We start from the raw sequence: 57,671 nt of genomic DNA, 5'->3' as shown, positions 1-57,671 counted from the left end.
TCATCCATACGAGCTACAATACCTAACACTGGTAAGCCAAGTAAGTTTTCTACATCTTCTTCTTTTTTCACTGTGTTATCTAAGTATTCTAGTAAGAATGCAAGACCAACTGAAGCCATTAAACCAACAACGAAAGCAATTGCTACATTTAACATTGGGCGCGGTTTAATTGGAGATAGATTCTCCGCAACTTCTGCCTTCGATAGTACCGTTACGTTATCGACATTCATAATTTTTGCAACTTCACCTTTAAATACATCTGCTGTTGCATTAGCAATATCGCGAGCTAATTTTGGATCTTTATCCTCAGCCGTTACAGAAATGACCTGTGAATCTTTTTCATTTGCAACATTAATCTTTCCAGTTAAAGCTTGCGCTGTCATATTTAAATTTAATTTTTCATTCACTTGATCTAAGATTACTGGACTTTTAATAATAACCTTATATGTATTCGTTAATTGAATATTCGTTTGAACTTCACCGGCTTGAATCATTGCCCCTTCTTGCTTCTTCTGATTAACAAGAATTTGCGTCGAAGATTGATAGATTGGTGTCATAAAGAAGAAGCTAATGATAGCACTTACAATAGCTGCACCAAATGCGATTACGAGGATCATTGCTAAACGTTTTTTTAAGATATGAAATAACTCTTTTAGATTAATTGTTTCTTCCATAAGTTCCTCCAACTTTCTAAAATTTACACATAGGAAAAATTATAACATATAAATCTTACATTTTTTATTTTTAATAATTCAGTTCTATATTTGTTCACAAGAAACAAGTTTAATCTTACAAAATAATCTTAAATATGACAACACATTCCAATCATTTCCCAAAAATTTTATCATATCATGTTTTTTATAGTGTATAACTTGATAAAAAATTTTCAGAAAATATAAAAAGCCAACAAAATTTTGTTGGCTTTTTATATTTTAGTAATAACCATATTGCTCTTTTTCTTCTCTTTTATCGTTTAAAACAACACCTAGTAGTTTTCCTGATGCTTTATCTAATATTTGTTTCGCTTTTACGATTTTATCTTTTTCTGTCTTTTCACTGCGTACAACGAGTACGATTCCATCGCATTTATTCGCTAGTATTTGCGCATCCGTAACCGCAAGGACAGGTGGTGTGTCGATTAAAATGATATCAAACATGTTATATGCTTCTAGTAGCGCTTCGTCCATTGCCCGGCTCCCTAATAGTTCAGCTGGGTTTGGCGGGATTGGACCTGCTGCCATTAAATATACGTTCTCTATATCTGTTTTTTGAATGCATTGCATAAGATTTGCTTGTCCTGATAATAAGTTCGTTAACCCATTTGAACTATGAATGGCAAATAAGTTTTGTATCGTCGGCTTACGCAAGTCAGCTCCAATTAATAAAACTTTCTTTCCTTGTTGGCCGAAAACAACTGCTAAGTTTGCGATTGTCGTTGTTTTCCCATCACCTGGATCTGCCGAGGTAACGATAATAGAACGAACATGACTATCTACAGATGTAAATTCAATGTTTGTACGAATGTTACGATATTGTTCTGTAATACGCGATTTAGGCTCTTTATGTGCAATTAATTGTCGTAATGGTTTTCTTTTCTTTCTCCCGAACATATTCATAATCTCCTTTTGTGAAATGCGACATTTCCCTTTTCTCTCTCTTATGCTCGATTTCATACGTCTAATTAATATTTTGTATTGCTGATTTCCCCACATCTCATCATAATCAATAACATTCTACTTTGTCTTATTTAAGTACCTTAACAATATGACAATGCCCTTACTTCTTCATTACCTTTATCACTTATCCTATTTTCTAAATAAATGATAAAGTAAATTATATGGTAATTACCATCTATTGACAAGTAATTTTCTGATTAGTTTGTATATTGTTGTTTTATCGTTATATAACATAAACAAAAAATCCCCTTGTACGTTCACAAGGAGATTTTCTTATTTTTTCTCTATTCTTTTTTATCACCAATTGCAAATGTGATTTCAGCTTCACATGCAACTTCACCATCTACTGTCGCAATTGCTTTTCCTTTTCCGATTGGGCCACGTACACGTGTCATTTCAACTTCTAGGCGAAGCTGATCACCAGGGCGTACTTGTTTTTTGAAACGACAATTGTCGATACCTGCGAAGAAAGCAAGTCTGCCGCGGTTTTCTTCTTTCTTTAATACAGCAACCGCTCCAACTTGTGCTAACGCTTCTACAATAAGTACGCCAGGCATAACTGCATAGTCAGGGAAGTGTCCATTAAAGAATTCTTCGTTTGCAGATACATTTTTAATTCCAACCGCTCTTTTTCCTTCATCTACTTCTAATATTTTATCAACAAGTAAAAATGGATAGCGGTGAGGAATGATTTCTTTAATTTGTTCTATATTTAGCATGTAATGATCGCCCCTTTTGTAATATTGGTCTTACCACTTGGACATATTGTTATTATCCCATTTTGTTTATCGTTTGTCATTACAAAGTGAATTTTTATATTTAGTATACTTACTTCTCCATATAAAAAAATGCACACACTCTATTCCATTAAAATAGTTGCACATTCCTGCAACTGACACGGAGGTAGAAAAGAGTGTATGCCCAGATTAGGGAAAGGCAATATGTATTAAAACATGATTTGCCTTAATGTCGTATTCGACTCATTATATTATAAACGTTTTCAAATAAGGAAATATTAAATTTAACCATATATATGAATATTCCACCTGTTTTCTTCGTTTTTCTTTATTTTTCTCTCATTTTCGCAAAAAATCGAAATAAAAAAATAGAAAAATAAAAAGGAACTAAGGTTTACACCTTAGTTCCTTCTACTTTATCCAACCATTTGTGTGCTAATAATCAGTTGGGTACCCCACTGATGAAAGTTTCACTTTATTTCAAAGCACGACGTGGTAATTTGTCGATATTCTCTAACATAATACCTGTACCAACCGCAACACATTGCATTGGGTTTTCAGCAATTAATACTGGTACCTTTAATTCTTCTGCTAGAAGCATGTCGATACCGTGTAGTAAAGCTCCACCGCCTGTTAAAATAACACCGCGATCGATAATGTCCGCAGATAGTTCTGGTGGTGTGCGCTCTAGTACGCCTTTTGCAGCTTGTACAATGATAGCCGCGTCTTCTTTTAGTGCTTCTGTAATTTCTTCAGAGCATACTGTAATTGTACGTGGTAAACCTGTTACCATGTCACGTCCACGAATTTCAAGCTCTTCACTACGTGCACCTGGGAATACTGTACCGACTTTAATTTTAATATTTTCTGAAGTACGTTCTCCAATTAATAGCTTATACTTACGTTTAACGTAGTTTAAGATCTCCATATCAAACTTATCGCCAGCCATTTTGATAGAAGAAGAGGTAACAATATCACCCATAGATAGTACAGCGATATCTGTTGTACCTCCACCAATATCAACAACCATGTTACCGCTTGGTTGGAAGATTTCCATACCCGCACCAACTGCAGCTACTTTTGGTTCTTCTTCTAAAAATACTGTTTTACCACCTGAACGTTCAGCAGCTTCACGAATTGCTTTTTGTTCTACTGATGTGATATTTGTTGGACAACAAATTAAAATGCGAGGTTTTGAAAAGAAGCTCTTTACGTCCAACTTGTTAATGAAATACTTTAACATCGCTTCTGTAATTTCGAAATCTGCGATTACACCATCTTTAAGTGGACGAATTGCTACAATATTACCAGGCGTACGCCCCACCATACTTCTTGCTTCTTCACCTACTGCTAATACTTTACCTGTATTACGATCAATTGCCACAACAGATGGCTCATTTAATACAATACCCTTACCTTTAACATGAATTAATACATTAGCCGTACCTAGGTCAATTCCGATATCTCGCGCAAACATTCCCGTCTTTTCCTCCTCGATATTCAAAATCAGGTTACACCCGAATTCTTTTACACCTAATTTCTGATTTTATCATAAATTTAACAGAAACGTAATATTCGCAAAAAGAATTCTTCTGAAAAATATTACCGAATGCACGCGGAATGTTTGCTAACGTATATTTATCTTATATTAACGAACGGTAAGACTCTCATCTCAAAATCAATCCGACGAGTTTAGAAGAGTTGAGCGAAAGACAAAAAGCCTGCAAACGCCTGATTGCTGAAGACTAATAATCAGTGAGGCATGCCCCACTGATTAAAGTTTCACTTTATTGACGTACAGGCTTTTCCACATCTTCTTTTCTATATTTTTGCTTTGTTGCTTCTCCGCCTCTTAAATGACGAATAGACTTATGATAATCAAGAATTTCTTTCACTTCATTTGCGAGCTCTGGGTTAATTTCTGGTAGACGTTCTGTTAAATCTTTATGGACTGTACTCTTTGATACCCCAAATTCCTTTGCAATTACACGCACTGTCTTTCTTGTCTCCACGATATACTTACCAATCTTGATAGTTCTCTCTTTGATGTAATCGTGCACACCACTCGCCTCCCTAAATTGGATGTGAGAAGTGTGAAATGAGCCTCGCTGCATACGACTAAGAAGTAAGTGTGAGTGCTGTTTGTAAGCGTTAAACATTCTTGGATTTATAATGAAATGATTCACGATTTCTCACCTCAAACACTCTCTTTGCTTTGGTTTATACCATTGTATTGCCCGCACTACTGATATATGCTACATGTTCACTATTTTTGCGGACTAAGTTAAGAAAAATTACGTTTTTTTGTGAGAGATACGTTAACAATGACTATTTTGACAAAAAAATGACACCTTTTTAAAAGGTGTCATTCTTCTCGATCATATTCTTCTTCTAACAATTGATGGTGGGGAACTTCCTTCTTACCGGCAATATAATAATACAAAGTGAATAAAACAAACAATAATATAATAGCAATCGACAGAACAAACAAAAACGACACAGTATCCCCTCCCTTTTGTAATATATATTCGAGAATCTCGTCATTTTTCCTTGTTATTGCAACTTTTTTCTCGAAATTGATTATTTTTATATAAAGTTCAACTAATAATCGGGCTTTTACGGGCCCTTAATCCCCCTAACTTCTTTGCTCTCGCTGAATTTTGAGATAAGGGTCTTACCGCCCGCAAATAGCAGGATAAAAATAAAAAAATCAGTTCTCCTAATGAGAACTGATTTTTTCACTTTCTTATTCTTGTGAAGAAGAATCGTTAGATGATTCTGTAGAACCATTTGTTGATTTTTCTTCTTTCTTCGGTTCTTCTTTTTTGTCACTAGTCGAACCGCTTGTTGATTTCTCTTCTTTTTGAGACTTATCTTCTGTTTTACTTTCTGGTTTCGTGCTCGTTGACTTCTCTTCTTTTTGAGATTTGTCATCAGCTTTTTTACCAGAAGCATTCGTTGCTTTTGTAGCACCTGCATCAGCTTTAATTTCTGCTACTGATTTATTTAAGTAGCGCTCAGGGTTCACAGCCACATTGTCTTTACGTACTTCAAAGTGAACGTGAGAACCTGCTTCTTTATTCATTGCACTTAGACCGGATTTTCCTAATACTTCACCTTGTGCAACTCTTGCACCTTTTTCTACTTTCACACTGCCTAAGCTTTGATAAGAAACTGCTACACCATTTCCACTATCAACTGTTACAACATAACCAAGAAGTGAATCTTTTTCAGCTTTTGTTACTGTGCCACTTAAAGCAGCAGCAACATTGAACTCTTTTCCATTTTTCGCAGCAATGTCAATTCCTTTATTCGGGGAATATGTGTTGTTATAAAAGACAAGTGCTTTTTCTTGTTCCGCCTCAGTTGCTGCATCTTCATAGAATTTCTTCTGCACGACTACTTCCGCATTAGCGGCTGCTGGCATTTTCACTACTTCTGAAGATTTCGTTACTGGTACTGCTGGATCTTCCGATTGTGTATACGGTGTTGCTTGATCGTGGTTCGGAGTCTTCTTTGGATTAGCTCCTTGGAACCATAGCGCAACCACTAAGATTACCGCTGCACAAGCAATGTACAGTGCCGGAAACACCCATCTTTTTTGAAATAAATGTACTACCTTTTGCGACTTTTTATTATTTCTTCCTCGCATTCCATCATCACCTCAGCAATCATTTTGAACAATATTCATGTATCCTATACAACGTATAACTAATTACTTTTCGACAAATTATGTAAAAATATGTATAGAAATTGTAAAATTTCCGAGGAAATGATGAAAAAAGAAAAAACTGAGCATTTTCAGCTCAGTTTTTAGTCCATTTGTTTCTTTTTGTATACGATTAAACATGCAATGAGGGAAAGACTAAGCCACACTCCAACATTCAAGACATGTCCGCTAATGCTACTAAATCCCGCTCCCTCTACTAAGCTGTTAATCGCTTTGGCAATATGAGATGTTGGAAGATACTCGATCATCGTCTTAATTACTTTATTTTCAACCATTGGCTCAAATTGTACAGCTAAATACATCGTCATTAATATCGGCATTCCAATGAGTGATGTTTGCGGTACAGACTCAGCTAACAATCCAATCATTGTTCCAATCACAATAAATAGAATTGTTCCACATAAGAAAATAAATCCTAGTAATAAAAGATTTCCACCGAATTGATCCAAAATGAATAAGTTCACAATACAAATGCCCAACGTCAAACATGCTGTTAATATACTTTTCCCAAGAAGAACTTCAACAGAAGAAGCTGGTGATAGCATTAGCACACGTAACGTATGTTTTTCTTTTTCTTCTGCAATTACCATTGATTGAACAAACCCTGCAACAAATAGAAAGGCCATTAAAGTAATAATGCCAACCCCCATACGCCCTTCTCCAAATCTGCTAAATATAAATGCAAATATAATTGGTAAAGATGCCATTAATAACACTTGTGAATTTGTCTTAAAATCTTGTACTTCTTTCCTAAAAATAGCTGATACACGTCGCATTGAAAATGTCATTATAATCCCCTCCCAGTAACTTCAATAAAGATATCGCCTAATGTTGGCTCGTGTGAATGAATAGATAGTAATTCACCTTTTTTCATCCATTCTGAAATACGTTTTGCACCTAATTCATCTTTTTGCACGACTTCTTTTTGCTTATCTTTTAATACGACTTGTATTTGATCTTTCGCGTATTGTAGGCGAAGGTTTTCTGGTGTATCAAGCGCTACAATTTCTCCGCCGCATAGAAAGGCGATACGGTTACAAAGCGTTTCTGCTTCTTCCATATTGTGCGTCGTTAAGAAAATCGTCGTTCCTTCTTTATTTAAGTCTTTTAAGATTTTATGAATGTTTTGTACGTTAACTGGATCGAGTGCGGATGTTGGTTCGTCTAAGAAGAGGATATCTGGTTTATGAAGGATCGCTCTCGCTAGTGTGACACGCTGTTTCATTCCCTTTGATAGTTTCTTTACTAATGTTTTTTTATCATCTAATAAATTCACTTGTGCTAGCACTTCATCGATTCGTTCTTTTTTACAATCGTATAAGTCGCAAAATAATAGTAAGTTATCATAAATGCTAAGTCTTTCATATAAACCACTGTTGTCTGTTAAAATACCAATTCGTTTATAATCGATGCTACTTGGTCCTGTGATGTCTTTTCCTAGTACTCTTACTGTTCCAACACTATGAAGTAATTGAGAAGTTAATATTTTTACTGTTGTTGTTTTACCAGATCCACTCGGTCCGAGGAATCCGAAAATTTCTCCTTGCTTCACCTCAATATTTACATTTCGAAGTGCCGTTTTTTCGTTGAAACTTTTCATTACATCTTTCATTTCAATTGCCAATGTCATTTCGTCATCCCCTTTGTTTTTCTTTATAGATGAAATTTGCTTTCACAAGTTTCGATTTGTATGTTTCGCTTTTCTTGACTCAATCATATGAAAAACAAAGGGTCTACGCAGTAAAATACCGGTAAAAGGAGTATTTTTACCGGTGAATGAATCATATTTCGATCCTATTGGAGCACTTTTTATAGCCCAATTACACCTTTTAATTCATCCATTCGTCCTTTTGAAAGCGGAATTGAACTTTTTCTTTCATCATCCAAAATTAAACTAAAACTATTCCGTGTCCAAGTAATAACTTCTCGTACTCGTTGTAAATTAACGAGGTACGAACGATGACATCTAAAGAAACCGAATCCTGTTAATCTCGTTTCTAGTTCACTTAATGTTAATGCACATACGAAATCACCTTCACGCACATGAATATGTGTCACTCCATTTTGTGTTTCAATGAAATGAATTTCCATCGGATCAAGTAAAATGATTTTATCGTTCACCTTCGCTGGTATTCTTTCTAATTTCATCTGCGGAATCATTTGAACGACTTTTTCTTCATCAACTTCTTCCGCCTCTTCTTGCTCGATTTCGACCTTTTTCACACCATCGTTGTTTAATATGTATACATCTTCTGTTAACGAAAGAGCATCTGATAGGAAAGAGGACGTAATAAAGATCGCCTTTCCTTTCTCTTTCATTTTCATAATTGCTTTTCGAATAATAATCGTACTTTCTGTATCTACATTTTGCTCCGGTTCTTCCAAAATAACTAAATCCGGATTATGAATCATAACTCGTCCAATATGAAGGCGACGTTTCTCTGAAAATGACAATTTTTCTACTTTCACGTTTAACTTATCTAGGAGACCAACACATTGTACAACTTCTTCTATACTTATCTTTGATTCATAAAGCCCTAACAAAAATTTAAAGTATTCCTTCACCTTCAAACGATCATATGCTTCATCTTTCAAAAAACAAAAACCGATGCTGGAATAATTTTTCTTTCCAATCGCTTTGCCTCCAAATAGCACATTGCCAGTTGAAGCTTCTTCCTCACCAATAATGATGCGATGCAACACTTTAGCTGTATGGTTATTACATTGCAAAACAACACATTGTCCTTTCTCAACCTCTAGCTCAATTACTGGTAACTGGTTCGTCTTCCCTAATTGTTTCAACTCCAGTAGCGCCATTTCGTCTCCCCCAAATGCTTTTTATCCTATTATACCAAACAATTAATGGAAAATTTTGATATTTTTATGAAACACATAAAAATAAGGCTATCCAAATGAATAGATAGCCTTATTCTCTATTTTTGTTCTACCATATAAGTTTTGAGTAAATCACGAAGTGCTCTTTTTAAAAACTTACCTACAAATAATGAAAAAAGGAGCTAATCTTAATTAGCTCCTTTCACGTTCTACTTCTTCACCATCAGTTTTCCCTCATAATCATTCATCGTTTTTATTTCAACGCCTTTATAATAATGAGCGACGATATCTGGATATTTCTTACCTTCCGCTGCCATACCATTCGCACCGTATTGACTCATGCCAACACCATGACCGAAGCCTTTCGTCGTGACAATGATTTTATTGCCCTCTTGTTTCCATGTAAAATCAGAAGAGCGCAAATCTAACTTTTCACGAACTTGTTTTCCTGTTAATATTTTCCCTTGGAACGCTACATCCTTTACTCTTTTACCCTCCGTAAGATCTTTAATATTTCCAACCTTTCCATCCGCTAGCACTTTCACACCGAGACGTTTTTGAAAATCAGCTACTGTGAACGTTTGCTCGCTTGTAAACTTTGGAGAGGCTTGATCCCACGGGCTATCTACACTTTTCAAATACGGATAATCATTTCCCCAATAATCAGCTGCATTCTCTGTTCGGCCGTTACTCGTTGAGAAGAAAGACGCTGAAATCGGTTTTCCCTCATACGTTAAAACTTGTCCTGCGGTTTTAGAAACGGCTTCCTCGATTTTCTTTAAATTGTTTTCGTAGTTATTGCCCCATTGTTTTTTCAATTCCTCTTTGCTTTTGTACACTTGATCTTTCACCGTATCTACCACATCTGCATTGTTTTTCTTTTCTCCACTTAGCATACGCTGCACCACGAATGTTCTTGCTGCTAATGCCTGTGCCTTTAGCGCCTCTATTTCAAAACTGGCATTCATCTCAGAAGCTACGACACCGGTCACATATTCCTCCACAGGTAATGTTTCTACCTTCTTCTGTTGATCGCGATATACAGCAACTTGAACCGCTGTATCCACTTTCCCTGGAGCTGGTATACTTTCTATCGCTGGAGGAGTTTTAGAAGCTGCTTCTTCTCCTATTTTTGCTTTCGCAAACGGAATTACAAGAGCAGCAGGTACAATGATAACGAGCGCTATTAAAAGCGCTACTATAATGAAAAATGGCTTTGAAAATTTCATCCTATTCCCCCAATATAAAGTTGGCTTCCTTTCATTCTTATGGAACTACGGAATTTTTTAGAACATACTTGGGGGTATCGGTATAGACTGAAGTTTTAATGAGTTGGAGTCTTACTGCCCATTAATGCGAGATAAAACGAAAATTTTCTAAATATTTTTACTGGTACGTGCATAAGTATAGAGTTTATTGACTATAACAGTAATAACCCAAAAAAATAGCCTCTATATCAAAAGACATAGAGACTACTTCAATTAAGCGTGAAGATCAGAAACTTCTTGTTCTTTCACTTCTTCTACTTTTTCGTTTACACGTTCAATAGTTGCACCTAATGCAGCTAATTTCTTATGGAAGTCTACATAACCACGGTCAAGATGCTTTAATTCAGTTACACGAGTGTAACCTTCTGATACTAAACCAGCTAAGATTAATGCTGCAGCTGCACGTAAATCAGTTGCACCTACTTCAGCACCTTGTAAGCTGTTTGGACCGTTCATAATAACAGAACGACCTTCGATTTTAATATCAGCATTCATACGACGGAATTCTTCAACGTGCATAAAGCGGTTTTCGAATACCGTTTCTGTAATCATACTTGTTCCATCAGCTTGTAGTAATAATGCCATCATTTGTGATTGCATGTCTGTTGGGAAACCTGGGTGAGGCATAGTTTTAATATCAACCGCTTTTAACTTATCTGGGCCGATAACACGTACACCTTCATTTTCCTCAATAATTTTAACACCCATTTCTTCCATCTTCGCTGTAATTGAGCGTAAATGTTCAGGAACAGCATTTTCAATTAAGATGTCTCCACCAGTAATTGCTGCTGCAACCATGAATGTTCCCGCTTCAATACGGTCAGGAATAATAGAATGGTTTCCACCATATAATTTATCAACGCCTTCGATACGAATCGTTCCAGTTCCAGCTCCGCGTACTTTCGCTCCCATCGCATTTAAGAAGTTAGCTAAGTCAACGATTTCTGGTTCTTTCGCTGCGTTTTCAAGGATTGTTGTCCCTTTTGCTAATGTAGCTGCAGACATAATGTTTTCTGTCGCGCCCACGCTTGGGAAGTCTAAATAAATTTTAGCTCCTTTTAGTTCTCCCTCAACGTATGCCTCAACAAAACCGTTACCAACCTGTACTTTTGCTCCCATTGCTTCGAAGCCTTTTAAATGTTGGTCAATTGGACGTGAACCAATTGCACATCCACCTGGAAGTGCAATACGAGCACGACCGTTACGTGCTAATAATGGTCCCATTACTTGAACAGATGCACGCATTTTACGTACATATTCAAATGGTGCTTCAATGTTTAGTTCTTTAGAAGCATCGATTGTTACTTGGTTATTTTCAAATACGACTTCAGCATTTAAATGACGTAATACCTCATTAATTGTGTATACATCAGACAAAACTGGTACTTCAGATAGTACATTCTTTCCATCACTCGCTAATAGGGCTGCAGCGATTATAGGTAATACAGCATTTTTTGCGCCCTCAACACGCACTGTGCCGTTTAACCGCTTTCCGCCACGGACGATGATCTTTTCCAAATTATTCCCCTCCGTGTCCTTTTTTCAGTATCTATTCACTCAATACTCAGAAGTTATGATCGGTGTGCCAACCACAATTGTATCTTTGTTGTTTGTAGAACGTATTGCTATTTGCACATTTATTTTCTCTCTATTTGTTGAAAGAGCGTCATCCCACTTTTTATTGTATGCGGAGACTGACACAAATGCTCTTTCTTCTACTTGTTCGATCGCTCTTGCTGAAAGATCTTTCAAAAACTGATTGGTTTTATTTTGCAAAACACCTTCAATCTTATCATTCAGTACACCTTGAACACAAGTGTAAATTATAGGTTTTTCATTAAAAATTTTATTCATTTTCTGAACATGCTTCGGGTCCCATTTCGCCCCACTTACTTCAAAAATAATGAAAGTGTTTTCTTTAGTATTTTCCTTACTCCAAGTTACTACTACTCGTTCTTCATATGAAGCAAACTTTTTATAGGATGTAGCTTTATATCCATCTGGAGATTGCTCTAAGTCCCATTTTTGAATATTTGCCTTCCCCTTCACATCGTTTAACAATTTTTGAAACGTATGTATGTTAGAAATTGTTTTTGTTTCTCGCGCTAACCATGACCATTTCTCCACTTTAGCATCATTTTTCTCTAAAGCCTTAATCATGTTCTCCATTTTCTGTTCATCGCTTATCGGTTTCATCTCTCTATATCCAACCAAAAAGAAAACAACACTCAAGGCAACAATAAGAATGGCTTTAAGCTTCAATTTCATCCCCTCCTATCCCCATTGTTAACGGAGATATGAGGTTCTATACACTTACTTTACTAAATACGTTAAACTCTTCGAATAGCCTAAATAATCAAGGAAAAAGTTACTTACAGATGTCCCAATTGCAATTGTAATTAGGATGAGTAACACCCTCGTCTGTAACACTTTTCCAGCTTTCATTAAACGCTCGATGTGAATACCTTGTAAGGCCCACCACGTAATGGTAATAAACAATAAATGCGAAACGATGGCAATCAGTGCTTGTTGCCCTAAAAGTTGTGCCAAAAAATCGACCCCTTTTTACTTGGCTACTACTTACGAAAGAAAATAAAAACGATACCATAATAAGTAGGAGCCACACTTTTTCAAATGCAAATAAGCATCTTACATTTTACATCGTAAACTTCTCTCGGAAAAACGTATACCTATATGCATTTTCATTTGTGGCTAACACAAAATAAAAAGCGTAGAGTACCGACTCCACACCTTTTATTTTCACTATTGTACCACGTTCCCCAAGAAGAAGAAATCTTTCATTAATGGAAAATATTCATAAAAGAAATTGTATCCAATCATCGGCATAATCCCTAGTATTACAATCGAAATTGCACAAAGACTCATAACAACCTTTATATTTAATGGCAACCGAATTTTCTCTTCTACTTCTCCCGTCCGGAAAAACATTTGCTGTAAAATACGGAAATAATATACGAATGAAATGACTGTCGTACCCATCATAATAGAAGCTAGTACGTAATGAGCTGGCTCTACATGAAGTGCACCTAAAAAGATGTTAATCTTCCCGATGAAACCAGCTGTTCCTGGTATCCCGGCCAACGATAAAATAAAAATCGTCATTACTATCGCTGTAAATGGCGACCTTTTATATAATCCAGTGAAAATGGTGATATTTTCTTTGTCGCTTTGTAAGATTAAGCCGTGGATAATTGCAAACGCGCCTATATTCATAAGCATATAGGCAAGCATATAAAACCACATGCTATCCATCGTAAATGGTGATAATGCCACAAGTGGAACGAGCAAATACCCTGCATGCGCAATTCCTGAATAGGCAAATATACGTTTTACGTTGTATTGTTTTAATGCGACTACGTTCCCAATAATCATCGTAATACTTGCTAGTACAGCAATATATATACTCATACGCCCGTATAAAGATTGCATGTCTCCTTGCACCGATACACTTGCAAAAATCATAAGGAACAGACGAATAATGAGTAGGAACCCAGCAATTTTAGAAATCGTTCCAAGAAAAGCAGTAACAGGTGTAGCCGCCCCTTCATACACATCGGGTGCCCACATATGAAACGGCACTGTTGCAATTTTAAACGAGAGTCCAACGAGCAGTAGTAGAAATGCGAGAGCTAACAATAACTGAATACCACTAGCTAGCTCCCCGGTGAATGCTTTTTGCATATCCACAATATTGGTTGAGCCTGTAATACCGTATAAATAACTCATTCCAAAGAGTGTAATCGCCGTTCCAATTCCTCCATTAATGACATATTTCATTGCCGCTTCATTTGATGCACGGTTCCTTTTTCGTATGCCTACTAAAACATAGGAAGAAAGTGATAGTAGCTCTAAACCGACGAAAAGTGTAATAAAATCAACACTAGAAGCCATGAACATCGCCCCAAGAAGGGCCATTAAAAATAAGTAATAATATTCTCCCTTATCTTCAATTGGATTCTTCTTGTCATCGCTCATTGCGGTGCATAAGATGAGGGCCGCTCCGCCTAATAACAACGTTTTAAACCCTTTTGAAAATCCATCTAACACAAACGATCCATTTAAAATATCTCCTGCTGGTTCGCCGTATAGCGTAATTAATGACACAATTGCTAATACGACAGCGGCGATTGCACTAAGCGCTACATACCTATGGTTCAGCTTAAAAAACAAATCACATATGGAAAGAAGGATGGCAAACCCGAGAATAATGAATTCTGGCACCATGAGATGCCATGATAAGCTCAGTAACGTATCCATATCCATCCTACTTCACCCCCAATGTTTTCAATGTATTTTGAAGCGGATCCCCTAGTATTTCTGGCATTACTCCAATGGCAATAATACAGAAGATAAGCAATAGGACCGGGACGTACTCCCATCCGTGTATATCAGTTTTCGCTTCCCACTCTTTCTTACCAAATGTTACTTGAAGTGTCGCTCTTAATACGTACACAGCGGTTAAAATAATCCCAAGTACACCGACTGCAGCAATGACTGGCTCTCCTTGGAATAAGCCGAGAAAGGCAAGAAACTCACTCACAAATCCAGACATCCCCGGCAGTCCAAGCGATGCCATTCCTCCTGCTAAGAAGAAGCCGCTAAGTATTGGGACACTTTTTGCGAGTCCACCAAGCGCTGTAATATCCGACGTGCCAAAGCGCTGTTCTATAACACCAAGCAAGAAGAAGAGCAAGGCTGCAATTAAACCGTGCGAAACAACTTGGAATAGTGCCCCTTGTGTACCTGGCGCATTAAGTGCCGCAAGCCCCATTAAAACAATTCCCATATGCGAAATACTAGAGTAGGCGAGTACCTTCCTAAAATCCGTTTGGATGAGTGCTAAAAAGGCGCCGTACAATAAGTTGATTACTCCTAAAACCGCAATTAGCGTGGCAAACTCGCGAAAGTATTCTGGGAATAGCCCCTTCCCGAAGCGAATCATCCCGTACGCTCCAATCTTTAGCAAAACGCCCGCATGAAGCATAACTACAGCAGGGTGCGCTTCAATATGCACATTGACCATCCAGCGATGCAACGGGAAAATAGGTAGTTTAATTGCAAAGGCAATCATTATAGCAATAAATACACCAAGCTGTATGCTACTCGGGACGATCTGTCCTCCCCCAGCACTTACACCTGTTAATATCTCTTTCAATTCCGCAATATTTGTCGTACCTGTTTTCGCGAACAAAATCGAGAAAACGATGAGCAAAATAGCTGATCCAATGCCGTTATATATTAAATAACTATATGCAGCCTTTTCACTCGACAATTTCCCCCACTTGCCAATTAATAAAAACATTGGTGGCAGTGTAATTTCAAAGAAAATAAAGAACAACATTAAATTTTTAGCAGCGAAGACACCGAGCATCCCTATTTCTAGCATGAGCAATAGCATATAAAATGCTTTTAAATTTCTTTTAATGGAAAACGCTGCAATTGCTGCAAGCATCGCTAGAAGGGCTGTCAGCACCATCATTACAAGTGACAAACCATCAATTCCAAGCTCGTAATAAATAGAAAACCACCTTTTATCCACCGCTGCAAAATCACCAAATTTAATCCATTTCACTTTTTCATCAAATAGCGATAGACTCTTTCCAGAAGCATATGTACAAGCGAGGACAGTGGCGATCCCAAATGGAAGCGCCGTCCCAAATAAACCGAGCGCTCGTACTGTACGCGATTCTTTTTTCGGTGTTAATACAAGTAATAGAATCCCTAAAAGTGGGGAGAAAATGAAGAACGTCAACAACAAATCATTCATCGTAAATCCCCTCCCGTATATAGCAAAATAATGACGAGGACCGCGAGCGAAACTGCTGTTACAGTGCCGTACACTTGTACATTCCCGTTTTGAAGCCTCGACAATGTGCCACTTACCCCTTTAACCAAACTTGCGATTAAAACAGCAATCCCTTCCACAACATATACTTCAAATAAACGAAGCATATGAGCGATTCCCTTCGTAATAGGAATCACTGTCATATTGTACAGTTCATCCACATAATATTTTTCTTTCAAGAGCTTATGAAGAAATGACCTTTCTCCTCCAGCCCAATTTTTTGAGATAGTTTTCTTTCCATATATGAAATACGCAAGGGCAATCCCCCCAAATGAAACGAGCGTCGCAACAATCATAATCCAAACTGGTCCATGTGCTTCTTCCACTTTAAATTCTATATCCTTCGTCAGCCAATCTCCGAGAAACGTTCCAAACCACGGTGTATTTATATATCCTGCTACTACTGCGAGAACGCCGAGAACAATCATCGGATACGTCATAATGCGCGGCGAGTCATGCACGTCTTCCTTCGTCTTCGCTTCCCCAGTAAAGACAAGAAAGTATAGGCGGAACATGTAAAATGCTGTTAGGAATGCCGCAAAGACTGCTAGAACAAATAAAAAGTAATTGCCACTCATCCAAGTTGCTGCCAAAATTTCATCTTTACTAAAAAACCCCGAAAGAAGCGGAACTCCACTAATTGCAAGTGTACCTATTAAAAATAACGTACCCGTTACTTTCATCTTCTTCTGTAAACCGCCCATTTTATTAATGTTTTGCGTATGCACAGCATGAATTACACTTCCTGCTGCCAAGAATAGTAACGCTTTAAAAAAGGCATGTGTCGTTAGATGGAATATACCCGCTACATAACCAGCAGAACCTAAGGCGAGCATCATATACCCGAGCTGGCTAACTGTAGAATAAGCAAGTACCCTCTTTATATCCGTCTGTACAAGACCGATAGAGGCCGCAAATATTGCGGTGAAAGCACCAACAATTGCCACCGTCTGCATTGCCACCGCACTTGCCGAAAATAGCGGGAACATCGTTGCTACTAAATATACACCGGCTGCGACCATCGTCGCCGCATGAATAAGTGCCGAAACAGGCGTTGGCCCCTCCATCGCATCAGGCAACCACGTATGAAGCGGAAATTGACCTGATTTCCCCATCGCCCCGATAAAAATTAATATCGCCGTTATCGTTATCATAGTCGGGGACAGATCGCCTGTATGAACCGCTCTAAAAATTGCGTCATACTCAAAACTACCTGCATGCCAAAAGATTAAAATCATCCCAATAAATAAACCAACATCTCCAATACGAGTCATAATAAAAGCCTTTTTCGCAGCAACCTTCGCTTCTTCCTTAAAGAAATAAAAACCGATGAGTAAAAATGAACCAAGGCCCACTAACTCCCAAAATATATAAAGCTGTAACAAATTCGTCGATATAACAAGCCCGAGCATCGCAAATGTAAAGAGTCCTAAATATGCATAAAAAGTTGGTAATCTTGCGTCACCTTTCATATAACCTTTTGAATACACATGTACAAGTAAGCTCACAAGTGTAACGATAAATAACATTAAAGCCCCTAATGCGGTCACTTCAAAGCCAAATGATATATCAATATCTCCAGCTCTAAGCCATACCCATTTATGCTTCACTGTGACCTTCGAAAATCTTTCTATTAATACAGGTACCGCGAGTATAAAGGAGAGAGAGACGAAGAAAATACTAAGTACGCTGCTTCCTTCTCTAATTTTCTTCCCGAACATAATAAGTAAAAAAAACGAAACAAGCGGGAAAAGCGGTATGAGCCATGCATAATCGATCATTGTTTCCTTCCCCCTTTTCGGTCACAATGCTATCCTTTAAGCGTATCCATTTCATCTACATGAACTGTCGTGCGATTACGATACAAAGCAATTAAAATGGCGAGCCCTACCGCCGCCTCCGCTGCCGCTACAGCCATCGTAAACAGCGAGAAGATTTGCCCTGTTAAATTCGGGAACAAACCTAATTTACTAAACGCCACTAAATTTAAATTGGCAGCATTTAGCATTAATTCGATACAAACTAATACGATTACTGTGTTTCGCTTCGTTAAAGCTCCAAATAAACCGATGCAAAACAAAATAATCGCAAGTGTTAAATACGCAGAAGCTGGAACGCTACTCATTGGAATCCTCCTCTTTCTCATCCTTCTTCGCAAGTATAATCGCGCCAACAAGTGCTACAAGTAAAATAACCGAGGTTAACTCAAATGGAATAATGTATTTCGAATAGAGAAGTGTACCGATTTGAAGTGTGTTTTTTTCATGGAGAGGTAAACTTCCTTGTGTGCTTTCATTTGAAAAATCGATACTATTAACAGCGAAATACATAACTGCCCCAAATGCTACAACTGCAAAGAAGATAATCCATTTTCGAAGAGTAAGACGTGATTCATTTTCCGCATTATGTTTCGTTAACATAATGCCAAAAATCATAATAATTGTGATTGCACCAGAGTAAAGTAAAATTTGTGCAACTCCGATAAACTCGGCCGATAAAAGAAAGTACAAACCTGCAATGCTGAGAAATGTCAGAACGAGAGCTAGCATCATATGCATTACTTTCGTTAAGTTCAACATGAGAACACCACCGATAATTGCAGACAAGGATAGTATAAAGAATGCTACAAACTCGCCATTCATGCTTTATTCTCCTTCCTGACGTTTTCATCGTTTTCGTCGAGCCACTGCAAATTTTTAAATAAATCATCACGTGAATATGCTGCGAGTTCAAAGTTATTTGTCATAACAATTGCCTCTGTCGGGCAAACTTCTGTACATAAATCGCAAAGTATACAAATTTCAAAATTAATATCATACGTATCAATAATTTTCCCTTTTTTCGTAGGGTCAGGATGTTTCTTTCCCGTCAATTGAATGCAATCTGTCGGACAAATGTTAGAACACTGATTACAAACAATACATTTCTCAGGATAAAACTTTTGAATCCCTCTAAAGCGATCTGGCAATGGCAACGGCTGATTTGGATAATCATACGTCACCTTTTTCTTACTCAAATTACTCAGCGTATATTTTAAACCTTTAAATAACCCTTTCATCTCTTACTGGCACCCCCTTCATAGATTAGAAGAATAGCTCCTTAATCAATGCCGTTAAGAAAATATTTGCAAGTGCGATTGGTAATAATACTTTCCAGCCAAACTCCATTAACTGGTCACCCCTTATACGCGGGAACGTAACGCGGAACCAAATTAATAGAAAGACTACACTGCTAAATTTCAAAGCAAACCATACAGCACCTGGAATAAATCCAAGAAACATAACTGGGTTCCAGCCGCCTAAAAAAAGTACTGTAATTAAAGATGCCATTCCGAAGAAATATACATACTCTGAAAGCATGAAAAACGCCCAGCGAAAACCTGAGTATTCCGTATGATATCCAGAAACAAGTTCTGACTCCGCTTCTGGTAAATCAAACGGCGTCCTATTTAACTCTGCTACTGCTGCGATTAAGAAAACGACGAATCCAATTGGCTGTACGAAAATGTACCAAACTTTCTCCTGCGCCGCTACAATCTCATTTAGATTCAAGCTACCAGCTAACAAAACGATACCAATTACGCTCATTACGAGCGGAATTTCATAAGAAATCATTTGCGCCGCCGCGCGCATCCCTCCTAAAAGGGAATATTTATTATTTGATGCCCATCCCCCAGTTACGACACCAATTGTCGTAATCCCAGAAACAGCAATGTAATACAGCAATCCGACACCAATATCCGCGAACTGAAATTTATCGGTAAACGGGATAACCGCAAGTACCATAAATGCTGGCGCAAATGCAATGACAGGTGCTAATATGAACAACGGTTTATCTGCAGCTTTCGGAATACTATCTTCTTTCAATAATAGTTTCAAAACATCAGCTACCGTTTGCAGTAAACCGAACCGACCTCCAACTTGGTTTGGTCCAATCCGGCCTTGCATAAATCCCATCACTTTCCGTTCTGCCAAAATACCATATGTAACGAAGCCAAGGACTGCAAATAGTAGAAGCACTGCTAATCCGAAAAAAATGAAGAAATTCGTCCAGCTTGAAGGTGATTGTAAGAGCGTCTCAATCATTAGCCATCGACCTCCCCAAGTACAATATCGACTCCACCTAAAATCGTAATTAAATTGGCGATGTTTTCACCCTTCAATAACTTCGGTAAAATTTGCAAGTTATAAAAAGAAGGTCTGCGGAATTTCAGACGATATGGCTCTTTCTTTCCGTCACTAGCGATATAGCAACCAATCTCTCCGCGTGGTGATTCTATACGGACAAACGCTTCCCCCTTAGGCGCCTTAATAATTTTCGGCACTTTCGCCAGTACAGCTCCGTCCTTCGGAAACTGCTGGACTGCTTGCTCTACAATTTTTAACGACTCTTCAATTTCCTCCATTCGGCAAACGTAGCGATCCCAAGCATCTCCCACGCTCCCAACAGGAATATCAAAATTAAAACGATCATAAATCGAATACGGCTCATCTTTGCGAAGATCCCAGTTTACTCCGGTGCACCGCAAATTCGCTCCGCTTAAAGAATACGAAATTGCTTCTTCCGCGCTATATATGCCAACGCCCTTCACGCGATTCAAGAAAATCTCATTACCACTAACAAGGTCGTGATAACCTGCCAATTGCTCTCTCATGTATGGAACAAACTCTTCCACTTTTTCAATCCAACCATCCGGCGCATCCCACTTCACACCGCCAACTCTCATATAGTTAAAAGTAAGCCGTGCCCCGCATAATTCATTTAATAAATTTATAATCATCTCTCGTTCACGAAACGCGTACAAAAACGGGCTGACCGCTCCTATATCAAGAAGATTTGTACCCCACCAAACGAGATGGCTCGCAATTCTTCCCAGCTCCATCGCAAGTACTCGCAAGTATTCGGCACGCTCCGGAATTTCAAGTCCCATCATCGTCTCTACAGCATGGCAAATGACGTAATTATTCGTCATTGCTGATAAATAGTCCATTCGATCTGTATAAGGGATAATTTGCGTATACTGTAAGCTCTCAGCGATCTTTTCAGTCCCGCGATGCAAATACCCAATAACCGGTGTAGCTTCTTTAATAATTTCCCCGTCAATCTTAATAACAAGCCTGAAAACACCGTGTGTACTCGGATGCTGAGGTCCTACATTCAAAAGCATTTCTTCCGTACGAATCATAAGTTACACCTCCACATCATACGGTTCATAATCTTTCCTAAGCGGATATCCTACCCAATCATCTGGCATTAAAATACGCGTTAAATTCGGATGCCCTTTAAATACAATGCCGAGCAAATCATACGCTTCTCGCTCCGGCCAGTCAGCCCCTTTCCACAGCGCTGTTACCGATTCAACTTGCGGCACTTCTCTATCCAGCTTTACCTTCACCGCTACAGACTGTTTCTTTCCATATGAAAATAAATGAACATACACTTCCATATGAGTCACAAAATCTGTCGCATGTAGCTCTGACATATAATCAAAAGCAAGTCCCTCATGGAATCGTAGTAACTCCATCACCTCATAATATTTTGAAGGATCCACCACAAGAGTTGGTACATCTTTTGAAAGTTTATTAATATAGGAATCTACTAATGTGCTACCTCCTAATTTACCCCTAATAACCTCAACATACTGATTGAGATACGGCTGATTAACGGACGGTTCTTCTTGCTTCGGTACATCTTCCTTTTCACTTTCAGCACCCTTCGTCTTCGCCCTTGCCGCCGCAGCCGCTTTCGCCTTCGCTGCTGCAATTGCCTTCGCCTTTTCATCTCCCAAATTTCCATCACCTTGCGAAGCTTTCTGTTTCGCTAGCGCCGCTGCTTTTGCTTTCGCAGCTGCCACGGCCTTCGCCTTCGCTTTAGCCTTTTCTTCTTCCGTTACCTCTTCTGTTCCTTCTCTTTTTTGCTTCGCTAGCGCCGCCGCTTTTGCTTTCGCAGCTGCGGCTGCCTTCGCCTTCGCTTTGGCCTTTTCTTCTTCCGTTACTGCTTCTGTTCCTTCTCTTTTTTGCTTCGCTAACGCTGCCGCTTTTGCTTTCGCAGCTGCGGCTGCCTTCGCCTTCGCTTTGGCCTTTTCTTCTTCCGTTACCTCTTCTGTTCCTTCTCTTTTTTGCTTCGCTAGCGCCGCCGCTTTTGCTTTCGCAGCTGCGGCTGCCTTCGCCTTCGCTTTGGCCTTTTCTTCTTCCGTTACTGCTTCTGTTCCTTCTCTTTTTTGCTTTGCTAACGCTGCCGCTTTTGCTTTCGCAGCAGCTGCAGCACGTTGTTTTGCTTCTTCTACAGTCATTCCATCAATTTTTGGTAGCGCTTTCTCTTTTTCTTGATTTTCTCCCTCAAGCTTACTTATTTCCGCATCATGTTTCGCAACAAGACGTTTTCTCGCTTCCTCTTTCGCGCGCCTAGCAGCTTCTCTTTTCAGATCCTCTAAATCTTTATTTGGATTACTCATTTATTCGTCACCTGCTTCCCTGTCTTTGCCTCGTAACGAATTTTCTCTTTCAACTTATTAATTCCATAAATTAAAGCTGCAGGGTTTGGTGGGCATCCAGGAATATACACATCAACTGGTACAATTTGATCTACACCTTTCACAACAGCGTACGAATTCACATACGGACCACCAGCAGTCGCACAAGATCCCATCGCAATAACCCATTTCGGTTCAGGCATTTGATCATATAAACGCCTAACAATAGGAGCCATCTTCTTCGTTACCGTTCCCGACACAATCATGACATCTGATTGCCTTGGTGAAGTCCGAAAAAATGACCCAAATCGATCTAAATCGTAATGTGATGAACCTACTCCCATCATTTCAATCGCACAGCATGCCAGTCCGAATGTCATCGGCCATAAAGAATTACTCCTCGCCCACCCTTTTAACTGCTCCAATGTAGAAAAAAAGATATTTCTCTCTAATTCCGCTCGCTCATTTGGATGTAGTGCCTCAAAATTTATAACCATTGTAACACCTTCTTTTTCCAAGCATAAGCTAATCCAACTAGCAACATTACAACAAAGATGAGCATTTCAATTAATGCAAATAAACCTAGCTTGTCATATGCAACAGCCCATGGATATAGAAATAAAGTTTCTACATCAAAGATGACAAACAATAAAGCGAAAATATAGTAACGAGCATGAAACCGAATATTTGCATCATGAAAAGGCTCAATTCCACTCTCATACGTTGTCGCTTTTGCTGCACTTGGTTTGTTTGGGCGCAGCATCCTTCCTAATGTAAGAGCCACTACCGGCAGTAATATGCCTACTAGCAAGAAAATCAAAACGATCATATAATTATTTTCATATACACTTGCCATTGTGAAACCCTCCCCCCTGAATTAAGAACAAGTTCACTTAGTAAACAATATGTCCCAGTTGCGACAAATATTATTTTTAAATTTTTCTAAATAATTAAACTATTTTATTTATTATAGCAAACTTCAAATTCCTATGTCGATATGTTGAGGGCAGAAACAAGAATTATTAAAATCTATTTTTATAACTCGCTATACCTGTGCAAAATAAGTATAGAATTTATATATATTTTTTAGGCAATCACAAAAAATAAAAAGGGAAGTTTATATGTATATACCGTAGGTGATATAAATGAAAAAACAAACACATGTAAGTATTCTTATAAGCATTTTATTGTTTTCTATCGCAATTCATTACGTAGCCATGCTCTTTCTATATGAATACTCATTTCCCTTTCAAATATTAATCGGAATGAGTACCCTATTAATTGATATTATCGCTTGTAGTTATATATTTTATTTTACAAATACGAAACAAGGGTTACCCCGTTTATTTTGGATCATATTATCTGTTGGGGCTCTCTCTTATTTCATTGGTGATATAGTTGTTTCCTATCAACGTTTAATTTTAAAGGACTACTATACGTTTGTTGATCCGTCTGACTTTTTTTACCTACTTTTTTTAATTAGCTTTGCACTTGCCTTTCTATACGAGATCATTTATAACCGGGACTTATTAGAAAAGCTTTTTATGATATGTGATATTTGTATTATCGTTACAGCCCAATTTACTTTAAGTTACTACTTACTTATTGAGCAAACCATTCACGTTTTCACAACATCCTATATCGATATATTTGTTCAACTTACCTATCCAATGGCTGATTTACTCTTTCTTTTAATTGGAATCAACCTTTTATTCAGACCATTATCCTTATTACCAAAACAAGTTGGTGCACTTCTTGGTAGTGCTTTAATTTTGTATGCTACTACAGATGCTATTTATGCTTATATAAAATATTTCACACCAGCGTATTCTATGTTTACAGTTACTCCGTTCTATCAAGTGGTTTTAGTGCTAGCAGCAATCGCCTGTATTCTTCATACGAAAGAGCCTGAAAAACAAGAGCAGGTACTATTAACGCCTAAATTTGGTGAATCAATCCGATTATCATTACCTTATATTTCTGTAGTAATGCTTATTATTTTTATATTGGCCGAATATGTTTTTGCCCCCATTGTAGTAATCGGGCTTATAATAACTTTCACTTTCGTTCTCATACGCCATAGTTTAGTTCGAAAACAAAATAAAATATTATTACTAGCCCAAATGCAATTCAACTTGGAACTCGAGAAACAAATTGAACTACGTACAGAAGATTTAGTAGAACAAAAAAATGAGCTCTATCATAACCAACAAATGTTTAAATCTTTATACGAGCACCATCCAGATCCAATCTTCACATTAGATTTGTACGGCAATTTTCTTAAAGTTAATAACGCTGGTACTACTTTACTAGGGTATCAAACGAATGAATTATTAAATCAACCTTACTACTCACTCATATACGAAGAAGATTTAGAAGAAATTATTAACGCCTTTCATCGCGTAAAAAAGGGGAATTCTATCTCTTTAGAAATACGAGCGTATCACAAAAACAGAGATATTTACTACTTGCATGTTACAGCTGTTCCCATCTTTTTAAAGGATCATATTTCAGGGGTCTACTTAATGATTAAAGATATTACGGAAAGCAAACAACAACAAGAACAAATTAATTTCCTAGCATATCATGATACTTTAACTGAACTTGCAAATCGCCGTGCATTTCATCAATATTTAGAAAAGGCGATTGCACGAGCAAAAATATCGAAAAGCTCCTTTGCTGTTATGTTTCTCGATTTAGACCGCTTTAAGGTTATTAATGATACTCTCGGGCATCGGGTGGGAGACCTCCTATTAATTGCAGTAGCCAAAAGGCTTGAACGATTATCAACACAGCATATGAAACTTGCTCGACTAGCTGGGGATGAGTTCACAATCCTCATCGAAAATTATAAAAAAAGGACAGATGTAAAAAAAATAGCTGATATGATTGTAGTGGCCATGAACAAACCATTCGAAATCGAAAATCAGCATTTACGAATCTCACCGAGTATCGGGATTGCAATATACCCTGAAGCAGGCGAAGACCCACTTTCTATTTTACAACATGCCGATATGGCCATGTACGAAGCAAAAAATAAAGGAAAAAATCGTAGCTCTCTTTATACGAAAGAACTATATAAAAAAATAGAACGAAAAGCTCGAATCGAAAAGGATTTGCCACTCGCTTTAGTAAACAAGGAATTTTATCTCGTCTATCAACCACAAATTGATACGACAACAAATAAAATTATCGGTGCTGAAGCATTAATACGTTGGAAACATCCACTATTAGGTGACATTTCACCATGTGAGTTCATTCCAATTGTAGAAGAAACGCCACAAGTCGTTCCACTTGGACATTGGGTATTAAAAGAAGCCTGTCTCCAATTAAAAATATGGCATACCTTTGGCTATCAAAATTTAAAAATAAGCGTTAATTTATCAGCAAAAGAGTTCCAACAAAATCAATTAATCGAAAACATTTCACAAATATTAAACGACGTGCAGGTCGATCCAAAACATGTCACACTTGAGTTAACAGAACGAATTGCGATGATTAATGAAAAAGAAACACTATCGAGACTGAAACAATTAAAAGAATACGGCATTCGAACGGCAATTGATGACTTCGGTACTGGCTATTCTTCTCTCGCTTATTTATCAATTTTCCCTATCGATACATTAAAGGTACCAAGAGAATTTACACAACTAGCCGATCATCGCCCTGAAGAAAGAGCCATCTTTTCCACTATCCTTTCTCTTGCAAATACTTTAAATCTCTCTGTCATTGCTGAAGGAATTGAAACAGAACAACAACTTAAGTTTCTACAAAAAAACAACTGTAAATATATGCAAGGTTACTATTTCAGTAAACCTCTAACAAGTAAACAGTTTATAAAATTTCTACAAAAAACACCCAGTATGAACAATTAGTTCACACTGGGTGTTTTTATCCCGCTATTTGCGAGAGTGAAAGTTCGTTATCATTTTGGGATGAACAAAGCCCCCAATGATAACAGTTTCACTTTATATTGTTGGGGGTTTTTTCTCGTAATATTCTTCTGCAATCTCTTCGTAAAAAGCTGAAGCTGTCGTATAGAAATATGGAATTAACCAGAGGAATCCAATCCCTAATGTAATACAACTTAATATAAACCAACCAATAAAACTTAAACATAAAATGAAATACTCCATTTTATGCCCATCCATCATACGACGGCTTTCTGTAATGGCTTGATTCAATGAATACTCGGGATGATCGTTTATAATAAAATACGTCATCGCATAAGAAAATGATTTAATAATGCCTGGAATAATGAAAAGTAAAGTCCATAAAAGAAGATAAAGATTCACTAATAAATATACTAAAAATGATTTTAAAAATCTTTTCCCCTCTGTAAACCAAACAAATACATTGCCGATACTAGCTTGTTTTTCACGAATGATATTTAAAGCCAGATAATACCCCCCTAAAGTTAACGGTCCGGTAACAAAAAGTGTAAGAATATCTATCGAAAATGAACCAGTTGTATCTTGCCAACCGAAAGTTGAAGAAAATCCCCACTTAACACTAAAACTAAACATCGTGATAAGAATTGAAATTAATAATGTTGCCCCAACAGCTAAGCCCCATTTTCCTTCTAGAGAGTCTAACGCTTCTCCTTTTAAATCACTAATCATAATTAGCCTCCTATACGTAACAATTCTATTAGTATAGCATGTTCTTACCGCAATTCATCTTTTGAAATATAGCGATAAAAATGAGATGTCGTTGTACCCATATACGGACTAAGCCAAAGAAAACCTATTCCAAATGTCAAAATCGCTAAAATAACCCACCCTATAAAACTAAGCCATAAAAGAAACAAATCTAACTTATGTCCCTTCATAAGACTCTTACTTTCTTTCATTGCTTGTGACACACTATATTCTGGATTTCCAATCATTACATAGTACGTCATTGCATAAGAAAAATACATCACAATCATGCCAACGATTGAAATAGCTAATAGTACGAAGAAAGCAATTGCAAATGACGTATTCCCTTCTTCACCTAACAATGCAAATAAGCCTATTAACAACATCGGAATCCATGTACCTGTATATAACAAAATCGCAAGCATTGCCCACATTGTTTTCATCATTCTTTTAAAACCACGAAATCCTTCGAATAAGTAATCTACTTTAGCACCTTCTCGTTTACTAATCTGTAGACATACATTCGTATAACCGTATGATGTAATACCATACGATGCGTTACTCAAAATTATCATGATACAATAAAATACCCCAAATGTAATAGCTGCTCCAATTGATATTGTTTCCCCTTCAATTGAACCAGCGAAGCTAACAATTAAAAAAAATAGAATAAGTCCTGGAATTAAAAGTATAAGCATTGCAGCCATTGAAACAACATAACTTAAAATAAAATATAAAATCGTTGATCCAACACCTAGTCCCCAATTCCCCTTTAAAGAGTGCAACGCTTCTCGTTTCATTTCACCGATCATTGATTCATCCCCTTTATGAAATATAAATTGTTGTACATTCTCTACTTATACAACCATCAATGCAATTATACCATTTTTGTAAAATTATCCATAAAATACAATAAAAAAAATCCGTAAAGGTTTTACCTTTACGGATTTTTTTATTTCATATCGGAAACGTTTAAACGGTTCACAGCACGTTGTAATGCCATTTCTGCACGTTTAAAGTCAACATGTGCTTGTTTGTCTTGCATACGTTGCTCAGCGCGACGCTTCGCTTCATTTGCACGATGGATATCGATATGGTTTGCTTCTTCAGCAGATGATGATAATACAGTTACTTTATCTGGACGAACTTCGATAAAGCCACCGCTAACTGCTACATAATCAGTGTGTCCACCATTTTTCAGACGAACTGCACTAATTTTTAATGGTGCAACAGTTGGAATGTGACCTGGTAAGATCCCCATTTCCCCACTCTCTGCTTTTACACTTACCATCTCTACTTCTTTTTCGTAAACCGGTCCATCAGGAGTTACAATACTGACTGGAAATGTCTTCATACTTCGTCCCTCCTAAGGCCTTACGCCATCATTTTCTTCGCGTTTTCAATAACTTCTTCAATGCCACCAACAAGGCGGAATGCATCTTCTGGAAGGTCATCATATTTTCCTTCTAGAATTTCTTTGAAACCACTAACTGTATTTTTTACAGGTACATAAGAACCTTTTTGACCTGTAAACTGCTCAGCTACGTGGAAGTTTTGAGATAAGAAGAATTGAATACGACGAGCACGATGTACAACTAACTTATCTTCTTCAGATAACTCATCCATACCTAAGATAGCGATGATGTCTTGAAGCTCTTTATAACGTTGTAAAGTTTGCTGTACTTGACGAGCTACTTCATAATGCTCTTCTCCTACGATTTCTGGAGAAAGTGCACGAGATGTAGATGCTAATGGATCTACGGCTGGGTAAATACCCATTTGCGTTAAACGACGCTCTAAGTTTGTTGTTGCATCTAAGTGAGCGAACGTTGTAGCTGGTGCTGGGTCAGTATAGTCATCGGCTGGTACATATACCGCTTGGATAGACGTGATAGACCCTTTATTTGTAGATGTAATACGCTCTTGTAATTGACCCATTTCTGTTGCAAGTGTTGGTTGGTAACCTACCGCAGATGGCATACGACCAAGAAGGGCAGATACTTCAGAACCCGCTTGCGTGAAACGGAAGATGTTATCGATGAACAATAGTACGTCTTGTCCTTGCTCATCACGGAAATGCTCAGCCATTGTTAAACCTGTTAATGCAACACGTTGACGTGCTCCAGGTGGCTCGTTCATTTGTCCGAATACCATCGCAGTTTTCTTGATTACGCCAGAATCGCTCATTTCGTGGTATAAGTCATTACCCTCACGAGTACGCTCACCTACACCAGCGAATACAGAGATACCACCGTGCTCTTGTGCGATGTTGTTAATTAATTCCTGAATTAATACTGTTTTACCTACGCCGGCACCACCGAATAGACCGATCTTACCACCCTTAATGTAAGGAGCAAGTAAGTCTACTACTTTAATACCAGTTTCAAGAATTTCTACTTTAGTAGATAACTCTTCGAATGCAGGTGCTTGACGGTGAATTGGATCACGGTGTACATCCGCAGGAAGTTCACCATCTAAGTCAATTGCATCACCTAATACGTTAAATACACGACCAAGTGTTGCATCACCAACTGGTACAGAGATTGCTTTCCCAGTATCTTCTACTTCTGTGCCACGAACAAGTCCATCTGTGGAAGACATTGCAACTGTACGAACTGTGTCATCACCTAAATGAAGTGCAACTTCAAATGTTAAGTTAATGTTTGCTCCGTTTTCGTTGCTTTGTTTTACCGTAAGGGCGTTGTAGATTTCTGGTAGCTTTCCGCCATCAAACTTAACGTCTACAACCGGACCCATGATTTGCGTAACGCGCCCTTTATTCATCGGGTTCCCTCCTAGCTTTCTTTTAATTAGCCAGCTTTCTAAGAGAAGTCGGCTTTTAATTTTTTATTAGTTTATAGCTTATGCGACTCTTTTGACAGAGCCGCTTCCACTTTTTATTGAATCTAGTTCCAGCGGCTAGAACAGTCGGTCATTTCGCGCCTTCCTGCGAGGCAAACTACGCCTCTTCGTCAGGAGCTCCAATGCCCTCCTGTTCTGGACGAGCCGCTTCCACTTTTTAATACTATTCTAACGCTGCTGCTCCACCAACGATTTCCGTAATTTCTTGCGTAATCGCTGCTTGACGTGCACGGTTGAATGAAAGTGTAAGTGAATCGATAACTTCCATTGCGTTGTCTGTAGCACTCTTCATTGCTGTCATACGCGCCGCGTGCTCACTTGCTTTACCGTCTAGTAATGCACCGTACACTAAGCTTTCTGCGTATTGTGGCAATAATACTTTTAAAATTTCTTCTTCAGAAGGTTCGAATTCATAAGCTGTCGTCGGTTTGTCAGACGCCACATCAGTAAGCGGTAAAATTTTATTTTCCGTTACTTCTTGTGAAATTTTACTTACGTAATGGTTGTAGTAAATATACAGCTCATCATAAGCACCATCTGCGAACATCGCAATTGCTCGAGAAGCAAGATCTTTAATATCAGTAAATGATGGGTGGTCAGATAATCCAACTACTTCATCAATGATGTTAAATCCGCGACGTTTTAAATAATCACGTCCTAGTCGGCCAAGCACAATAATTGAATATTGGTTTGAATCCATATTATGACGTTCACGAATCACGTTACTAACTGTACGTAATACGTTACTGTTATAACCACCTGCTAGTCCGCGATCAGATGTAATAACGATGTATCCTGTACGCTTTACAGGACGCGCATTTAGCATTGGATGATTAATTCCTTTACTTCCTTGCGCAATGCTCGCTACTACTTCTTGAATCTTTTCCATATACGGAACGAAAGATTTAGCATTTTGCTCTGCACGGTTTAACTTAGATGCAGATACCATCTCCATCGCTTTCGTAATTTGACTCGTTTTCTTTGTCGAGGTAATCTTCGCTTTTATATCGCGTAAAGATGCCACAGGTTTTCACCACCTTTTTTCCGGAAGTTGGCACGATTAGTAAGAATCCTCTTCCTAATCTACGTTGCAAGACATTCTTGCTCATGATTGAAGGAAAAGAATAGGTGCACCTACTCTTTTCCTCTACATAACCGTCAGCAATCTCAGAACCTGAGATGCCTTTTATATATACTATCTAGCTCCAGCGGCTTGAATGCTCGGTGGCTTCACTTCACATTCAAATCGAGCCGCTTCCGCTTTTATTAATTACTCAGAAGCTACGAATACTTTTTTAAATCCGTTAATTGCCGCTGCAAATTTGTCGTCATCCGCAAGTTTCTTAGTTGTGCGGATTTCGCTTAATAAGTCAGCTGCATTTGAATCTAGCCAAGCATGGAATTCTTCTTCGAAACGAGTGATATCGACTACTGGGATATCATCTAGGAATCCACGTGTTAAAGCGTAAAGAATGATAACTTGTTTCTCTACACGTAACGGTTTGTGTAATCCTTGTTTTAATACCTCAACTGTACGAGCACCACGGTTTAGTTTCGCTTGTGTTGCTTTATCAAGGTCAGAACCGAACTGAGCGAACGCTTCTAACTCACGGTAAGATGCAAGGTCAAGACGAAGTGTACCTGATACTTTACTCATTGCTTTAATCTGAGCAGATCCACCTACACGTGATACAGAAGTACCCGCATCGATCGCTGGACGTACGCCAGAGAAGAATAGGTCAGATTGTAAGAAGATTTGTCCATCCGTAATCGAGATTACGTTTGTTGGGATGTAAGCTGATACGTCCCCTGCTTGTGTTTCGATGAAAGGTAGTGCAGTTAAAGAACCGCCGCCTCTTGCATCACTTAATTTTGCTGCACGCTCTAATAAGCGAGAATGTAAGTAGAATACATCCCCTGGATATGCTTCACGACCTGGAGGACGACGTAATAGTAATGAAAGCTCACGGTAAGCCGCTGCTTGTTTTGATAAGTCATCATATACTACTAATACGTGTTTACCATTGTACATGAACTCTTCACCCATTGTTACACCAGCGTAAGGAGCTAAGTATAATAATGGAGCTGGTTGAGAAGCTGATGCAGTTACAACGATTGTGTAATCTAATGCACCGTGCTTACGTAGTGTTTCTACTACGTTACGTACAGTTGATTCTTTTTGTCCAATAGCTACATAGATACAAATCATATCTTCATCTTTTTGATTAATGATTGTATCAAGTGCAACTGCTGTTTTACCTGTTTGACGGTCACCGATGATTAACTCACGTTGACCACGGCCAATTGGTACAAGAGCATCGATCGCTTTAATACCTGTTTGAAGTGGCTCATGAACAGATTTACGATCCATTACACCTGGTGCTGGACTTTCGATTGGACGAGTGTTTGTTGTATTGATTGGGCCTAAACCATCAACTGGTTGACCTAATGGGTTTACAACACGACCGATTAGTTCTTTCCCTACTGGTACTTGCATGATGCGACCAGTACGACGAACTTCGTCACCTTCACGGATTTCTGTGTAAGGTCCTAAAATAATGATACCTACATTGTTTTCTTCTAAGTTTTGTGCTAGCCCCATAACGCCGTTAGAGAACTCTACAAGTTCACCAGCCATAACGTTATCAAGACCATGAGCACGCGCGATACCGTCACCAACTTGGATAACTGTACCAACATCACTAACTTCGATTTCAGACTGATAGTTCTCGATTTGTTGCTTTATCAGTGCGCTAATTTCTTCAGCTCTGATGCTCATGTGCTTCACCCCTATCTATTCTTCATTAATTCACGTTGAATACGTGCTAATTTTCCTTGTAAACTTCCATCATAAATGCGATTTCCAATACGTACTTTAATGCCGCCTAGTAAATCTTCATCTACAACATTTTTCACGCGAATTGCATCTTTTCCCGTTCTCTTTGCAAATGCTTCTGCAACGTTAAGCTTCTCTTCTTCAGATAGAAGACGAGTAGAATACACAGTTGCATCCGCTACGTTACGTTCTTCATTAGCAAGAACAACATATTCATCTGCAATTTCAGGTAAGATTTCAATGCGCTTGTTATCAATTAAAATATATAACGTATTTAAAATAGATTCAGAAACAGATCCGAATACGTTTGCAAGAAACGTTTTCTTCTGCTCTTTTGAAATGTTCGGTTGCGTTAAAAAGCTATGTAGTTCTCCGTTCTTTACATAAACGTTTTGTACAAGGCGTAATTCCTCTTCAAACATTTCTAATACGTGTTTTTCTTTTGCAATTTTAAAAAGAGCGACAGCATAACGTTTTGCTACAATCCCATTGCTCATCGCGCTTCTCCTACTTCTTTAATATAATCGCGAATTAACTTCACTTGATCTTCTTCTTTTAACTCTTTTTCAATTACTTTAGAAGCAATTTGAACAGATAAAGAAGCGACTTGTTCTTGTAAAGCAGCAATCGCTTGCTCTTTTTCGCGTTGAATTTCTTGTACAGCAGATGCTTTAATTGATTCTGCTTCTTCTTTCGCAGCAGCAACAATCACATCTTTTTGATCTACAGCTTGTTTTTTCGCTCTTTCGATTAACTCTTGTGCTTCAACACGCGATTGTTTTAACATTTCACGTTGTTCTTCTACTAATTTCTTCGCTTCAGCGTTACTTCTTTCTGCAGCGTCGATTTCACTAGTAACATGCTCTTCACGTTCTTTCATAATTCCCATTAAAGGACCCCACGCAAATTTGCGTAGCATTACTAATAGAAGTAAGAAAATGAACAATGTATAAGCAATCGTTCCAAATGGAATGGCAGCCCCTAATAATAAAGTTGGCACAAGGATTCACTCCCTTCAAAATATCTAAATTGATCATATGAAAAAAAAAGACATACGTTTCGTTCATAAAGCAATGGCGAAGAAAGTTCAAAAAACACTCTTCGCCATCTATGTAAGGGGAGTCTCCCTTATTTGTTCATTACGATGAAAGCAATAACTACACCGATGATTGGAAGTGCCTCAACTAAAGCAACCCCGATGAACATAATTGTTTGAAGTGCGCCTTTTAATTCTGGTTGACGAGCAACACCTTCGATTGTACGTGATACGATAAGACCGTTACCAATACCTGCACCTAATGCTGATAAACCAATTGCAATTGCAGCTGCGATTACACCTAAACTCATTTAATTTGTCCTCCTTTGTATTATAAAAAAATAAATTTTTTCTTACTTAAATTATATTAATGGTCATGGCTTACTTTATGAGCCATATAAACCATCGTTAACATAACGAAAATAAATGATTGGATTGATCCAACGAATACACTGAATCCCATCCATGCTAACATCGGTACAAGTGCACCTAATGCTCCAAGAACTGATGCTCCGCCTAACTTAGCAAGTAATCCTAACAGGATTTCACCTGCATAAATGTTACCGAACAAACGAAGACCTAACGTTAATGTGTTAGCAAACTCCTCAATAACCTTTAATGGGAATAAGAATTTCATAGGTTGGAAATAACCTTTAACGTATTCTTTCGTACCCTTCATCTTAATTCCATAATAATGGGTGAGGGTAACTACCATCACGGCTAATGTTAATGTAACTGCTGGATCAGACGTTGGTGATCTCCACCATGCAATATGTTCGCCAGCCTCAACTGTTGAATACATGAATGGTAAACCAAGGAAGTTCGATACGATGATAAACATGATAAGCGTAACGCCAAGCGTTAAGAAACGTCCACCTGTTTTCCAGTCCATCGTACTATTGATAATCCCTTTCACGAAGTCAAACACCCATTCCATGAAATTTTGCATTCCTGTTGGGCGAAGAGCTAAGCTGCGAGTTCCTATAACTGCGATTAAGAAAACAATAACTGCTGCTACAGTAACCATCATAACTGATGACAAATCGAACGTTAAACCTAGAAATTCAACTAATTTACCGTGTTCCACTAGTAATTCACCTCTCTTCCCTGCTCTTATACTCTAAATAAAGAAAATCTATGATCATGACAAGATATCCTGTCAGCAATCCTACACCTAAGCCCCACATCGCAATTAACTCTTGATATTTGGCTGCAAATAAAATTAATAACCCAATTGTCGCGAATCTCGAATATGTACTTACCGCTGTTGCCTTAAACTTCACGTTTTCTCCATTCGTTACGCGATCTAACAGCTTGTCTGTTCTACGTGCAATGATGCGCAAACTAAGAAAACTGAAAATCGTTCCGATAATCAGCCCAAGAAATACATCCTTGTAAGAGGTGAATCCCCATCCTAGCACTAGAAGCGCAAGCAAGTAGTACATATATTTCTTTTGTCTTTGGACAAGTCCATGTACGTCTATCATCATTGCTCTCCCGAATAGTAATGTCGAATGAGTCGAATCATTGCGTATACCCCTGTTCCTAATCCTAGTAATAAACCTATAATAAGAAACAATGGAAACGTTCCAACCTTATTATCAATCCACTGCCCACCAAAGATTCCAATAAGAATAGAACCGACTAATTGAGCAAGAATTCCTGACATTAAAGCATAAGCTTTTATATGGCTGCGGTCGTTTTTTTGCAAGGATTCATCCCTCCAATATGTAACCCTCATTCACGATGTGTTAATAATAACTCATTTTTCTGCATAAATCCTATACAAAATAAAAAGTTTACATTTTCGTCACGGAATAGATGTATTTTTGTCACTGAAAGCCCTACCATCTATCCCCGTTGTTAGCATACAATAGGGTATTAACAGTGTCAACGAGAAATCGTAAAAAATCAAAAAATTTGAGTATTAGGCATTTCCTCCCAAAAATGAAAACGTTCCCCTTCTAAATACTGGTTAGAGATATGCAATTTCTAACAGTTTTCTCTTTATAATAGAAGGAAATGTTCACAAGTTTGTCACTATTATATTTTTAAGATATAACGCTTTCCTTCCATAATATAGTGCTCCTTAGACGTAAGACTTCTATATTATATGTGTTGTGTATGCAACTTATGTTGTATACACGTTGCATATTTATCCCCCTCCCCTGCCGGCATACCCGGGACAAAAAAAGACGAGTAGGGAATCCCCTCTCGTCAGTTGTCTTACTTCGTTCCGAATAAACGGTCACCAGCATCACCAAGACCTGGCACTACATAACCGTGGTCATTTAACTTTTCATCTAATGCTGCTACATAAATATCAACATCAGGATGCTCTTCTTGTACTACTTTTACTCCTTCTGGAGCAGCTACGATACACATTAATTTAATTTGTTTCGCACCGCGTTTTTTCAGAGAGTTAATTGCTTCAGCTGCAGAACCACCTGTTGCTAGCATCGGATCTAGTACGATAAAGTCACGTTCTTCTACATCCGTTGGAAGTTTCACATAGTATTCTACCGGTTGCAATGTCTCAGGGTCACGGTATAAACCAACGTGTCCTACTTTTGCTGCTGGAATTAATTTCAGAATTCCATCAACCATTCCTAAACCTGCACGTAAAATCGGAATTAAACCAAGTTTTTTACCAGCGATCACTTTTGTTGTCGCTTTACTTACAGGCGTTTCAATTTCAATGTCTTTAAGTGGAAGGTCGCGAGTAATTTCGAAAGCCATTAAGCTTGCTACTTCGTCCACTAATTCACGAAAATCTTTCGTACCTGTATTCTTATCGCGAATATATGTAATCTTATGTTGAATTAACGGGTGATCAAATACATACAGTTTTCCCATGTGAATCTCTCCTTTAGATGATATTCATGCGTTTGCACGCTTTTTTACACTATTTACGATTGTAAAGAAAACGCTACTAATATTCAAGGGCAAATTTGGCAAAATCATGATTTTACGATGAATCTATCTAGTATCTTTACCAATAATGGGAGCTGTATCCTTCATTATATCGCCAAAATTTATTCATCATTTGTATACATACTTTAAAAACAATATATGTCCTCAAAAAAAACTGCTAAAACAAGTACGTTTCAGCAGTCTTTTTCAATCTATTATAGATCTGTATACATTGGGAATTTGCTCGTTAACGCTTCTACACGCTTACGTGCTTCTTCTAATGCAGCTTCATTTTCATGATTTTTTAATGTATAAGCAATAAGTGCAGCAATTTCATCCATGTCTTCTAAACCGAAACCACGAGATGTTACAGCTGCCGTACCGATACGTACGCCACTTGTTACAAATGGGCTTGCTGTTTCAAATGGGATTGTATTTTTGTTCACTGTAATACCAACTTCATCTAATACGTGCTCCGCTACTTTACCTGTGATTTCTAAGTTACGAACATCAATCAAGATTAAGTGATTGTCTGTTCCACCAGAAACAAGTGTAAGTCCTTCTTTTTGAAGGCCTTCAGCTAAGCGGTTCGCATTATTAATGATATTTTGTGCATATGTTTTAAAGTCATCTTGAAGCACCTCACCAAATGCAACAGCTTTTGCAGCGATTACATGCATAAGTGGGCCACCTTGAATACCAGGGAAGATTGATTTATCAATTTGTTTTGCAAATTGCTCTTCACATAAAATCATACCACCTCGTGGACCACGTAATGTTTTATGTGTTGTTGTTGTAACGAAATGTGCATGTGGTACTGGGTTTGGATGTAAACCAGCAGCTACTAAACCAGCGATATGTGCCATATCAACCATTAAGTATGCGCCCACTTCATCTGCAATCTCACGGAATCGTTTGAAATCGATAACACGAGGGTATGCACTTGCACCTGCTACGATTAATTTTGGTTTATGTTCTTTCGCTTTTGCTAATACATCATCGTAATTAATACGGTGAGAGTCAGCATCCACGCCATATTCTACGAAATTATATTGTACTCCACTGAAGTTAACAGGGCTTCCGTGTGTTAAGTGACCACCATGAGATAAATTCATACCAAGTACTGTATCGCCTTGCTCTAGAATTGTGAAATATACTGCCATGTTCGCTTGTGCACCAGAATGTGGTTGAACATTTACGTGCTCTGCACCGAAAATTTCTTTTACGCGATCACGTGCGATATCTTCTACTACGTCTACGTGTTCACAACCACCGTAGTAACGTTTTCCAGGATATCCTTCAGCATACTTATTCGTTAAAACAGAACCTTGCGCCTCCATTACTGCTTCACTTACGAAGTTCTCCGAAGCGATTAACTCAATCTTTGAACGCTGTCTTCCTAGTTCTGCCTCAATTGCAGCAAATACCTTTTCATCTTGACGTTTTAAATGATCCACCAAAATCCCCCTTTTCTGAACGAATTACATCAATTCCCAACAGTTTTTTCTTATTTATTCAGAAAAAACGAAAATTCAGGTTGTAATTCTTTCGAACCTTCATGTTTTCAACTACATTCTAACATGACTTTCTATATCATAAAAGAAAAAAAAGACCGAAAATCGGTCTTTTCTTTCTTCTATTATAAAGTCAGACAACATACCTTTTATCCTATGATGAAAAGCTGCTATATGACTTCCTCATTTTTCGCATTTAACGGCAAGTAATCGTTTCTTCCTCCGCTGCATAAACAGCACGTGCTCCACCTATTAGTTTTCCACGTGTTTTCGCCATCGTTACATGTGCATTTCCAATTTCCTTCACACTTGTACGAACTGGAACAGCTACATGCTTTAAATGCATACCAATAAATGTATCACCAATATCCATTCCAGCATCCGCTTTAATAAATTCAACTACTACCGGATCTTTCAAATTGTGATACGCATATGTCCCCAATGCACCACCTGCTGATCTAACAGGCGTAACTGTTACAATTTCAAATTGATATTTTATCGCTACTTCTCTCTCAACTACTAAAGCACGGTTTAAATGCTCGCAACATTGGAACGCTAACGCAATACCTGTTTGCTCTTGAAATTGTTTTAACTCAGAAAAAATCGCCTCTGCTACTTCCATCGTTCCTGATGTTCCAATTCTTTCTCCTAGCACTTCACTCGTGCTACATCCCACTACAAAAATTTGACCACTTTGCAATGAAGCTTGTTCTTGGAAATCAGAAAGCGATATTTGTAGCTGTTCTCTTACCTTTACGATTTCTGTCATTACGCCTCTTCCTTTCACAGGTTGGTTCACCAAATTATATTTCACACTACTGATAGTTAGAATCTATTACTTTATTTCGTATGTTTTAATTTTTCCTACGCGGTTTTCGTGACGGCCACCTTCATAGTCAGTTGTTAACCAAATTTTTGCGATATCACGCGCTAGACCAGCACCAATTACACGCTCGCCCATTGCTAGCATGTTAGTGTCATTATGCTCTCTCGTTGCTTTCGCACTGAAAGTATCATGAACTAACGCACAACGAATACCGTTTACTTTGTTTGCCGCGATTGACATACCGATGCCTGTCCCACAAACTAAAATACCACGATCCACTTCACCATTTGCTACCATTTCCGCTGCTGGAAATGCAAAATCAGGGTAATCAACTGAACCAGCTTCACATTCACAACCTAAATCAATATATTCAATGTTTAATTCTTCTAATAAACTTACAAGTTCTTTACGGATATTCATACCGCCGTGATCAGATGCTATTACTACTTTCATTTTTACCCCTCCAAAGTTTCAATTAATTATCTTCATTTCACATTCGCTACCTCAATAGGACGAAGTGATCTCCAATATCGTATTATACACGAAACATCAACCCTCTGAATGTTTTTTCAGTAAAGTTTGTACAAGTTTTTCCATCTCATCTAACGTTTCTTTATAAATAGAAAGCGATCCTCCAAAAGGATCTGAAATGTCTTTACCTATACCTTCAGTTAGTCCATATAATGTATTCAACTTCTTTTCAACACTCGGATAGTGACCAAGTACAATTTGCTTATGATTTTCCGTCATCGTTACGACAATATCAGCCCAATCAAGCAAAGCTTCATTTACCTGCTGCGCGCCATGATCTATTGAAATTCCTTTTTCAGCTAAAGCTTCCTTCGCATATATCGATGCATCGCTTCCAGGATAGGCGAAAACACCAGCAGATTGCACTTCAAACTTATCTCCTCCATGATGACGAAGTAACGCCTCAGCCATCGGACTACGACATGTATTGCCAGTGCAAACAAATAACACTCGTTTCATCCAAACCCACCCCTTATATTGTATCTTTTCCCTTTAATAATAGCTTACATTAGGATGGAACAAAAGAAATGTGAATATACAAAAGGCGCATTTTTCTAAGAAAAATGCGCCTATCCACATATATGTGAAACCCTATTTCCAAGTGCCTAGAGTATTTTAACATACCTACTAAACATACAACAAAAAATAAGGAATCCATTTCATATGAAACGGATTCCTTTTATACAACGATTATTTCATTGTAACTTTCATTACTTCTGTTGAACCTTTTGTAGCTGTTACACCTACAGTTGTCTTAATAGACTCAGCTGCATCTGTGTTTGTAATAACGATTGGAGTAATCGTGCTTTTCGCTTTTTCACGGATTAATTCTAAGTCGAATGAGATTAATTTATCTCCAGCTTTTACAGCTTGTCCTTCAGAAACGTGAGCTTCGAAACCTTCACCTTCCATTTTTACAGTTTCTAATCCAACGTGGATTAAAATTTCTGTACCGTTTTTCGCTTTAATTCCGATAGCATGTTTCGTGTGGAATAATTGTACGATTTCACCATCAACTGGAGATACAACTACACCTTCAGTAGGATCGATTGCAACACCGTCACCCATCATACGACCAGCGAATACTGGATCTGGTACTTCTTCAATATTTTTCACTGCTCCAGTTAATGGAGCTACAATTGTTTCTTCATTTGTTTTTGAACCAAGACCGAATAATTTTTTAAACATAGGATAGTCCTCCTTATAATTTACCTAAAAGTTTATAGGGCAATCCCTAGTAAAGCTCGGGATACATGTAAGACTTCATACTTCGAATATTATACTGTAAAAACGCTTTCGAAATAAATTACGTCATTACTAATAGACTCTTATTGTAGCGCTTCACAAAATTCCAGTCAATTCTGATTGTCTGAATAACAATAAGAAGTTAACTTCTACTTATATTTTCTCTTTTTTCGCCCAACTTGTCTAGAGGTCTTTACTACATTTTATTTTTTGTCGTTAATTTGTAAAATTTAATTCAAACTTTTTTCGAAATTCACTTGACTAAAGTAAGTAACTATTTTATTATTACTTACATAAGGTAAGTTAATAAACTTTCAGGAGGTTTTCAAAAATGATGGATTTCGGTCTTCTTATTATTCGTCTTATTATAGGAATTACATTCATGGGTCATGGTGCTCAAAAATTATTCGGTTGGTTCGGTGGTTATGGCTTAAAAGGAACAGGCGGTTGGATGGAATCAATCGGTTTACGCCCTGGTGTATTTATGGCATTTATGGCTGGTGCAACTGAATTACTAGGTGGTTTCTTATTCGCATCAGGTATTTTCACTGTAATTGGTTCATTATTTATCGTTGGAACAATGTTAATGGCAATCTTCACTGTTCACGGAAAAAATGGTTACTGGGTAACACAAGACGGATTTGAATATAATTTAATGTTAATCGCTGTCGCTGTTGGTGTCGCTTTAATCGGGCCTGGCGCATACGTTTTACTTTAATATTTATCTCAATTTCAAGATGTTTACTTAAAAAGAGATTACTTCAGTATAATTGAGGTAATCTCTTTTTTACATCATTAAAAAAATATTATTTCCAGCAGGAGTTTCCCACTAACATCTTGTAAACAAACAATAAGTCGTCATATTCAGAAGGGAGATTTTAAACATGTTATCAATTAATCCAAATGAACAAACGGAAAAAGAGAATTACAAATTATTAACGGGCAGCATTATTCCACGTCCCGTCGCATTCGTTACTTCTATAACAAAAGACGGTGTATTAAATGGAGCGCCTTATAGTTATTTCAATATTGTTGCTGCTAATCCACCACTTATTTCAGTTTCTGTACAACGAAAAGCAGGAACACCGAAAGATACTTCCCGAAACGCAATGGAACAAGGAGAGTTTGTTGTACATATTTCTGACGAATCTTACATAGAAGCGATTAATGAAACAGCAGCTAACCTTCCGCCAAACGAGAGTGAAATCGAACTAGCAAAACTAACACCAATTAAAAGTGACGTCATCTCTGTTCCAGGTGTGAAAGAAGCGAACATTCGAATGGAATGCGTACTAGAACGCGCAATCCCTCTTGGCGGAACGGAAGACTCACCAGCTTGCGATCTACTAATCGGACGCATCGTTCGTTTCCACGTCGCAGAACACCTATACGAAAAAGGCCGCATTCACGCAGAAGGACTAAAACCAGTAAGCCGTCTAGCAGGACACAACTATGCAAAATTAGGAGAACAATTTGAATTGGTTAGGCCAATTTAAAAGTGGAAGCGGCTCGCTCAGAATGGGAGGGGGATGGAGCTTCTGACGTAGAGGCGCTTTTTGCCTCGCAGGAAGACGCGAAGCCACCGACCATTCTAGCCGCTGGAACTGGATATGTTTAAAAGTGGAAGTGGCCCGTTTAGCTCTGACCAGCTAAGGTTCTCTCGCACAAAAGGTGCTTTTTACCTTTAGTGCGGGAGGTTCTTAGATGCGAAGAGCTGGCCACTGGAACTGGATATATCTAAAAGCGGAAGCGGCTCGCTCAGAATGGGAGGGGGATGGAGCTTCTGACGTAGAGGCGCTTTTTGCCTCGTAGGAAGACGCGAAGCCACCGACCATTCTAGCCGCTGGAGCTGGATATATCTAAAAGCGAAGGTAACTTAATTACCTCCATCACTCAAACATAAAATCCCCTGCTAAATAGCAGGGGATTTTATCATTGTAATTCTTCCTTCTTTTCCTCTAAAGCAGGCAATTTCTCTTTTTTCGGTTTCCCAAGCTTAATTACTAAGAAATATAGGGAAAGCAATGTAATAAGAAAAACAATTAAAAAAGGGTATGGAGAATAAAAAGTACGCGCTGCCTCAGTCTTTCCGGCAACAAACTTCAATGACTCAATATCTAAAAACTCAGCAAACATTTGTACACCAAGCATACTAAACCAAAAAACAAAAAAACTAATAATAATACCAAAAACTTGCTTCAATCTCGTCATTCATCTCATCCTTTCTATATCTGTAATTTTTAGTGCAATAAATATAGTACAAACAAAATATGCACAGAAAGGAACCATCTCACCATTCACGAATTAACTTAATCCAACCTAACATCGAAATTTGCAAAATAATACCCCAAATTATAAGTCTTCTTAGCCATCGAGGAAAGAAGGTTAAAAACTTAACATACCATTCCAATAGCGTGTTCATAATTCCCTCCTACATAAAATTATATAGGAAAAAGGATATATAATCCAAATCCAACCAGAATGATACCACCTACTATCTCACCATATGTACCGAGTATACCTTTCGCATGTCTACCAATTAATAAACCAAACCACGCTAATAACATGCTAATAAATCCAAAAAGTAATATTGTAATAATCGTCTGTGCTCCGTAAATACCAAGACTAAGGCCTACCGAAAAGCTATCTATACTGACGCCAAATGCAAATACAAATAAACTAATTCCAATAGGAGCTGTTCTAGTCTCTTCGTTTTCTAAAATAGACGAATATACGATATAAAACCCTAGACCAATTAATAAAATAGCACCTGCAAAATGTGCAATGTCCCCATACTTCTCTGATAAAAAACGACCTAATACCATTCCTATAAATGGCATGATTATATGAAAAATCCCTATCGTCATACCGATATACAGGATTTGTCTTAACTTTAAGGTCATCATCCCCATACCAAGACTCACCGAGAACGCATCCATCCCTAAGGCGAATGCCATAATTATTAAAGGTATTAGCTGTTCAAACGTCATTCATGTCCCTCCTCGGACGTGCTACTTCAAAATATGCTTATCCGAGGAGAAATATTCTGTTTGCTAATCGTACCTTATCATTCAGTAATAATATGATGTCCTGCTGCTTTTGTTAAGCGATTCATAATTGCATTCCCTATTCCGTCATTCGGGAACGACTCACTAAAAATAACATCCACTTCACTTGCATCGAACGTTCTAAGTACATCATATAATTTGGTCGCAACGCTAGCTAAATCACTTCGCATACCACAAGATAATACGACATCTGCACTATATACATGCTGATATTCTTCTGTCGTTAATACACCTACTTTAAATCCTTCTTCCTTCTTCTTATCCACAAGACGCTGAATAAACTCACGTGATCCTTCAACAATACTAAGTGGCGCTTTCGGTGCATAATGTGTATATTTCATTCCAGGTGATTTCGGTTTTTCCTTCTCATCCTTTAAAGCTGGATCTAAAGAAACAGTACCTATTACTGCTTCCAATTGTTCTTTCGTAATCCCGCCTGGACGTAAAATTGTTGGAATCTCACTTGTACAATCGATTACAGTTGATTCAACACCTACTCCCGTTGCCCCACCATCAACAATACCTGCAATCTTTCCATTTAAATCTTCATATACGTGAGAAGCTAACGTTGGGCTTGGACGCCCTGAACGATTCGCACTCGGTGCTGCAACCGGTACATTCGCCTCCTCAATAAGAGCGAGCGCTACTGGATGATCCGGCATTCTTACTCCAACCGTATTAAGACCTGCCGTCACTTTCTCAGAAATACCTTCTTTTCTTGGCAAAATAATCGTTAATGGTCCTGGCCAAAAGTGTTCCATTAACTTCTCCGCAACCGGCGGAATTTCATTTACAATCCCATCTAACTGAGATTTTGTACCTATGTGAACAATAAGTGGATTATCACTTGGTCTCCCTTTTGCTTCAAAAATTTTCGCAATTGCTTCATCATTCATCGCGTTTGCACCTAGCCCATATACCGTTTCCGTAGGGAAGGCAACCGCTTCGTTTTCTCTTAATAGTCTTGCTGCTTCTTGTAACTGTGGATAATATTTTTTTCTTTCCACAACATTATCCACAACCCACATATTTGTGTGCATTTTTTTCCACGTCCTTTTCTACCCTGAAATACTTGTCTATTTTTAGTTTACTATGAGGTTTATCCAAAAGACAAACAAGGTTTATCCACAAAATGTGGATAAACCTAATTAATCCGTGGATAACTTTGTGAATAGCTGACAATTTAGTATTATTGCATTCGGCTCTTTTATATTTTTACAAAAGTGTTCTAGCTGTCGAATTCCCTCTGGCACTTTCTCTCTCTCTATAGTGACAAAGTCAAAAAACTGAAAGATTGTTATAGATTGTGGATGATTTGTTAGTAAGTACAATTGTCGAATATTTTTTTCTTTCATATACTGCAAAAACATTTCGAAAAAATATAAGAAAGTCTGTTTATCCACATGAGGTGTGAATAAACAAGAACGAATAAGTGCATTTTCTTCACTTTGTTCATATCCAATTACAGCTCGTATTTCTTCCGCCTCTTCCAAAATCATAAATTGTGCGTATAACTCATTTATTTTATCATCTTTTTTATTAGCTTGTCCGAAAAAAGAATGTAATCTTTCTACATCCTCTTTCGTAGCAAAATACACTTTCTTCATAATAAATCCCTCCTCATCTTTATATATGAGAAGGGACTTGTTAATAGTACTATTTAGAAAATAAAGATGTAAAAGCTTCTACAATAAATAATTTAACTTCTGGCTTTTTTTCTTCCTCTTCTACTTGTACATACTCATTTTGTTTTTCTTGCTTTTTCTCCACAGGATTCTCCACTTTTTCCACTGTTTTTGTTTCTTCTTTACTTACAGGCTGTTCTTCTACTTTTATTTCACTTTTTACTACTTTATTTTCAGAAGCTGTTACCTTTTTTGCTACTTCCTGTTTTACAACTTTCTTTTCCTTCACCTTATCCTCTTCTATCTTTGGTGAATCGACTATATCCCCTTCAGCTTGTTCCACTTGATCTTCTTCAGGAGATTCAGCCTTCACAACATGCTCTTCTTTTCTTACAGCTGTACCACTTGAAAAATCTAAGAAACACATTGGAGGAAATAACACACACCACCAATTCGCCCCTTCACCTTTTCCAATTGTAATGAGTACCGCTTCATATTCTCCTGCTGGATAAATAAAATTCCCATATACCTTTGTAGGAAACTTTACATTCTTACCAAATTTCACTTGGAATGACTCTGTACTGCCTTCCTTTTTTAGCGTGTTTTTCACTGTTTTTTCGATTTCTGGAATATGACTTTGAATTACCTTTCGCGCCTCTTCAAATGACCTTAAATCTGCTACCCATCCATCAATTTGCGTTTTTACTTCATCGCGTACTTTACGCTTTAACGCCTGATCTTTATCTGAATCACTATTTGCTAAAATTCGTAATCGAACGGCCTCTTTCGGAATAACAGAAGGCCCTTTCGCATCAGCTTTCATATATCCAAACTGCACAAGTAACTGTGCACCAATTAATAATAGAAGAAGATAAGCAATAACTTGTTTTTTCATTTCCTCCACCGTCCCCTCTACAAACAGTGTGGACAGACTTTCATCTTTCTAAACTATTAAATTCAAAATCTATATGAATTTTCCCCACAAAAAAAATAGAGTAAGGTGTGAACCTTACTCCATCTCTGCAAATACCATACGATCTTTTCCGTTAATATCAAAAACAACTTCAACATGAGCATACGGAAAGGCTTGTTGTAACAATTCCTTTACATCCTCACCTTGCCCTACTCCAATTTCAAATGCCACAATTGCTTTCTTCTGCAACACGTTCGGCAATTCTTCCATAAAACGGCGATAGAAATCTAATCCATCTTCACCGCCAACAAGTGCTCTCTTTGGTTCATGCTCTTTCACAACAGGAGAAAGACCACGCCAATCCTCTTCTGGTATATATGGAGGGTTTGAAACGACAACATCTAACTTTTGATCTATTTTATAAAATGGTGACAATAAATCACCGTGATAGAACGTTACTTCTGCACCCAAAGATTTTGCATTTTCTTTTGCAACTTCAATCGATTCTCGTGCAATATCTACCGTATACACATGAAGATTTTTATTTTCTAAAGCGAGCGTAATAGAAATTGCTCCACTACCTGTACCAATATCCGCTACATGAAGTTTCTCATTACCAAAATGACGCTCAATTCTCTCTAGCACTCCTACTATAAGCTCTTCCGTTTCAGGCCTTGGTATTAATACCTCTTCATTCACAAAAAACGAGCGTCCATAAAACATTTCATAACCGAGCATATATTGAATTGGAATACCTTCCACGTGCTTGTGGATAAATTCTGCAAAACTTTTCTCTTGTTCCGCGGTTATCTCTTCACGCATATTCATGAGCATTCCTGTTCTGTTCGTCTTTAATACATGACAAAGGACAAGTTCTCCCGCATTTTCATCTCGTCCATTTTCCTGTAAAAAAGAAGAAGCCCATTTCAGGGCTTCATAGACACGCATTACTCAGCTGCCTCCATCTTTTGCGCCTGATCTTCCATCACTAAGGCATTGATGAAATCATCTAACTTACCTTGTAGGATTTGATCTAGCTTTTGAATCGTTAAGCCGATTCGATGGTCAGTAACACGGTTTTGCGGGAAGTTATACGTACGAATACGCTCTGAACGGTCTCCCGTACCAACAGCTTGTTTACGGTTTTGATCGTACTCAGCTTGCGCTTCTTGTCTGAATTTATCATAAACACGTGCACGTAATACTTTCATTGCTTTTTCTTTATTCTTAATCTGTGATTTCTCATCCTGACAAGATACAACTACACCAGTCGGTAAATGCGTTAAACGTACCGCTGACATCGTTGTATTAACGCTCTGTCCACCAGGACCACTAGAAGCAAATGTATCAACACGAACATCTTTTTCATGAATAGTAATTTCTACTTCTTCTGCCTCTGGTAATACAGCTACAGTTGCTGTAGATGTATGAATACGTCCACCAGATTCCGTTTCAGGAACACGTTGTACACGGTGAGCACCATTCTCAAATTTCAGCTTCGCGAAAGCACCTTTACCGTTAATCATAAAGATAATCTCTTTATATCCACCTAACTCTGTATAGCTCGCTTCGATAATTTCAGTTTTCCAACCTTGCACCTCAGCATAACGGCTATACATACGATATAAATCACCAGCAAATAAAGCTGCCTCATCACCACCAGCAGCACCACGAACCTCCACGATAACGTTTTTATCATCATTAGGGTCTTTTGGAACAAGTAAAATTTTCAGACGTTCTGATAATGTTTTCTCTTGTCCTTCTAATTCAGAGACTTCTTCCTTAACCATTTCACGCATATCAGCGTCTAACTTATCTTCTAACATTGCTTTTGCATCTCGTAATTGCTCACGAACATCTTTATACTCACGGTACACCTCTACCGTTTCTTGCATATCAGATTGTTCTTTTGAATACTCACGAAGCTTATTTGTATCGCTAATAACCTCTGGGTCACTTAACAATTCATTTAACTTCTCATAACGATCTTCTACAGCTTGCAAACGATCTAACACATCATTCACCTCTACATCCTAGTATCTAATACAAATAGTATATGGTACTTACTCAAAAAAACGCAAATTATATTTAAAAGCGCAAGCGGCTTGCTCAGAATCGCAGGACATTGGAACTCTCGACCTTGAAGCGCTTTTTGCTTCGAGCGAGAGAGTGAAATGTCCGGAGATTCTAGCCGCTGGAGCTAGATAATATATTTAAAAGCGCAAGCGGCTTGCACCACTCATTCTCTCTATTTTGAAAAAAACCCGCCCTACAAAGCGAGTTTTACTTATTTTTGTTTGCAGGAACTGCATGACAATGACGACAACGTGGTTCGTACGATTCTGAAGCTCCAACTAAAATAATCGGATCATTAAATGCCGCCGGCTCTCCATCAATTAATCGTTGTGTACGACTTGCCGGAGATCCACATGCAGAACATACTGCTTGCAGTTTTGTTACGTGTTCAGCAATCGCCATCAGCTGAGGAACTTGTCCAAATGGTAGACCACGGAAATCTTGGTCTAAACCAGCTACAATGACACGATAGCCACGATTTGCCAATACTTGCACCACTTCCACAATGTCCCCATCAAAAAATTGCACCTCATCGATTGCAATAACATCCAACTCTTCTGTAATATGTTCAAATATATCCTTTGAAGCTGAAACAGGAACTGCTTTTACCTTTAATCCGTTATGTGATACAACATCTTCTTCACTATAACGATTATCAATACATGGTTTAAATACAATTGCATGTTGTTTCGCAAATTGCGTGCGGCGCACACGGCGGATTAGCTCTTCTGATTTACCAGAAAACATACTACCACAAATCACTTCAATCCAGCCATTTTGATTTATTAAGTACATGAAGCTCTCCTTTCATCTACTTTTTAGTTAAAAGTAGGGTAAAGGTATAATATTTTCGCAAAAAAAACAGACAAGCGAATACATACACTTGCCTGTTTTATGTTTTTATTACTTGATACCGTATTTCTTATTGAAGCGATCAACGCGTCCGTCTGCAGTAGCAAACTTCTGACGTCCAGTGTAGAATGGGTGAGAATCAGAACTGATCTCAACTTTTAGTAATGGATAAGTGTTACCATCTTCCCACTCAACAGTTTCGCTAGAGCCTTTAGTAGACCCGCTTAAGAATTTGAAGCCTGTGTTTGTGTCCATGAATACAACTTTCTTGTAATCTGGGTGAATTCCTGCTTTCATTCTTTTCATCTCCTTCCGCCCTGAATCATTTTCGAAACAGAGTTTTTCATCTTCAGCTGCATACACAACTATATTGATGAAACACATATGATGAAATTATAACAAGGCTAACTTCATTTTGCAACTACCTGTTTTTGTCTTTTTGATTTTAAAAGCAGAAGCGGCTCGTTCAGAATCCAGGACACTTCAAACTCTCGACCTTGAAGCGCCTTTTGCTTCGAGCGAGAGAGTGAAATGACCGGAGATTCTAGCCGCTGGAGCTGGATATTATCTTAAAGTGGAGGTGGCTTGCTTAGCTCTGACCGACTAAAGTTCTCCCACTTACTTCTCCCTTTAACATCACCTAAAAAACATAAAAAAACTCGCTTACTACGAAATAAGCGAGTCCCAATCTTTTCCCTTTACTTAGTTGTTACATATCTTTTCGAGTCTGCAACAATGTTTTGTAAAAATTCTTCATTTGTCTTTGTTTGACGAAGTTTACGTAAGAAACCTTCAACGAAGTCTGGTGTATCACGCATTGTTTTACGAATACCCCACAACTTGTCTAAATGCTCTTTCGGAATTAATAGATCTTCTTTACGCGTACCAGAGCGACGAATATCAATCGCTGGGAAGATACGACGCTCAGCTAATGAGCGATCTAAGTGAAGTTCCATATTTCCAGTTCCTTTAAATTCCTCGTAAATTACATCGTCCATACGAGACCCTGTATCAACAAGCGCTGTTGCTAAAATCGTTAAGCTACCGCCCTCTTCAATATTACGCGCAGCCCCAAAGAAACGCTTCGGTCTATGGAAAGCCGCTGGGTCGATACCACCCGATAATGTTCTACCACTTGGGGGAATAACGAGGTTGTAAGCTCGCGCTAAACGGGTAATACTATCCATTAAAATGATAACGTCTTTTTTGTGCTCTACAAGACGCATTGCACGTTCTAACACAAGTTCAGCTACTTTAATATGATTTTCTGGTACTTCATCAAAAGTAGAACTTACAACATCGCCCTTAACAGAACGTTCAATGTCTGTTACTTCCTCTGGACGCTCATCAATTAGAAGCACAATTAATTCTGCTTCTGGATGATTTGTTGTAACACTGTGTGCAATTTCTTTTAATAGACTTGTTTTACCCGCCTTTGGAGGCGCAACAATTAAACCACGTTGTCCAAATCCAACTGGTGCGATTAAATCCATGATGCGTGTCGGTAACTTTTTCGGTTCCGTTTCCAATTTCATTTGGCGATCTGGGTATAATGGTGTTAATGCAGGGAAATGCACACGCTCTTTTGCTGACTCTGGATCATCTCCGTTTACAGCTTCAACTTGTAATAATCCAAAATAGCGTTCATTTTCTTTCGGAGGTCGTACTTTACCAGAAACCTTATCTCCATTACGTAAATCGAAACGACGAATTTGCGAAGCTGAGATATAAATATCTTCTGAGCTTGGAGAATAGTTGATAGGACGTAGGAATCCAAATCCTTCTGATTGAATAATTTCTAATACGCCTTCCATGAAAAAGAAACCTTCTTTTTCTGCTCGAGCTTTTAAAATGGCGAAGATTAATTCTTTTTTCGTTAATTTGCTATAATACGAAATCTTAAATTCTTTCGCAAGCTCGTATAACTCTTTTAATTTCATGTTTTCTAATGCTGCAATTGACAAATTCATTCAGACACCACACTTTAACGTTATTCTCTTTTCACATGGGTAAAGGGAAAAAATACGGAAGGCAAATAATTAATAATGAAAGGCAATAAGTTCAAGTAGGGTAATATTCACTATTGTAACCCTTTTATCTAGTTTTAATCAATACGTTGGGACACAAATACAATAAGCGAAGACAAGAAAATTTGTCTTCGCTTATTATTTAATCTAGTTTTAACAACTAGAATGGTCGGTAGCTTTGCTTCTTCCATTCTGAACGAGCCGCTTGCACTTTTTATTTAATAACCAAGTTCGGTTTTTTATTTAAACTATGGCGTCCGTCTACGAAACGTACTGTACCTGATTTTGCACGCATAACAAGAGATTGTGTTGTTCCGACGCTACCTTTAAATTGAACGCCTCGTAGCAATTCTCCGTCTGTTACACCTGTTGCTGCAAAGATTGCATCGTCACCCTTTACTAAGTCTTCCATACGAAGGATACGATTTATATCTTCAATACCCATTTTTTTACAACGAGCTAATTCAGCTTCATTTTGAGGAAGAAGCTTTCCGTGGATTTCTCCACCTAAACATTTTAATGCGACAGCTGCTAATACTCCTTCAGGAGCCCCACCAGAACCGAATAAAATATCTACACCTGTACGGTCAAATGCTGTATTGATTGCTCCAGCTACATCTCCATCGTTAATCAATTTAATACGAGCACCAGCTTTACGAATTTCTTCGATAATTGCTTGATGACGTGGACGGTTTAAAACTGTTGCTACAACATCTTCAATATCCTTGTTTTTTGCTTTCGCAACTGCACGTAAGTTATCAATAATAGGTGCATCAATATCAACGGCTCCAACTGCTTCTGGACCAACCGCGATTTTATCCATGTACATGTCAGGAGCATGTAACAAATTACCATGATCTGCAATTGCAATAACGGCAAGTGCATTCCATCCGCCAGCTGCTACAATGTTTGTCCCTTCTAAAGGATCAACTGCAACGTCTACGCGCGGGCCATACCCTGTACCTAATTTCTCTCCGATATACAGCATTGGCGCTTCATCCATCTCACCTTCACCAATTACAACTGTACCTTTCATCGGAATTGTATCAAATACATCACGCATAGCTGACGTTGCTGCACCGTCTGCTTCATCCTTTTTCCCGCGTCCCATCCAACGCGCTGATGATAATGCTGCAGCCTCTGTTACACGTACTAACTCCATAGATAAACTTCTTTCCACGATAATCCCTCTCCTTTAAGCCTTTATATTTCTGCCGTATTTTGTGAACTTTATTTTTCTATAAAGTGTACTTCCGCAAATAGTGATACTTCGCTCCCCACTTGCGGAAGCATCACTTATGCGTTCTTCATCTCTTCAATTTCTTGCTCTGTCATTTGTTCTCGCCAAATGTTTGCACCAAGCCCTTTAAGCTTGTCTACTATATTTTCATAACCTCGATCAATATGCTCAAGTCCGGTTACTTCTGTAATTCCATCCGCCATTAATCCTGCAATAACAAGCGAAGCCCCAGCTCGTAAGTCACTCGCCTTTACTTTTGCACCTTGTAATAAAACAGGACCAGTTACAATTGCCGAACGACCTTCTACTTTAATTTGTGCATTCATACGACGTAATTCATCAATATGTTTGAAACGAGCGCCGTAAATTGTATCCGTTACAACTCCCGTCCCGTGCGCCTTTGTTAAAAGCGTCGTAAACGGCTGTTGTAAATCTGTTGCGAAACCTGGATATACAAGCGTTTTTATATCAACTACTTTTAACCTTCTATTACCGTTCACTTTAATTTGATCATCGTTCGTTTCAACTTGAACACCAGCTTCTCTTAGCTTTGCAGTAACTGACTCTAAATGCTGAGGAATAACATTATCAACTGTTACTTCTCCTCCTGATGCCGCTCCTAAAATCATATACGTACCAGCCTCAATACGATCTGGAATGATAGTATGGTGACAACCATGCAGTGAGTCCACACCATCAATTCGGATTACATCTGTACCAGCACCTTTAATGCGTGCTCCCATGCTTGTTAACAATGTAGCTACATCAATAATCTCGGGTTCTTTCGCTGCATTTTCAATAACAGTTCTACCTTTTGCTCGGACAGCTGCTAGCATAATATTAATCGTAGCCCCTACACTAACAACGTCTAAATAAATACGCGCCCCGCGCAATTCATCTGCTCTTAAATAGATAGCACCTTGTTCATTCGTAACATGTGCACCTAACGCTTCAAACCCTTTAATATGCTGATCAATCGGCCTCGGTCCTAAATGACATCCACCTGGAAGCCCAATAACAGCTTTTTTAAAACGACCAAGCATCGCACCCATTAAATAATAAGAAGCACGCAACTTTTTCACTTTTCCATTTGGTAAAGGCATCGCAACCATGTTAGAAGGATCGACTACCATCTCTTCCTCCTGCCCATATGTTACTTTCCCTCCAATTTCCTCTAGTAAGTCTCCTAACATTTTCACGTCCGAAATATTAGGAACTCCACCAATGGTTACTGGAGTATCTGCTAAAATTGTCGCTGGAATTAGTGCAACAGCGCTGTTTTTCGCACCACTCACTCGAATTGTTCCATTTAAAGCTCTTCCGCCTTCAATTAGCAATTTTTCCATATTGAGCTCCCTTCTTGTGAATGTATTTACCTTCTAAATTCTTTATAAAAAGAATTAGAAGATTCCCCTTAAGAATCTCAATCACTCTTTCCATCCCAAAACTCAATAAATAGGAAACCATTATCTCCATTTCTCCTGTATTCCGAATAGATAAAGATTAACTATTCATCGAGCAAAATTTATCAATTTAGATACGTTATCACATTTATTAATAGGACTATGCACATTATTTTCTATTTCAAAAACGAAATGATAAAAATCTTTAGACTTGTTCACGCTTTCATTATACAACGAAAGGAAACCGTCTAAAAGACTAGACGGTTTCCAAAACGGAATTTTATTCTTACGCTTTACCGTTAGAACCGAATTCGCGAATTTTACCAGCAACAGTTGCTTTGATAGCTTCGCGGCCAGGTCCAATATATTTACGAGGATCGTAAACTTCTTGATCTTTGTTTAATGCTTCACGAACAGCTTTTGTAAACTCAATTTGGTTCTCAGTGTTTACGTTAATTTTTGAAGTACCTAAAGAAATAGCTTTTACGATATCAGCAGTTGGGATACCAGTACCACCGTGTAATACTAAAGGTACGCCAGTGAAGTCGCGAACTTGCTCCATTTCTGCGAATCCTAAGTTAGGCTCACCTTTGTAAGGACCGTGTACAGAACCTAAAGCTGGAGCTAGGCAGTCGATGCCAGTTGCTTCAACAAGGTGCTTACACTCTGCAGGATCAGCGTAAATTACGCCTTCAGCGATGATATCATCTTCTTGTCCGCCAACTGTTCCAAGCTCAGCTTCAACAGATACGTTACGAGCGTGTGCGTATTCTACCACTTTTTTAGTAGTTTCAACGTTTTCTTCGAATGGGTGGTGAGAAGCGTCAATCATTACAGATGTGAAACCTGCATCGATTGCTTCTTTACATTTTTCGAAGCTTGAACCATGGTCAAGGTGAATCGCTACAGGAACAGTAATGTTCATTTCTTCGATTAAAGCTTTAACCATAGCTACAACTGTTTTGAAACCAGTCATATGACGAGCTGCACCCTCAGATACACCTAGGATTACAGGAGATTTTTCTTCTTCCGCAGCAGCTAAGATAGCTTGAGTCCACTCTAAGTTGTTCATGTTGAATTGACCAACTGCGTATTTTCCTTCTAGTGCTTTGTTTAGCATTTCTTTCATAGAAACTAAAGGCATGGTGAATCCTCCTAAAAAACGTTTTTTGTATCCGATAAATTCTTATCGCTGGTAGTATGACCAGAATAAGGTAAAATATGTATATTTACATACCGGACTTTTTTCTACACTCAATAGGATAACAACTTGTACTCAAAAACTCAACTGTATTCACCTGCTCAATAGTCCATGTAAACGCTTTTTTCCATATTTTTTATAAAAAATTCATTTTTTACGCCTCTACAGCAAGCTCATTTCTCACCGCTTGACGAATTTCATCAATATCAAATGGTTTAGCAAAGTGCATTAAAGCTCCTAAATCTTTTGCCTCTTGGATCATATCAAGCTCTCCATAAGCAGTCATTAAAATTACTTTAATACTCTCATCAATTTCTTTTACATGCTTTAAAATCTCTATACCATCCATACCTGGAATTTTCATATCTAACACAACTAAATCTGGATTATCTTTTTTCACGATATCTAAAGCTTGAAATCCATTCGCTGCTTGGAACGTCTGATAACCTTCTTTTTGGAACACTTCATGTAATAACACACGAATGCCATATTGATCATCAACGATTAAAATTTTCCCTTCCATAACTCCCAACCTTTCTGTATAAATACAAGATTTAAAGCTTCTTATATCTTAACGATTTATTTTCGCTATTCTTTGGCAAATTCCTTCCTATTCTTTCTTATTTTACCGTTTCCTTTTTTGTTATGCTACCCTACGATTTCACCTTTCTAAAAAAATACACTATAATGAAAGCCGGCGAACACGTACGAAGGGAGTAACATTATGTTAAAAATTTTTTCGACTCAATTAAGTGGTTATTTCTCCAGAGTTTCTCAAAAAGAGGAAATGAATATAGAAGATAGCGCTCGTCTACTTGCTCAAGCATTAGTTGGCGATGGCTTCATTTATTTACATGGTACAAATGAAATGGATGGTGTTGTTGCTGAAGCACTATTCGGTGCTGAACCAATGCAGCAAGCGAAACGTTTATTTGAAAATGATAAAGAAGCAGAAGTAACTTCTGCAGACCGTGTACTTCTTATTAGCCGTTTTTCAACAGATGAAGAAGCGGTAAATATTGCAAAAAAACTTCAAGAAGAAGGCCACTCTATCGTTGGAATCTCTGCTATTCAAGAAGGTATTGAATCACTGGAACAATATACAGATGTACATATTGATACAAAGCTGTTAAAAGGTCTTATTCCAGACGATGAAGGTAATCGCTACGGATTCCCAAGTTTAATGATAGCCTTATTTGCTTATCACGGATTGAAATTTACAATTGATGAAATGTTAAACGAATATTAAAAAAAGCGCCCTATTTCAGGCGCTTTTTTATTACTTGCTCTCTTTATTCGTAATAGAAGCACTTACGAAATCATGGAACAATGGTTGTGGACGGTTTGGACGAGATACAAGTTCTGGGTGGAACTGTGCTGCCACGAACCAAGGATGATCTTTTAATTCAATGATTTCAACTAGGCGACCGTCTGGGCTTGTACCAGAGAATACAAATCCTGCTTTTTCCATATCCGGACGGAATTGATTGTTGAACTCATAACGATGACGATGACGCTCATATACAACTGGCTCACTGTAAGCTCTATAAGCATTCGTTTCTTCAGAAAGCTTACATGGGTATAGACCAAGACGAAGTGTACCACCTAAGTCTTCTACATCTTTTTGCTCTGGTAATAAGTCGATGATTGCATAAGGTGTGTCAGGATTAATTTCAGAAGAGTTAGCTCCTTCTAATCCTAATACGTTACGTGCAAATTCGATTGATGCAAGTTGCATACCTAAGCAAATTCCTAAGAATGGAACTTTGTTTTCACGAGCATATTGAATTGCAACGATTTTACCTTCTACACCACGATCTCCAAAACCACCTGGCACAAGAATACCATCTGTGTCACCAACTAATTCTTTTACGTTCTCTGCTGTTACGTGCTCAGCGTTTACCCATTTCACTTCTACATCTGTGTCGAATGAATAACCTGCATGACGAAGTGCTTCTACAACAGAAATATATGCATCTTGAAGCTCTACGTATTTACCAACAAGAGCGATTTTTGTTTTCTTAGAAAGGTTACGTACTTTATCAACTAGCGCAGTCCACTCTGTCATATCTGCAGCTGGATTGTCTAATTTTAAGTGATCGCAAACGATTTGGTCCATGTTTTGCTCTTGAAGAGATAATGGAACCGCGTATAAAGTATCTGCATCGCGTGCTTCGATAACTGCTTTTGTATCGATGTCACAGAATAATGCAAGCTTGTCTTTCATATCTTGAGAAACAGGCAGTTCTGTACGAACAACGATAATATTTGGTTGAATA

Annotated in this window: 64 protein-coding genes (2 of these 64 running past the window's edge); 4 read left to right on the top strand and 60 right to left on the bottom strand. The window is 38.1% G+C overall.

Features of this window, described 5'->3' with window-relative positions:
- From ACS2MN_RS22620 to nuoA, 25 genes are all read right to left on the bottom strand, one after another.
- On the bottom strand, window positions 1-674 hold the 5' portion of the coding sequence (locus ACS2MN_RS22620) for a YveK family protein (RefSeq protein WP_346994771.1). It extends 70 nt beyond the left edge of the window; 674 of the gene's 744 nt are visible here — the first part of the coding sequence; it begins with the start codon at window positions 672-674; its stop codon lies beyond the left edge, outside the window.
- A 258-nt stretch (window positions 675-932) separates the two neighbouring features.
- Complete coding sequence (locus ACS2MN_RS22615) at window positions 933-1,610, bottom strand: CpsD/CapB family tyrosine-protein kinase (protein WP_000467921.1); 678 nt, start codon at window positions 1,608-1,610, stop codon at window positions 933-935.
- Between the two features lie 350 nt (window positions 1,611-1,960).
- A complete protein-coding gene (gene fabZ / locus ACS2MN_RS22610) occupies window positions 1,961-2,395 on the bottom strand; it encodes a 3-hydroxyacyl-ACP dehydratase FabZ (RefSeq protein ID WP_000931959.1) in 435 nt (144 codons plus the stop codon).
- 493 nt (window positions 2,396-2,888) lie between these two features.
- The gene (locus ACS2MN_RS22605) at window positions 2,889-3,890 is read right to left on the bottom strand and encodes a rod shape-determining protein (protein ID WP_000457991.1); all 1,002 of its coding nucleotides are present in this window, start codon (window positions 3,888-3,890) and stop codon (window positions 2,889-2,891) included.
- Between the two features lie 310 nt (window positions 3,891-4,200).
- Window positions 4,201-4,473, bottom strand: coding sequence for a sporulation transcriptional regulator SpoIIID (gene spoIIID / locus ACS2MN_RS22600; RefSeq protein ID WP_000544012.1), 273 nt, complete (start codon window positions 4,471-4,473; stop codon window positions 4,201-4,203).
- Between the two features lie 305 nt (window positions 4,474-4,778).
- Window positions 4,779-4,913, bottom strand: a complete 135-nt coding sequence (locus ACS2MN_RS22595; protein WP_000008898.1) for a hypothetical protein — start codon at window positions 4,911-4,913, stop codon at window positions 4,779-4,781.
- A gap of 246 nt (window positions 4,914-5,159) precedes the next feature.
- Window positions 5,160-6,065, bottom strand: a complete 906-nt coding sequence (locus ACS2MN_RS22590) for a M23 family metallopeptidase (RefSeq protein ID WP_098169292.1) — start codon at window positions 6,063-6,065, stop codon at window positions 5,160-5,162.
- A gap of 161 nt (window positions 6,066-6,226) precedes the next feature.
- Window positions 6,227-6,931, bottom strand: coding sequence for an ABC transporter permease (locus ACS2MN_RS22585; RefSeq protein WP_346994770.1), 705 nt, complete (start codon window positions 6,929-6,931; stop codon window positions 6,227-6,229).
- The gene (locus ACS2MN_RS22580) at window positions 6,931-7,773 is read right to left on the bottom strand and encodes an ABC transporter ATP-binding protein (protein ID WP_000170852.1); all 843 of its coding nucleotides are present in this window, start codon (window positions 7,771-7,773) and stop codon (window positions 6,931-6,933) included. Before ACS2MN_RS22580 ends, ACS2MN_RS22585 begins: the two co-directional genes overlap by 1 nt.
- A 179-nt stretch (window positions 7,774-7,952) precedes the next feature.
- A complete protein-coding gene (locus ACS2MN_RS22575) occupies window positions 7,953-8,960 on the bottom strand; it encodes a LytTR family transcriptional regulator DNA-binding domain-containing protein (RefSeq protein WP_001185968.1) in 1,008 nt (335 codons plus the stop codon).
- A 227-nt stretch (window positions 8,961-9,187) separates the two neighbouring features.
- Window positions 9,188-10,207, bottom strand: a complete 1,020-nt coding sequence (spoIID, locus tag ACS2MN_RS22570; RefSeq protein ID WP_346994769.1) for a stage II sporulation protein D — start codon at window positions 10,205-10,207, stop codon at window positions 9,188-9,190.
- Between the two features lie 252 nt (window positions 10,208-10,459).
- Complete coding sequence (gene murA / locus ACS2MN_RS22565) at window positions 10,460-11,764, bottom strand: UDP-N-acetylglucosamine 1-carboxyvinyltransferase (RefSeq protein WP_000411268.1); 1,305 nt, start codon at window positions 11,762-11,764, stop codon at window positions 10,460-10,462.
- Between the two features lie 39 nt (window positions 11,765-11,803).
- Complete coding sequence (locus tag ACS2MN_RS22560; RefSeq protein ID WP_371399751.1) at window positions 11,804-12,508, bottom strand: YwmB family TATA-box binding protein; 705 nt, start codon at window positions 12,506-12,508, stop codon at window positions 11,804-11,806.
- A gap of 51 nt (window positions 12,509-12,559) precedes the next feature.
- A complete protein-coding gene (locus ACS2MN_RS22555; protein WP_000057885.1) occupies window positions 12,560-12,796 on the bottom strand; it encodes a DUF1146 family protein in 237 nt (78 codons plus the stop codon).
- Between the two features lie 213 nt (window positions 12,797-13,009).
- Window positions 13,010-14,524: an NADH-quinone oxidoreductase subunit NuoN gene (gene nuoN, locus ACS2MN_RS22550; protein WP_346994793.1), complete on the bottom strand. Its 1,515-nt coding sequence runs from the start codon at window positions 14,522-14,524 to the stop codon at window positions 13,010-13,012.
- 7 nt (window positions 14,525-14,531) lie between these two features.
- Entirely contained in the window at window positions 14,532-16,034 is a 1,503-nt protein-coding gene (locus tag ACS2MN_RS22545) for an NADH-quinone oxidoreductase subunit M (protein WP_346994768.1), read from the bottom strand.
- Entirely contained in the window at window positions 16,031-17,893 is a 1,863-nt protein-coding gene (gene nuoL / locus ACS2MN_RS22540) for an NADH-quinone oxidoreductase subunit L (protein WP_346994767.1), read from the bottom strand. The genes ACS2MN_RS22545 and nuoL overlap by 4 nt, the downstream gene beginning before the upstream one ends.
- A gap of 29 nt (window positions 17,894-17,922) precedes the next feature.
- Entirely contained in the window at window positions 17,923-18,237 is a 315-nt protein-coding gene (nuoK, locus tag ACS2MN_RS22535; protein WP_000100078.1) for an NADH-quinone oxidoreductase subunit NuoK, read from the bottom strand.
- The gene (locus ACS2MN_RS22530) at window positions 18,230-18,754 is read right to left on the bottom strand and encodes an NADH-quinone oxidoreductase subunit J (protein WP_001012818.1); all 525 of its coding nucleotides are present in this window, start codon (window positions 18,752-18,754) and stop codon (window positions 18,230-18,232) included. Before ACS2MN_RS22530 ends, nuoK begins: the two co-directional genes overlap by 8 nt.
- Window positions 18,751-19,170 (bottom strand): NADH-quinone oxidoreductase subunit NuoI, encoded by a 420-nt coding sequence (nuoI, locus tag ACS2MN_RS22525; protein WP_000677189.1) that lies wholly within the window; start codon window positions 19,168-19,170, stop codon window positions 18,751-18,753. The genes ACS2MN_RS22530 and nuoI overlap by 4 nt, the downstream gene beginning before the upstream one ends.
- 25 nt (window positions 19,171-19,195) lie before the next feature.
- The gene (nuoH, locus tag ACS2MN_RS22520; RefSeq protein WP_000573426.1) at window positions 19,196-20,197 is read right to left on the bottom strand and encodes an NADH-quinone oxidoreductase subunit NuoH; all 1,002 of its coding nucleotides are present in this window, start codon (window positions 20,195-20,197) and stop codon (window positions 19,196-19,198) included.
- The gene (gene nuoD, locus ACS2MN_RS22515; RefSeq protein ID WP_000621442.1) at window positions 20,197-21,297 is read right to left on the bottom strand and encodes an NADH-quinone oxidoreductase subunit NuoD; all 1,101 of its coding nucleotides are present in this window, start codon (window positions 21,295-21,297) and stop codon (window positions 20,197-20,199) included. Before nuoD ends, nuoH begins: the two co-directional genes overlap by 1 nt.
- Before the next feature lie 3 nt (window positions 21,298-21,300).
- Entirely contained in the window at window positions 21,301-22,566 is a 1,266-nt protein-coding gene (locus tag ACS2MN_RS22510) for an NADH-quinone oxidoreductase subunit C (protein WP_346994766.1), read from the bottom strand.
- A complete protein-coding gene (gene nuoB / locus ACS2MN_RS22505) occupies window positions 22,563-23,081 on the bottom strand; it encodes an NADH-quinone oxidoreductase subunit NuoB (protein WP_000236327.1) in 519 nt (172 codons plus the stop codon). Before nuoB ends, ACS2MN_RS22510 begins: the two co-directional genes overlap by 4 nt.
- Window positions 23,072-23,440: an NADH-quinone oxidoreductase subunit NuoA gene (gene nuoA, locus ACS2MN_RS22500; protein WP_000179269.1), complete on the bottom strand. Its 369-nt coding sequence runs from the start codon at window positions 23,438-23,440 to the stop codon at window positions 23,072-23,074. The genes nuoB and nuoA overlap by 10 nt, the downstream gene beginning before the upstream one ends.
- A 289-nt stretch (window positions 23,441-23,729) precedes the next feature.
- Here nuoA and ACS2MN_RS22495 point away from each other — a divergent pair, with 289 nt between their 5' ends.
- Window positions 23,730-26,459, top strand: a complete 2,730-nt coding sequence (locus ACS2MN_RS22495; protein WP_098805810.1) for an EAL domain-containing protein — start codon at window positions 23,730-23,732, stop codon at window positions 26,457-26,459.
- A gap of 93 nt (window positions 26,460-26,552) precedes the next feature.
- Here the strand turns inward: ACS2MN_RS22495 and ACS2MN_RS22490 are convergent, their stop codons facing one another.
- From ACS2MN_RS22490 to ACS2MN_RS22400, 19 genes are all read right to left on the bottom strand, one after another.
- Window positions 26,553-27,206, bottom strand: coding sequence for a DUF975 family protein (locus ACS2MN_RS22490; protein WP_438894773.1), 654 nt, complete (start codon window positions 27,204-27,206; stop codon window positions 26,553-26,555).
- Window positions 27,207-27,250: 44 nt separating this feature from the next.
- A complete protein-coding gene (locus tag ACS2MN_RS22485) occupies window positions 27,251-28,036 on the bottom strand; it encodes a DUF975 family protein (RefSeq protein WP_000578813.1) in 786 nt (261 codons plus the stop codon).
- Between the two features lie 140 nt (window positions 28,037-28,176).
- Window positions 28,177-28,578, bottom strand: coding sequence for a F0F1 ATP synthase subunit epsilon (atpC, locus tag ACS2MN_RS22480; RefSeq protein ID WP_000847214.1), 402 nt, complete (start codon window positions 28,576-28,578; stop codon window positions 28,177-28,179).
- A 20-nt stretch (window positions 28,579-28,598) separates the two neighbouring features.
- Window positions 28,599-30,008, bottom strand: a complete 1,410-nt coding sequence (gene atpD, locus ACS2MN_RS22475; protein WP_001032588.1) for a F0F1 ATP synthase subunit beta — start codon at window positions 30,006-30,008, stop codon at window positions 28,599-28,601.
- 241 nt (window positions 30,009-30,249) lie between these two features.
- A complete protein-coding gene (gene atpG, locus ACS2MN_RS22470; RefSeq protein ID WP_000157703.1) occupies window positions 30,250-31,110 on the bottom strand; it encodes a F0F1 ATP synthase subunit gamma in 861 nt (286 codons plus the stop codon).
- Window positions 31,111-31,356: 246 nt separating this feature from the next.
- Complete coding sequence (gene atpA, locus ACS2MN_RS22465; RefSeq protein WP_000027515.1) at window positions 31,357-32,865, bottom strand: F0F1 ATP synthase subunit alpha; 1,509 nt, start codon at window positions 32,863-32,865, stop codon at window positions 31,357-31,359.
- An 11-nt stretch (window positions 32,866-32,876) separates the two neighbouring features.
- Window positions 32,877-33,419 carry a F0F1 ATP synthase subunit delta gene (atpH, locus tag ACS2MN_RS22460; RefSeq protein ID WP_000064687.1) on the bottom strand — a complete coding sequence of 181 codons (543 nt, stop codon included), beginning with the start codon at window positions 33,417-33,419 and terminating at the stop codon, window positions 32,877-32,879.
- The gene (gene atpF / locus ACS2MN_RS22455) at window positions 33,416-33,922 is read right to left on the bottom strand and encodes a F0F1 ATP synthase subunit B (RefSeq protein ID WP_001142619.1); all 507 of its coding nucleotides are present in this window, start codon (window positions 33,920-33,922) and stop codon (window positions 33,416-33,418) included. Before atpF ends, atpH begins: the two co-directional genes overlap by 4 nt.
- Before the next feature lie 128 nt (window positions 33,923-34,050).
- A complete protein-coding gene (atpE, locus tag ACS2MN_RS22450) occupies window positions 34,051-34,269 on the bottom strand; it encodes a F0F1 ATP synthase subunit C (RefSeq protein WP_000052064.1) in 219 nt (72 codons plus the stop codon).
- Window positions 34,270-34,325: 56 nt separating this feature from the next.
- Window positions 34,326-35,045: a F0F1 ATP synthase subunit A gene (gene atpB, locus ACS2MN_RS22445; protein WP_000399876.1), complete on the bottom strand. Its 720-nt coding sequence runs from the start codon at window positions 35,043-35,045 to the stop codon at window positions 34,326-34,328.
- A 7-nt stretch (window positions 35,046-35,052) separates the two neighbouring features.
- Window positions 35,053-35,445 (bottom strand): ATP synthase subunit I, encoded by a 393-nt coding sequence (locus ACS2MN_RS22440; RefSeq protein ID WP_000567600.1) that lies wholly within the window; start codon window positions 35,443-35,445, stop codon window positions 35,053-35,055.
- The gene (locus ACS2MN_RS22435) at window positions 35,445-35,669 is read right to left on the bottom strand and encodes an AtpZ/AtpI family protein (RefSeq protein WP_001171219.1); all 225 of its coding nucleotides are present in this window, start codon (window positions 35,667-35,669) and stop codon (window positions 35,445-35,447) included. The genes ACS2MN_RS22440 and ACS2MN_RS22435 overlap by 1 nt, the downstream gene beginning before the upstream one ends.
- Window positions 35,670-35,695: 26 nt before the next feature.
- The gene (locus ACS2MN_RS22430; RefSeq protein WP_000232961.1) at window positions 35,696-35,809 is read right to left on the bottom strand and encodes a DUF4024 domain-containing protein; all 114 of its coding nucleotides are present in this window, start codon (window positions 35,807-35,809) and stop codon (window positions 35,696-35,698) included.
- Window positions 35,810-36,184: 375 nt separating this feature from the next.
- A complete protein-coding gene (upp, locus tag ACS2MN_RS22425; protein ID WP_000517536.1) occupies window positions 36,185-36,814 on the bottom strand; it encodes a uracil phosphoribosyltransferase in 630 nt (209 codons plus the stop codon).
- Between the two features lie 272 nt (window positions 36,815-37,086).
- Window positions 37,087-38,328, bottom strand: coding sequence for a serine hydroxymethyltransferase (gene glyA / locus ACS2MN_RS22420; RefSeq protein WP_000349812.1), 1,242 nt, complete (start codon window positions 38,326-38,328; stop codon window positions 37,087-37,089).
- A 253-nt stretch (window positions 38,329-38,581) separates the two neighbouring features.
- Complete coding sequence (locus ACS2MN_RS22415; RefSeq protein ID WP_000136360.1) at window positions 38,582-39,154, bottom strand: TIGR01440 family protein; 573 nt, start codon at window positions 39,152-39,154, stop codon at window positions 38,582-38,584.
- Window positions 39,155-39,220: 66 nt separating this feature from the next.
- A complete protein-coding gene (gene rpiB / locus ACS2MN_RS22410; RefSeq protein WP_098805808.1) occupies window positions 39,221-39,664 on the bottom strand; it encodes a ribose 5-phosphate isomerase B in 444 nt (147 codons plus the stop codon).
- Window positions 39,665-39,760: 96 nt separating this feature from the next.
- A complete protein-coding gene (locus ACS2MN_RS22405) occupies window positions 39,761-40,201 on the bottom strand; it encodes a low molecular weight protein arginine phosphatase (RefSeq protein ID WP_198130075.1) in 441 nt (146 codons plus the stop codon).
- Between the two features lie 231 nt (window positions 40,202-40,432).
- Window positions 40,433-40,930 (bottom strand): PTS sugar transporter subunit IIA, encoded by a 498-nt coding sequence (locus ACS2MN_RS22400; protein ID WP_000473666.1) that lies wholly within the window; start codon window positions 40,928-40,930, stop codon window positions 40,433-40,435.
- A 388-nt stretch (window positions 40,931-41,318) separates the two neighbouring features.
- On the opposite strand from ACS2MN_RS22400, the gene ACS2MN_RS22395 reads away from it, so the two are divergent.
- Window positions 41,319-41,705, top strand: coding sequence for a DoxX family protein (locus tag ACS2MN_RS22395; RefSeq protein ID WP_000968621.1), 387 nt, complete (start codon window positions 41,319-41,321; stop codon window positions 41,703-41,705).
- A 166-nt stretch (window positions 41,706-41,871) separates the two neighbouring features.
- Window positions 41,872-42,483 (top strand): flavin reductase family protein, encoded by a 612-nt coding sequence (locus ACS2MN_RS22390; protein ID WP_000949059.1) that lies wholly within the window; start codon window positions 41,872-41,874, stop codon window positions 42,481-42,483.
- 436 nt (window positions 42,484-42,919) lie between these two features.
- Here the strand turns inward: ACS2MN_RS22390 and ACS2MN_RS22385 are convergent, their stop codons facing one another.
- The 15 genes from ACS2MN_RS22385 to spo0F form a co-directional block, all read right to left on the bottom strand.
- Window positions 42,920-43,198: a DUF3935 domain-containing protein gene (locus tag ACS2MN_RS22385; protein ID WP_000197482.1), complete on the bottom strand. Its 279-nt coding sequence runs from the start codon at window positions 43,196-43,198 to the stop codon at window positions 42,920-42,922.
- Window positions 43,199-43,277: 79 nt separating this feature from the next.
- Window positions 43,278-43,409, bottom strand: coding sequence for a hypothetical protein (locus ACS2MN_RS22380; RefSeq protein WP_001094286.1), 132 nt, complete (start codon window positions 43,407-43,409; stop codon window positions 43,278-43,280).
- A gap of 19 nt (window positions 43,410-43,428) precedes the next feature.
- Complete coding sequence (locus ACS2MN_RS22375; RefSeq protein WP_000142481.1) at window positions 43,429-43,977, bottom strand: manganese efflux pump MntP; 549 nt, start codon at window positions 43,975-43,977, stop codon at window positions 43,429-43,431.
- Between the two features lie 77 nt (window positions 43,978-44,054).
- The gene (locus tag ACS2MN_RS22370) at window positions 44,055-45,095 is read right to left on the bottom strand and encodes an L-threonylcarbamoyladenylate synthase (RefSeq protein WP_016107303.1); all 1,041 of its coding nucleotides are present in this window, start codon (window positions 45,093-45,095) and stop codon (window positions 44,055-44,057) included.
- 108 nt (window positions 45,096-45,203) lie between these two features.
- A complete protein-coding gene (locus ACS2MN_RS22365) occupies window positions 45,204-45,662 on the bottom strand; it encodes a mechanosensitive ion channel protein (protein WP_000758449.1) in 459 nt (152 codons plus the stop codon).
- Window positions 45,663-45,711: 49 nt separating this feature from the next.
- Window positions 45,712-46,575, bottom strand: coding sequence for a stage II sporulation protein R (spoIIR, locus tag ACS2MN_RS22360; RefSeq protein ID WP_088055773.1), 864 nt, complete (start codon window positions 46,573-46,575; stop codon window positions 45,712-45,714).
- 114 nt (window positions 46,576-46,689) lie between these two features.
- Window positions 46,690-47,541: a peptide chain release factor N(5)-glutamine methyltransferase gene (gene prmC, locus ACS2MN_RS22355; protein WP_088055774.1), complete on the bottom strand. Its 852-nt coding sequence runs from the start codon at window positions 47,539-47,541 to the stop codon at window positions 46,690-46,692.
- Window positions 47,541-48,608, bottom strand: a complete 1,068-nt coding sequence (prfA, locus tag ACS2MN_RS22350; protein WP_000887062.1) for a peptide chain release factor 1 — start codon at window positions 48,606-48,608, stop codon at window positions 47,541-47,543. The genes prmC and prfA overlap by 1 nt, the downstream gene beginning before the upstream one ends.
- Before the next feature lie 268 nt (window positions 48,609-48,876).
- Window positions 48,877-49,464, bottom strand: a complete 588-nt coding sequence (locus ACS2MN_RS22345; RefSeq protein ID WP_000280853.1) for a thymidine kinase — start codon at window positions 49,462-49,464, stop codon at window positions 48,877-48,879.
- Between the two features lie 108 nt (window positions 49,465-49,572).
- Window positions 49,573-49,818, bottom strand: a complete 246-nt coding sequence (locus ACS2MN_RS22340; RefSeq protein ID WP_000643435.1) for a type B 50S ribosomal protein L31 — start codon at window positions 49,816-49,818, stop codon at window positions 49,573-49,575.
- Window positions 49,819-50,219: 401 nt separating this feature from the next.
- Window positions 50,220-51,491: a transcription termination factor Rho gene (gene rho / locus ACS2MN_RS22335; protein ID WP_001053898.1), complete on the bottom strand. Its 1,272-nt coding sequence runs from the start codon at window positions 51,489-51,491 to the stop codon at window positions 50,220-50,222.
- Between the two features lie 271 nt (window positions 51,492-51,762).
- Entirely contained in the window at window positions 51,763-52,728 is a 966-nt protein-coding gene (gene glpX / locus ACS2MN_RS22330; protein ID WP_000442336.1) for a class II fructose-bisphosphatase, read from the bottom strand.
- 116 nt (window positions 52,729-52,844) lie between these two features.
- The gene (gene murA, locus ACS2MN_RS22325) at window positions 52,845-54,134 is read right to left on the bottom strand and encodes a UDP-N-acetylglucosamine 1-carboxyvinyltransferase (protein WP_000413251.1); all 1,290 of its coding nucleotides are present in this window, start codon (window positions 54,132-54,134) and stop codon (window positions 52,845-52,847) included.
- 343 nt (window positions 54,135-54,477) lie between these two features.
- The gene (locus tag ACS2MN_RS22320) at window positions 54,478-55,335 is read right to left on the bottom strand and encodes a class II fructose-bisphosphate aldolase (RefSeq protein ID WP_001131849.1); all 858 of its coding nucleotides are present in this window, start codon (window positions 55,333-55,335) and stop codon (window positions 54,478-54,480) included.
- 211 nt (window positions 55,336-55,546) lie between these two features.
- Window positions 55,547-55,915 carry a sporulation initiation phosphotransferase Spo0F gene (gene spo0F, locus ACS2MN_RS22315; RefSeq protein ID WP_000398594.1) on the bottom strand — a complete coding sequence of 123 codons (369 nt, stop codon included), beginning with the start codon at window positions 55,913-55,915 and terminating at the stop codon, window positions 55,547-55,549.
- 201 nt (window positions 55,916-56,116) lie between these two features.
- Between spo0F and ACS2MN_RS22310 the strand changes: the two genes are divergently transcribed.
- Complete coding sequence (locus ACS2MN_RS22310) at window positions 56,117-56,641, top strand: DUF2529 domain-containing protein (protein ID WP_000912394.1); 525 nt, start codon at window positions 56,117-56,119, stop codon at window positions 56,639-56,641.
- A 30-nt stretch (window positions 56,642-56,671) separates the two neighbouring features.
- Here the strand turns inward: ACS2MN_RS22310 and pyrG are convergent, their stop codons facing one another.
- Window positions 56,672-57,671, bottom strand: partial view of a CTP synthase gene (pyrG, locus tag ACS2MN_RS22305; RefSeq protein WP_000170441.1) — the 3' portion only. The gene runs 608 nt beyond the window's last position; only the last 1,000 of its 1,608 coding nucleotides appear in the window; its start codon lies off the right edge, out of view; its stop codon occupies window positions 56,672-56,674.

Origin of the sequence: Bacillus cereus group sp. BceL062 (genome assembly GCF_051780025.1) — a bacterium.
Classification (GTDB): domain Bacteria; phylum Bacillota; class Bacilli; order Bacillales; family Bacillaceae_G; genus Bacillus_A; species Bacillus_A toyonensis.
The sequence above is the reverse complement of the archived record's forward strand: the minus strand, read 5'-3'. Positions and strand labels throughout refer to the sequence as shown.

Coding starts and splice junctions, on each gene's coding strand:
- spoIIR (WP_088055773.1), bottom strand. CDS start 46,575: ATGAAAAAACAAGTTATTGCTTATCTTCTTCTATTATTAATTGGTGCA.
- ACS2MN_RS22485 (WP_000578813.1), bottom strand. CDS start 28,036: ATGATCGGTGAAATGAAACGAGAAGCGTTGCACTCTTTAAAGGGGAAT.
- ACS2MN_RS22590 (WP_098169292.1), bottom strand. CDS start 6,065: ATGCGAGGAAGAAATAATAAAAAGTCGCAAAAGGTAGTACATTTATTT.
- nuoL (WP_346994767.1), bottom strand. CDS start 17,893: ATGATCGATTATGCATGGCTCATACCGCTTTTCCCGCTTGTTTCGTTT.
- ACS2MN_RS22575 (WP_001185968.1), bottom strand. CDS start 8,960: ATGGCGCTACTGGAGTTGAAACAATTAGGGAAGACGAACCAGTTACCA.
- ACS2MN_RS22385 (WP_000197482.1), bottom strand. CDS start 43,198: ATGACGAGATTGAAGCAAGTTTTTGGTATTATTATTAGTTTTTTTGTT.
- ACS2MN_RS22375 (WP_000142481.1), bottom strand. CDS start 43,977: ATGACGTTTGAACAGCTAATACCTTTAATAATTATGGCATTCGCCTTA.
- ACS2MN_RS22585 (WP_346994770.1), bottom strand. CDS start 6,931: ATGACATTTTCAATGCGACGTGTATCAGCTATTTTTAGGAAAGAAGTA.
- ACS2MN_RS22320 (WP_001131849.1), bottom strand. CDS start 55,335: ATGCCTTTAGTTTCTATGAAAGAAATGCTAAACAAAGCACTAGAAGGA.
- murA (WP_000413251.1), bottom strand. CDS start 54,134: ATGGAAAAATTGCTAATTGAAGGCGGAAGAGCTTTAAATGGAACAATT.
- atpD (WP_001032588.1), bottom strand. CDS start 30,008: ATGAATAAAGGGCGCGTTACGCAAATCATGGGTCCGGTTGTAGACGTT.
- ACS2MN_RS22545 (WP_346994768.1), bottom strand. CDS start 16,034: ATGAATGATTTGTTGTTGACGTTCTTCATTTTCTCCCCACTTTTAGGG.
- rho (WP_001053898.1), bottom strand. CDS start 51,491: ATGAATTTGTCAATTGCAGCATTAGAAAACATGAAATTAAAAGAGTTA.
- ACS2MN_RS22495 (WP_098805810.1), top strand. CDS start 23,730: ATGAAAAAACAAACACATGTAAGTATTCTTATAAGCATTTTATTGTTT.
- ACS2MN_RS22405 (WP_198130075.1), bottom strand. CDS start 40,201: ATGAAACGAGTGTTATTTGTTTGCACTGGCAATACATGTCGTAGTCCG.
- ACS2MN_RS22430 (WP_000232961.1), bottom strand. CDS start 35,809: ATGGTAGGGCTTTCAGTGACAAAAATACATCTATTCCGTGACGAAAAT.
- nuoD (WP_000621442.1), bottom strand. CDS start 21,297: ATGATTCGTACGGAAGAAATGCTTTTGAATGTAGGACCTCAGCATCCG.
- atpH (WP_000064687.1), bottom strand. CDS start 33,419: ATGAGCAATGGGATTGTAGCAAAACGTTATGCTGTCGCTCTTTTTAAA.
- nuoK (WP_000100078.1), bottom strand. CDS start 18,237: ATGAGTAGCGTTCCAGCTTCTGCGTATTTAACACTTGCGATTATTTTG.
- atpA (WP_000027515.1), bottom strand. CDS start 32,865: ATGAGCATCAGAGCTGAAGAAATTAGCGCACTGATAAAGCAACAAATC.
- ACS2MN_RS22390 (WP_000949059.1), top strand. CDS start 41,872: ATGTTATCAATTAATCCAAATGAACAAACGGAAAAAGAGAATTACAAA.
- ACS2MN_RS22370 (WP_016107303.1), bottom strand. CDS start 45,095: ATGCACACAAATATGTGGGTTGTGGATAATGTTGTGGAAAGAAAAAAA.
- spoIID (WP_346994769.1), bottom strand. CDS start 10,207: ATGAAATTTTCAAAGCCATTTTTCATTATAGTAGCGCTTTTAATAGCG.
- ACS2MN_RS22440 (WP_000567600.1), bottom strand. CDS start 35,445: ATGATAGACGTACATGGACTTGTCCAAAGACAAAAGAAATATATGTAC.
- prmC (WP_088055774.1), bottom strand. CDS start 47,541: ATGCGTGTCTATGAAGCCCTGAAATGGGCTTCTTCTTTTTTACAGGAA.
- ACS2MN_RS22365 (WP_000758449.1), bottom strand. CDS start 45,662: ATGAAGAAAGTGTATTTTGCTACGAAAGAGGATGTAGAAAGATTACAT.
- ACS2MN_RS22310 (WP_000912394.1), top strand. CDS start 56,117: ATGTTAAAAATTTTTTCGACTCAATTAAGTGGTTATTTCTCCAGAGTT.
- ACS2MN_RS22345 (WP_000280853.1), bottom strand. CDS start 49,464: ATGTACTTAATAAATCAAAATGGCTGGATTGAAGTGATTTGTGGTAGT.
- nuoH (WP_000573426.1), bottom strand. CDS start 20,197: ATGATTGAGACGCTCTTACAATCACCTTCAAGCTGGACGAATTTCTTC.
- atpE (WP_000052064.1), bottom strand. CDS start 34,269: ATGAGTTTAGGTGTAATCGCAGCTGCAATTGCAATTGGTTTATCAGCA.
- ACS2MN_RS22415 (WP_000136360.1), bottom strand. CDS start 39,154: ATGACAGAAATCGTAAAGGTAAGAGAACAGCTACAAATATCGCTTTCT.
- nuoB (WP_000236327.1), bottom strand. CDS start 23,081: ATGGTTATAAATTTTGAGGCACTACATCCAAATGAGCGAGCGGAATTA.
- nuoI (WP_000677189.1), bottom strand. CDS start 19,170: ATGAAAGGGTTATTTAAAGGTTTAAAATATACGCTGAGTAATTTGAGT.
- nuoN (WP_346994793.1), bottom strand. CDS start 14,524: ATGGATACGTTACTGAGCTTATCATGGCATCTCATGGTGCCAGAATTC.
- ACS2MN_RS22510 (WP_346994766.1), bottom strand. CDS start 22,566: ATGAGTAATCCAAATAAAGATTTAGAGGATCTGAAAAGAGAAGCTGCT.
- ACS2MN_RS22490 (WP_438894773.1), bottom strand. CDS start 27,206: ATGATTAGTGATTTAAAAGGAGAAGCGTTAGACTCTCTAGAAGGAAAA.
- ACS2MN_RS22340 (WP_000643435.1), bottom strand. CDS start 49,818: ATGAAAGCAGGAATTCACCCAGATTACAAGAAAGTTGTATTCATGGAC.
- ACS2MN_RS22380 (WP_001094286.1), bottom strand. CDS start 43,409: ATGAACACGCTATTGGAATGGTATGTTAAGTTTTTAACCTTCTTTCCT.
- nuoA (WP_000179269.1), bottom strand. CDS start 23,440: ATGGCAAGTGTATATGAAAATAATTATATGATCGTTTTGATTTTCTTG.
- ACS2MN_RS22580 (WP_000170852.1), bottom strand. CDS start 7,773: ATGACATTGGCAATTGAAATGAAAGATGTAATGAAAAGTTTCAACGAA.
- ACS2MN_RS22605 (WP_000457991.1), bottom strand. CDS start 3,890: ATGTTTGCGCGAGATATCGGAATTGACCTAGGTACGGCTAATGTATTA.
- ACS2MN_RS22615 (WP_000467921.1), bottom strand. CDS start 1,610: ATGTTCGGGAGAAAGAAAAGAAAACCATTACGACAATTAATTGCACAT.
- ACS2MN_RS22400 (WP_000473666.1), bottom strand. CDS start 40,930: ATGTTTAAAAAATTATTCGGTCTTGGTTCAAAAACAAATGAAGAAACA.
- ACS2MN_RS22530 (WP_001012818.1), bottom strand. CDS start 18,754: ATGAATGGCGAGTTTGTAGCATTCTTTATACTATCCTTGTCTGCAATT.
- rpiB (WP_098805808.1), bottom strand. CDS start 39,664: ATGAAAGTAGTAATAGCATCTGATCACGGCGGTATGAATATCCGTAAA.
- ACS2MN_RS22395 (WP_000968621.1), top strand. CDS start 41,319: ATGATGGATTTCGGTCTTCTTATTATTCGTCTTATTATAGGAATTACA.
- upp (WP_000517536.1), bottom strand. CDS start 36,814: ATGGGAAAACTGTATGTATTTGATCACCCGTTAATTCAACATAAGATT.
- atpC (WP_000847214.1), bottom strand. CDS start 28,578: ATGAAGACATTTCCAGTCAGTATTGTAACTCCTGATGGACCGGTTTAC.
- spo0F (WP_000398594.1), bottom strand. CDS start 55,915: ATGGAAGGGAAAATTTTAATCGTTGATGATCAATATGGCATTCGTGTG.
- fabZ (WP_000931959.1), bottom strand. CDS start 2,395: ATGCTAAATATAGAACAAATTAAAGAAATCATTCCTCACCGCTATCCA.